Genomic DNA, 42,787 nt, shown 5'->3' on the forward strand with positions numbered 1-42,787 from the left:
CGTCTCATCATGAAAACGTGTAGTGTTCGGCAGGTTGCCGCAAAAATGGCCGTCGGCGCCCAGCCCCAGCACGACCAGGTCAAGACCGCCGGCCTCTTCGAGGCGGCGATCGTGTTGAGCCGCGTTCTCCAGCGTCAATTTATGGATGTTGTCTTCTTTGATTTGCGCTGGAGTAAAAAACAGCTGGCGCAGGTTGGAAATCGTCACTCCTTCACGCTGCTGGCCGCGAAAAGGTATCTCATCAAAGTTGTAATAGTGAACCCGATCATAGAATGATTTCCCTTTGATGGCGGCCACCAAATGCTCATACATACGCTTCGGCGTACTCCCCGCCGTCACCGCCAGATTCATCCGTCGCGGCACCGTGATATAGCCTAAAAGATGATGGCAGGCGACCAGGCTCATCTCTTCATAATCTTCCGTCACAATCAATTTCATCTCATCTTCCTTTACTGGTTGAGACAGGGGGCGCCATGCCCCCTGACGGTTATTTAAAGAGCTTTTGCACAAACTCGGCATAGGCCGGACGCCAGACGTCCATTTCATGATTCAGGCCGGGATAAGAGTGGTAATCAAATTTGATCTTCTGCTTTTCCAGTTCGCTTTTCAGGCCGGCAATATCTTTGCCAGTGACGGCGTCTTTTTCGCCAACCACCAGCGTAAAGTTACGCAGTTGCTTATTGATGGCGTCAGGATTATTCAACTGCGCCTCCACGCCAGCATCGGGAACCGTGGTTGTCGTAACCCCGCTAAAGGTGGCAAGCCACCCGAAGCTCTCAAGATGGTTCATCCCGGACACCAGCGCCTGATAACCGCCCTGCGACAGCCCCGCCAGCGCCCGGCCGTCGGCATCTTTACGCACGTTAAATCGGGAATCGATCAGCGGAATGATGTCGTGCATCAATTCGTTGTCTGCGGCTTTCGCATTGAGTGGATAGAAGTTTTTACGCCGCTCCTGCGGCGGGAAGTTTTCCGCGATCGCTTGAGGAATATCGGTTTCGGTATCCGGCACCACCACCAGCATCGGCTTGATTTTGCCCTCCGCCAGCAGGTTATCCATCATTTGCGGGATGCGCCCCTGGTCGATGGCCGACAGGCCGCTATCGCCAAAACCGTGGTAGAAATAGAGCACCGGCAACGGTTCGCCGCTGCCGTTATAACCCGGCGGCGTCCAGACATAGACGCGGCGTTCTGACTTAAGCGCCGTCGAATGGTAGGTGACGGTACGCAGATCGCCGTGCGGGACTGCCCGATCGTCAAGAATGCTGCCGGGCACCAGGATCAGGCTGGTATTCACCTGGCGCTGCGGTTTCTGGTAGCGGCTACCGGTATCGACGGAACGAAAACCGTCCACATCGAAGTAGTACTCATAAAGATTGGCGGCCAGGCGATCGCTTTTCCACGTCCATACGCCCTGGATATCTTTGGTCATGTCATGAGAGACAAACGTATCCGGCGTCGATCCCGTGACGACGGATACGCGCCTGGCATCGGGGGCAAATAACCGGAAAGTCACGCTGTTATCCGTATTCACCTGAGTAATATACTGGCTGACAGGAATGGCGGCATCAGGCATCGTCGGCAGCGGAGCGGCGTGCGCCGTAATTGTGGCGCCAGCCAGCGCCAGGGCGAAGTAGATTGCATGTCGTTTCATTTTGATTCCTTTTTACGTTTTTATGAGCAGGCGCTTGCGGCCTTACCACCAAATTTCGGCCTGCGCGCCGAGGGCGAATTGGTCGTTCTTGCCATCTTCAAAAACCGCGGTGGTATTGTTAGCAGCCTTATCCAGGTCGATATCTTCGGCTTTAATATAAGTCGCATAAAAGCGGATTTCCGGGCGCGAGGTCAGCATACTGGTATTAACTTTGAAGGTATGGAATAAGGTGGTCTTATAACCGGATTCGTTATATTTCTTCCCCATCACATCTTTGTTCTGCTGTTTGAAGTATCCCAGCTCAACGCCGGTCTGATTATATTTATTCCAGATATATGCCGGACGAACCACGGCGCGAATAGATTCAAAGTCTGAATGGGCGCCGGTTTCATAGCTATAAACGTCATTACCAAATGAGTAGACGATTGCATTCGCCATAATGACATCATCGCGCAAATAGGTTTCCCCCTGCGAGGTTAAGCGCACGGCGGTGCCGTTGGTATGATCGCCATAATAGCGCCCATTATTGGTGGTATACGGGCTCGAACCGGCATAGCGCGAGAAGCTGCTGGCGATGGAGTTATTCGCCAGTAATAATGAGAACTCGTTAAAGCCGCCGTTATCAAATTTCTGCGTTAACGAAGTTCCCACCATCCAGGTATCTTTCCATTGGTAGTAACCTTCATTCCCCTCTTTATATTTCTCTGATGAGCTTTGATTGGCGGCGACATAGCGCCCGCTGACCATCAGCGAGGCTTTGTCCCACAGCGGAATATCTTTGTAACGCACATCCAGGGTATTGGTATTAATTTGCTGCTTATTAGTCAAAGAGCGGTCGTAATCATCAATATCTTCGCGCACCAGCGCGATATCAAATTTACCGGCGCCCACCTTCCAGTTTTCAAGCCCTACGCCAGCTGCCGCATCGGTTCTTTGCGTTTTCCAGTCCAGCATCTGGATCTCGATTTTCGGCGCGCCGTGCTTACCGACCCAGAAATCCGCTTCCGGGGCAAACGGCAGAAAGCCTTTGGTGTTGACGTACATATCCGAGAACTGAAGGTAGTTTTCGCCGCCGACATTGTCGCCAAACCAGCCGGTAGAATATTGCTGACCCACGTTGCCATCGAGCATCACGATGGCGTCCACACGTTTATCGCCTTCCTGAAAAACGCGCTGTTTAAGCTGTAAATCAAACCAGCCGGAATACTCGTTACCCAAACGGCCAAGCGAGCCGATGGCCCACGATTTTGGCGAGCCGTGCGAGGCAGTTCCCCAGCCAGAACGGTAATAGCCGTTATAGCTAAAGCCAATTTCATCTTTCACGAATTTGCTAAAATCTTTCAGCGTCATGGCGCTATAGGCTGGCTCACCGCCCTGCTCGGATTGTTCATTTTTGACCAGCACCGCATCCGGCTTAGCGGCCGCTTTGGTCGCCGTGGGCGCTTCCGCGCTCCGGCTCTTCTGGCTATTTACCGGTTGCGACCAGGCGGCCCAGACCTAGTTCCTTTTTTTCTCCTGATCCTGATATTTCTTGAGTTCTTTTTGTGTGTCCTGAAGCGCTTTTTCCAGAAGCTCCAGCCGTTGTTCAACCGTAAGTTGCCCGGCAATAAGATTTGTTGAATAAGAAAGCGGCGCCAGCAAAACCATCGCCGAAGCGATCATATTTCTTCTAATCATAATAATCCCTTATATAAGCATTGGCGTAAATGAAACACGTAATTAATAAATGGCGTTATGTTTTTAATAAACTGCACTAATACCATTCCACGTAACTGCAGCTTTTATTTTCATGCCGAATAAGTAGCAAAAAAAAACCTGAAGGAGACCATCTGCATTAACAGATAATCCTCTTCAGGTTTTGCCCGCTCATTGCGGTAACAACCCTTATCAGCAAACCATTCAGCGTCTAAAACAAAAAAACCTGACATCGCCGCCTGGGGCAATATCAGGTTTTGCCTGCTGTCGCAGTAACAATCCATTTTAACCATCTGAGCTTCAGCGCTCAGTCAGTGAGAGGGATTGTTACGCGAGAAAATTTAAAACTCAAATAGTCAGAGTATTAATTGTGACGATAATCGCAGCAATATGTCTGCTATGCGCAAAATCATAGTTGATTCTGATAATCTCCTTTACCAGAATCAACCATCGTGATCTTTACTCTTTCGGATCTTTACCCGCGAGCAGCTTATCCAGTTCGTCGCCGCCTACGTGACGGAAATCCTGGCCTTTAACGAAGTAGAAAATATATTCGCAGATATTCTGGCAGCGATCGCCGATACGTTCGATGGAGCGCGCGCAGAACAGCGCGGTCAGGACGCTCGGAATGGTACGTGAATCTTCCATCATATAGGTCATCAGTTGACGCACGATGCCTTCATACTCCTGGTCGACTTTCTTGTCTTCGCGATAGATACGTACCGCTTCATCGAGATCCATACGCGCAAAGGCATCCAGTACATCATGCAGCATCTGCACGGTATGGCGGCCCAGCGACTCCAGGCTCACCAGCAGCGGCTGGTGCTGCTGGGAAAACTTCTCCAGCGCGGTACGGCAGATTTTATCCGCCACGTCGCCAATACGTTCCAGCTCGGCGATAGTCTTGATGATCGCCATCACCAGGCGCAGGTCGCTGGCGGTCGGCTGACGTTTAGCGATGATACGCACACAGGCCTCGTCGATCGCCACTTCCATCATATTGACCTGCTTGTCGCCGTCGATTACGCGCTTCGCCAGATCGCTGTCCTGATTGTGCATCGCGGTGATCGCATCAGAAAGCTGCTGCTCCACCAGCCCACCCATGGTCATCACCTGGGTGCGAATGTACTCCAGTTCGGCGTTGAACTGGCCGGAAATATGTTTATTAAGATTTAAGTTATCCATGATGTCTCCTGATTGCCCATCGGGTTAGCACCTGAAAGCAGAAGGGCAATCAACCGTAGCGGCCAGTAATATAATCTTCAGTTTGTTTCTTCGCGGGCTTGGTAAACAGATCGTCCGTGTTGCTGAATTCAATCAGCTCGCCAAGATACATAAATGCCGTATGGTCGGAACAACGCGCAGCCTGCTGCATGTTGTGGGTAACGATAACGACGGTGTAATCCTGCTTCAGCTCGGTGATAAGCTCCTCAATACGCCCGGTGGAGATGGGATCCAGCGCTGAGCAAGGTTCATCGAGTAGCAGCACTTCCGGGCGAATCGCGATACCGCGGGCAATACACAGACGCTGCTGCTGACCACCGGAGAGAGAATACCCGCTCTGGTGCAGTTTATCTTTGGTTTCATTCCATAATGCGGCTTTGGTCAACGCCCACTGCACGCGCTCGTCCATATCGGCACGCGACAGCTTCTCGAACAGGCGCACGCCGAAGGCGATGTTGTCGTAGATAGACATCGGGAACGGCGTCGGCTTCTGGAATACCATCCCCACCTTCGCGCGCAGCAGCGCGATATCCTGGGTATTGGTGAGAATATTGTCGCCATCCAGCAGAATTTCGCCTTCCGCACGCTGCTCCGGGTACAGCTCAAACATCTTGTTGAACGTACGCAGCAGAGTGGATTTACCGCAGCCTGACGGGCCGATAAATGCCGTCACCTGGTTCTTAGCGATATCCAGGTTAATGTTCTTCAGGGCATGGAATTTGCCGTAGTAGAAGTTCAGGTCACGAACTGAAATTTTACCCGGATTCGCGTTCACCATACTCATCTCAATCTCTTCCTCATTCGGCGCCGCTTAGGCCGCGCCGCAAAAATTAACCGTGTTTCTTCTTCGCGAAGACAACGCGCGCCAGAATATTCAGCAGCAAGACGCACAGGGTGATAATCAATACCCCGGCCCATGCCAGTTGCTGCCATTCCGCGAACGGACTCATGGCAAATTTAAAAATGGTCACCGGCAGGTTGGCGATCGGCTGCATCATATCGGTGCTCCAGAACTGGTTGGAGAGCGCGGTGAACAGCAGCGGCGCCGTCTCCCCGGCGATACGGGCAATGGCCAGCAGGATACCGGTCATAATGCCGGATACCGACGCCTTAAGGGTGATCGCGGAAATCATCTTCCATTTCGGCGTCCCCAGCGCATAGGCTGCTTCACGCAGGCTATCCGGCACCAGTTTCAGCATGTTTTCAGTGGTACGAATCACGATTGGCACCTGCAGCAGCGCCAGCGCGATAACGCCCGCCCAGCCGGAGAAGTGCTGCATCTGCGCCACCACGATGGTGTAGACGAACAGCCCCACGACGATAGATGGCGCGGAAAGCAGAATATCGTTGATAAAGCGGATGATTTCCGCCAGTACCGACTTTCTGCCGTACTCCGCCAGATAGATACCGGCCATGATGCCAAGCGGCGTACCAAAAACGGTCGCCCACAGGATCAGCAGGCCGCTGCCCGCCAGGGCGTTCGCCAGACCGCCGCCCGCGGTATTCGGCGGCGGCGTCATTTCGGTAAACAGCGCCAGACTCATGCCGTCGATGCCACGCGTGATGGTCGACATCAGAATCCAGATAAGCCAGAAGAGACCAAACGCCATAGTCGCCATCGACAGGGTCAGGGCAATGCGGTTCTTCAGACGGCGTTTAGCCTGCATCTTGCGACGGGATTCCGCCAGCGCGGCGGTGGTTTGCAATTCGATCGTTGCCATTAGCGAGCCCCCTCGTTCTTAGCGAGACGCATAATCATGAACTTCGACGCGGCCAGAACGATAAAGGTGATAACGAACAGGATCAAACCCAGTTCCATCAGCGCCGCTACGTGCAGGCCGCTTTCCGCTTCCGCGAATTCATTGGCCAGCGCCGAGGTAATACTGTTGCCCGGCATATACAACGAAGCGCTGTCGAGCTGATAGGTGTTACCGATGATAAAGGTGACAGCCATGGTTTCACCCAGCGCGCGCCCCAGGCCGAGCATAACGCCGCCGATCACCCCGTTTTTGGTGAACGGCAGCACGATGCGCCAAATCACCTCCCACGTGGTGCAGCCGATCCCATATGCGGACTCTTTCATCATCACCGGAGTCTGCTCGAAGACGTCACGCATTACGGCGGCGATATAAGGAATGATCATGATGGCCAGAATGACGCCGGCCGCCAGGATGCCAATACCGAACGCCGGGCCGGCAAACAGCGCACCGACAAAGGGGATGGTCGAAAGGACGTTGCCGACGGGTTCCTGGAAGTAAGTCGCAAACAGCGGGGCGAAAATAAACAGGCCCCACATGCCGTATACGATACTCGGGATCGCCGCCAGCAGCTCAATAGCAATACCCAGCGGGCGTTTTAGCCAGGCTGGGGAGAGTTCAGTCAGGAACAGCGCGATGCCGAAGCTCACCGGAACGGCGATCAACAACGCGATAATTGAGGTAACCAGGGTCCCGTAAATCGGTACCAGCGCACCGAAGATCTCATTCGGCGCATCCCACTCTTTGGTCCACAAAAAGGAAAAGCCAAATTTCTGAATACTTGGCCATGAAGAGATGATGAGGGAGACGATGATGCCACCCAGCATCAATAGCACAATCAGCGCAGCCAGTTTTACCAGCGCGCTGAAGATCATGTCACCCTTTTTCCCCGGAGGGTTGAATGCCGGCTTGGTTGCAGCCATAGGTTACTCTTTAAGTTCGGGCCCAAAAACCCAGCATTTTACTGAGCTTACGGGCAAAGGTAATGCTATACCCGAAATAATTCGAGCTGCTGGAAGCTAGCCGGCAGCTCGACATTCCGCGGGTATTAGTACAGCGCTTTACCGCTGCTGTCTTTCACGTTGGTTTTCCATGCGGCGCGAACCTGCTCAACCACGCTGTCCGGCAGGCTGGCGTAATCCAGCGCATTCGCTTCTTTGCCGCCGTTTTTGTATGCCCAGTCGAAGAACTTCAGCACTTCCGCGGTATTCTCCGGCTTATTGGAAGCCTTGTGGACGAGGATGAAAGTGGTTGAGGTGATCGGCCATGCATTTTCACCTTTCTGGTTAGTCAGGTCCTGAGCGAAGGACTTGCTCCAGTCAATGCCTTTCGCCGCATTAGCGAAGTTATCTTCCGTCGGGCTGACCGGCTTGCCGTCAGCGGACAGCAGTTTGGTGTAGGCCAGGTTATTCTGCTTAGCGTAAGCATACTCGACGTAGCCGATCGCGCCCGGCAGACGCTGAACGAAGGCCGCGATACCGTCGTTGCCTTTACCGCCCAGACCGGTCGGCCAGTTTACGGTAGAGCCTGCGCCAATTTTAGATTTCCACTCTTCGTTCACTTTAGCCAAATAGCTGGTGAAAACGAAGGAAGTACCGGAACCATCCGCGCGGCGAACCACGGCGATGTTCTGAGCCGGCAGCTTCAGGCCAGGGTTGAGTTTAGCGATCGCTTCGTCATCCCATTTTTTGATTTTGCCCAGATAGATGTCGCCGAGGGTTTTACCATCGAGCACCAGCTCGCCGGATTTAACGCCCGGCAGGTTAACCGCCAGCACCACGCCGCCGATAACGGTCGGGAACTGGAACAGGCCTTCCTGCGCCAGTTTGTCATCAGCCAGAGGAGCATCAGAAGCACCAAAATCCACGGTGTTGGCAATAATCTGTTTAACGCCGCCAGAGGAACCGATACCCTGGTAGTTAACTTTATTGCCCGTTTCTTTCTGATAGGTATCAGCCCATTTGGCATACACCGGAGCAGGGAAAGTTGCACCTGCGCCAGTCAGGCTTGCTGCTGCGAAAGCAGAGAAAGCGCTCATCGATAAGGTCGCGGCGACAACTGTTGCGACGGTGGTACGCATAACGTTCATAATGTCTCCTGCTGGGATTCGTAAACCGTTGTTTCGAAGCTATGGTGAGCAAAATAGGACAAACAGGTGACAGTAAAATGTACGAATTATGACAGTTTTATGACATACCGGGGTAAAGTAAGATAAGCCAAAATAAAACCAATAATATCAATGCATTAAAATTTTATCTATTGGTCATATGACAGAAAGATTTGGCTTTTATTACATGATTATGGATAGCGTAAAAATCATCTGGCAACGTTGAGATGTTGGGCAACCATAGCAAGCCTGATCGTACGGCGATAAAGCGTAAACAGTGTAAAAGCCGTTCCATTCATCAATCTACGGCCTAACCAGAGTATGGCTATCTCACACATAAAAAGAATGACCTTATTGGCAGCAATAGCTTCATCTGCGATGACGGCAAGCGCCAGGACTAGACAAAAAACAAACAAATTGGCGAGATACAGGTACATAAAAATACGTAATCCAACAGCATGATCTCGACCTACTAACCCTGCAGCTAAGCTGGTTATAACAATAACCCCTAATAGCAGCGGAAAGTAGAAAGCCAGAAAACGGGGCGGAGTAAGTTGGAGACTCTGCAATATAAAAGCCGCATTAACTGAAAAAATAACAATTAATATCAAATAAATACAAGCAGGAACTAGCGGAGAAGGTGATAAGCGTTGCCCATGAGACAAACTCATCATATCTGTTGTTGTATGCTGCGCGATCTCATCTCTATCTCTTCGCTTGATAAGTTGATCGATTTCCACACCATGCTTGAGAAGCGCTAAGAAATTATTACCACATAAGTTTTTCATTTTAGAATCGCCACTGAGTAAATTTCATTGGTTTCTATAAGCAATGGCGGTAACTCTATCCGCAAACACACAATCAACCGTTGATAGCAGATAAAAAATCCGGTATCCCTTTGCAGAAATACCGGATTATAGCGTCACTCAAAAGAGTTTCGGTCCGTACAGCCTGATTACTCTACGGTCACCGATTTCGCCAGGTTACGCGGCTGGTCAACGTCGGTGCCTTTGATCAGCGCAACATGATAAGCCAGTAGCTGCAGCGGCACGGTAAAGAAGATCGGCGCAATCACCTCTTCGACATGCGGCATCTCGATGATGTGCATGTTGTCGCTGCCGCTGAAACCGGCGTCTCCATCGGCGAAGACGTACAGTTCACCGCCGCGGGCGCGAACTTCTTCAATATTGGATTTCAGTTTTTCCAACAATTCGTTGTTCGGCGCCACAACGATGACCGGCATTTCGGCATCAATCAGCGCCAGCGGACCGTGTTTCAGCTCGCCCGCCGCATAAGCTTCAGCATGAATGTAGGAGATCTCTTTCAGCTTCAACGCCCCTTCCAGCGCGATCGGGTACTGATCGCCGCGGCCAAGGAACAGCGCGTGCTGCTTATCGGAGAAACGTTCCGCCAGCTGTTCGATGCGCTTATCCTGCGACAGCATCTGCTCGATACGGTTCGGCAGCGCCTGCAGGCCATGCACGATATCCTGCTCGATAGCCGCGTCCTGGCCCTTGAGACGCGCCAGTTTCGCCACCAGCATCAACAGCACGGTCAGCTGAGTGGTAAAGGCCTTGGTCGATGCCACGCCGATTTCGGTACCGGCTTTGGTCATCAACGCCAGGTCGGACTCGCGCACCAGCGAGGAGCCCGGAACGTTGCAGATAGCCAACGAACCCAGATAGCCAAGCTCTTTAGAGAGGCGCAGCGCCGCCAGGGTATCCGCCGTCTCACCGGACTGGGAGAGGGTGATCATCAGGCTGTTACGGCGCACCGCGGATTTGCGGTAGCGGAATTCCGAAGCAATTTCGACATCGCACGGCACACCGGCTAACGCTTCGAACCAGTAACGGGAGACCATCCCGGAGTTATACGAGGTTCCGCAGGCAACAATCTGGATATGCTCAACCTGCGACAGCAGCGCGTTGGCATTCGGCCCCAGCTCGCTGAGATCGACCTCGCCATGGCTGATGCGCCCGGTCAGGGTGTTCTTAATCGCGTTCGGCTGCTCGTAAATCTCTTTCTGCATATAGTGGCGATAAATCCCCTTATCACCGGCGTCATACTGCAGATTAGATTCGATCTCCTGGCGATTCACTTCCGCGCCGGATTTATCGAAAATCACCACCGTACGACGGGTAACTTCGGCAATATCGCCCTCTTCGAGGAAGATAAAGCGGCGGGTCACCGGCAGCAGCGCCAGTTGGTCAGAAGCGATAAAGTTTTCGCCCATGCCCAGGCCAATGACCAGCGGGCTGCCTGAACGTGCCGCTAGCAGCGTCCCCGGATCGCGGGTATCCATGATCACCGTACCATAGGCGCCGCGCAGCTGCGGGATTGCGCGCAGCACGGCTTCACGCAAAGTGCCGCCCTGTTCCAGCTCCCAGTGCACCAGATGCGCGATAACTTCGGTATCGGTCTCAGAGACGAAGACATAGCCGCGGGACTGCAGCAGGACGCGCAGCGGCTCATGGTTCTCGATGATCCCGTTATGGACCACCGCAATGTGTTCAGAAACATGCGGATGCGCATTGCTCTCAGACGGCTCGCCGTGCGTCGCCCAGCGGGTATGGGCAATCCCGGTACCGCCGTGTAACGGTTGCTCTTCTACCGCCTGAGCCAGCATCTGAACTTTACCGAGACGACGAACGCGGGTCATATGACCTTCGTTATCGACCACAGCCAGACCGGCAGAGTCATAGCCACGGTATTCCAGACGACGTAAACCTTCGAGAAGGATTTCAGCAATATCACGCTGCGCGACTGCGCCAACAATTCCACACATAGTTAAATTTCCTGATAATGGCGATATGCCATGCGTTGTCGCTGACCTGTATTTGCCCTTTACGGGCGCCCCGAGCCTTGTAGAGAGTGGGGTTATTTTTATGGTACTGCCTGCGGACGGGGACCTATATTGATCCTCTCATCCTGGTTCGCCGGGCGATCTCTCACCCGGCGACAATCTAATCACTACTTTTTCTTCACCGGACGCTGCCAGCCCTGTTTGTGGACCTGCGGCACGCGACTTAGCACCAGTTCGTTGTCAGCAATATTACGCGTGACGGTGGTGCCCGCGGCAATCGTCACGCCATTACCGACGCTGACCGGCGCGACCAGTTGCGTATCAGAACCGACAAACACATCATCGCCGATGATCGTTTTATGCTTATTTGCGCCATCATAGTTACAGGTGATAGTACCCGCGCCGATATTAACGTTGTCGCCAATTTCAGCATCGCCGAGGTAGGAGAGATGACCTGCCTTCGAACCTTTGCCCAGACGCGCTTTCTTCATTTCGACAAAGTTGCCGACGTGAGCGCCTTCCAGCAGCTCAGCCCCCGGACGCAGACGCGCAAACGGGCCGATGGTGCAGTCGGCCTGCAACTGCGCATCTTCAACCACGCTATACGGGCTGATTTCGCAGTCATCACCGATGACGCTGTCTTTGATGACGCAGCCGGCGCCGATCTTCACGCGATCGCCCAGCACGACATGACCTTGCAGAATAACGTTAGTATCAATTTCGACATCGCGCCCGTGTTTCAGCACGCCGCGCAGATCGAAACGCGCCGGGTCGCGCAGCATCACGCCCGCCAGCAGCAGCTTTTCCGCCTGCTCTGACTGATATACTCGCTCCAGACGCGCGAGTTGCAGGCGGTTGTTCACCCCTTCAACTTCGCTCAGACGCTGAGGATGCACCGCAACGATCTCATGACCTTCCTGATGGGCCATCGCGATAATATCGGTGATGTAGTATTCGCCCTGGGCGTTATTGTTAGTGAGCTTCGCCAACCAGCGTTTCAGGTCCGCGCCGTTAGCGACCAGAATCCCGGTATTGATCTCCTGAATCTGGCGCTGCGCTTCGCTGGCGTCTTTATGCTCAACGATACCTGTCACCTGGCCATTTTCTCGCGTGATGCGCCCATAACCGGTTGGATCATCCAGCTTCACCGTTAACAGGCCAATACCGCCCTGCGGTTTTGCGGCGCGCAGGCGCTGTAGCGTTTCAACCGAAATCAGCGGCACATCGCCATAGAGCATCAAGATATCTTCATCATCATTGAAGAACGGCGCCGCCTGCTGCATCGCATGGCCGGTACCGAGCTGCTCTGCTTGCAGCACCCAGTTGAGGTTATCTTCATGCAACGTTTGACGCAGCAGATCGCCGCCGTGGCCGTACACCAGGTGTACTGCAGCAGCGCCTAAATCTTTAGCCGCATCAATGACGTGCTGAACCATTGGCTTCCCGGCCAGAGTATGCAGCACCTTAGGAAGATCGGAATACATGCGGGTCCCTTTGCCTGCGGCAAGGATAACCACGCTCATCGCACTGTTTGACATACGCATCCTGACAGCTGTTAGAACGAAAAGTAAAAGCCTTTCACGTTGAAATTGCTACATATTTTTCATCATGAAACGAGACGCGGAGAAAACGTCCAGGCTCAATGCTATACACCATTTTAGGGCGCTATTTTTCACCATCGCAAATCAGTTTAACGCTGAAAAACGATGATAGTGAGGGAGATAGTCTTCTATCTCACTGCTTTTGCTGTTTTTTTGATACATAAATAAAGCATGAACAAATGGAAACCATCTTATGATTAGTGTGCATTTTATCATTTATGCAAATGGATGGGTGAGTCTGTTTAGCCAGTGAAGCAGTGAAGGTTCTATTTCAATAGTCTCTATGGGCATTTTGGTTTACGCTGAGTTAACTCATTTTTATTACACTATGCCGTTAGCCAGGAACAGGCTGCTCGTTAATCCGCACAGGAAGCGTAATGCAATGCATAAATTAAAATTCGGAATTATCCTTACTTCATTGTTATTTATTAACACTTCAGTATGCTATGCGAAATTTTATTCATGCAAGGAATATTGGAACGATGATGGCAAGATTGAGAAAAAATCATGCAACAGCAGTTATAAATCAATACCAGATAGCCCCTATGTATTAAAAAGTAATAAAGCCTGGCTTGTTGAGACTCATTCTTACCGGAACTATGATGGAGGGCCTGGTTGTGCAGGTGTCATCTGTGGGGCACCGAAACTTAATATACGCCCACAAATTGAACGTGAAAAAAAATATTTTTACTCTCTCAACCTTGATATCAATAGTGCACATGTAATAAATCAACCAAATAAAAATTGCGGATATAAAAGCACAAATTATATAGCAGATAACAACAACGTTTACTACGGTAAAACAAAAATAAAAAACGCCGATCCTCAATCATTCAAAATATATGAAATGAAATATAATGACATAGCCTCTTTGGGATGTAATCTGGCATGGGACAAGAACAGTATATATCAATTTGGTAAACCCCTGAGTGTTCAGGTAACCGGTGAAGTCAATCTGATCAATGAATCATTAATAAGCACTGGAAAACAAATTTTTGAAATAGAAAAGCAACAGGACAAATTAATATTCACGCCTCGTAACGACATCTCTCCCAATCTCTATGCGCTGGCAAGTGGTCTGGGGTTATCTACAGATAATCGGAACCTTTTTTACTATGGGAGGGCTTTTGAGACGCTACCGGGTATCCCTCCGACTCTCGTAACGCCAGTTTGCCCGGTCCCCGGCTTTCCTCATCTGGAATGTCACCTTCCTGATAACAATATTTCTGATCGCATGAAAAATGAAGGTAATACTGTCATTCGAACCGGAAACAGCATTTGGGTACAATCACGCAGGCAGTTGCAGCGAGGAGTATATAAAATAAACATAAGACCGCAAGATAAAATCTATTTTTTTATTAAAGGAGATGATTACGGAAACGCTTATCTCATTATTAACCATACATTATACAATCTTGGAAACTATAATATAAGCGATAAATATTATAGCCGTGACCCCGTCGTTTTTTCGGATTTCCTAATGTCTTATAATTTCATGTTTGTTGATCGCTACGGAGTTATTTATGATGAAGCGAATCAAAGCATCGATAATCGTAGGACATTGTTTAAATGTGGTAAAAAAAACAAGAAAAGATTACATTGGGAGAAAGATAAAAAAACAATCCCAGGAACATACATACTGAGCGATAAAGAATACCGTTACTTTATAGTTAAGGGTAAATTAGCCAAAGTTCAGGATAAAAAAACAAAGCAGTTCATCGACAATAACAAAGGTGATTGTTCAAAATGACCTGGCCTTTGTTCTACTGAAATGAAAAAGGGAATTGAGGGGACAAATTCTCCCAGGGCACTCACCGCAGTGACGAACCATACCCTGACAAAAATGCCGATCGCCTTAAGTGACCAGCATCCCCCCTCATGCGACCTCTTGTCCGCGGTTTCACATCGCATATGTTGTCGTTTGAATGAGCGAGTGATACCGCATTGACTCCCGATGGGCGATAGCGCAGCGATTAGAAGCTCAGGGCGCTAAATTTGGCGATGATTTTATGAAACAGTTTCATGATGATTTCCAGATTGCAGGTGTGGTTTGCTAGTTTTTTTGTGACACAAGTCACAAAAAAGAGTCTACACCTCATCATTTAACTAATCAATAACAATGAAGGAGGCCTTCGCACTTTTTATGCTACGACAGGAACCAGGAGGTCTCTCTATATTTAATTCTGATATTTAATTATCCCGGCTCGATTATTAAAAACAATAGATAAATATATTAAATAAATTCAGAAAACACATAACCCAGTTCAATAACAAAATCAAAAGCCAAGAAAAAATAAAAAGTGTAGACTCCAAAAATCATGCCACAATAATTAAGGACAATTAACCATGCATAAATACCTCACACCTGGCGAAAACTCGTCTTTAAACGCGCCAACTGGATTGGTCACCGTTTCCCATCGGACTGGCAATGGGCTGGATATCAACCTTACCGCTTTTCTACTGACTGCATCAGGAAAGACGGAGGATGATAGCGGCATGGTGTTTTTTAACGCTCAAAAGCATAGCTCCGGTTGTGCTATGTTTATACAACCTGAACAACAAAATAATGTGATATCCCATAGCATTCATTTTGATTTATCAAAGCTACCAGCTGGCATCACGAAAATAGCCATCACATTGACTCAAGACGGAAGTGCTGGGGGATTTTCTACTGTTAACGATCTGCAGGCACAAATAAAAGCGGGTGAACAAATACTGGAACTAGCTCCCGGTTCATTTAATCAGGAGACCGGGATTATCGTGCTGGAATTATATGTGCATAATGGTCAATTCAAAGCCCGATCCGTATGGCAGGGATTTTCCTCCGGCCTGGCCGGGCTTTGTAATATGTATGGTGTCGAGGTAGAAAGTGAACCGGCGCCAGCAACAGCGGACGTACAAAAACCTAGTATAAACAATGCGATAGTTTCGCTCAAAAAACCAGAAGATAAACACCGTGTTTCGCTTATAAAGGGAAGCGATGCCCCCCAAAAAATTACGATTAGCGCCACATGGGTAGATAACGGCGATGGTCGTGATAATGATGACCTGGATTTACGAGTAGGAATTCTGTGGCCTGATGGAAATATGTCCCTCATTCAGGCGCCGGATAAATCAGGTGCGTTTAATAAAAAACCCTGGGTTTACCATACGGGTGACGTTGTTAGCGCAAGTCTTTCTGCGCCTGGCGTTGAAAAGGTAGAAATTAACCCTGAAATTTCCCGACTGGCGGGTGGGAAAATTGCGCTGGTATGTAGTGTCTATTCCGCCGTCAGTAACGGTGTGGTAGCCGTAGCGTCATTAAAACCGAAAATGCGCATGGAGTATGGGGACAAGATTGTAGAATGCTCTTTTGATTTCACTAAAAAGAAAGGTTTCTTCAGTAACTGTATTTATACCTACGTTATTGGCCTGATTGAAATAGATCAGGATGCTATCGAATTATATCCATCAGGTATGACATCTAAACCGATGAGTGAATCTACTCCATGGTTAACCCGCCGACAAGACAACAGCCTGGAAATCACGATGAATGGCCCTGCCGTATTTAAAGGCAGACCTAACAAACGTAGCGGAAGCAAACAATATATCGGATTCTAAACTCAGGACGGGTCATAAACATAAAAAAAAGCCAGTCTGTTGCCAGACTGGCTTTTAGCTTTCAAGCCGGTGTTACATCGCTTTTTTGGTCAATTCGATAACGCGCAGTTTAGCGATCGCTTTGGCCAGTTCCGCGGACGCCTGAGCGTAATCCACGTCGCCGTGAGAGCTCTTGATGTGCTCTTCCGCTTTACGTTTCGCTTCCAGGGCTCGCGCTTCGTCGAGGTCCTGACCGCGAATTGCCGTATCGGCCAGAACGATCACGTTGCCCGGTTGCACTTCAAGAATGCCGCCGGACAGATAGATAAACTCTTCGTGACCGAATTGTTTAACGATGCGAATCATACCAGGCTTAATGGCGGTGAGCAGCGGGGCGTGACCCGGGAAAATACCCAGTTCACCTTCGCTACCCGTTACCTGGATTTTCTCGACCAGGCCAGAGAACATTTGTTTCTCTGCGCTGACGACATCCAGGTGGTAAGTCATTGCCATATCACCCTCCGATTAAGGCGTTAAAGTTTTTTGGCTTTTTCCACGGCTTCTTCGATGGAACCGACCATGTAGAACGCCTGCTCCGGCAGGTGATCGTATTCGCCTTCCATGATGCCTTTAAAGCCACGGATGGTGTCTTTCAGCGAAACGTATTTGCCCGGGGAACCGGTAAATACTTCTGCTACGAAGAACGGCTGGGACAGGAAGCGCTGGATCTTACGAGCGCGAGCTACCACCAGTTTATCTTCTTCAGACAGTTCATCCATACCCAGGATGGCGATGATGTCTTTCAGTTCCTGATAACGCTGCAGCAGGGACTGTACGCCACGCGCGGTGTCGTAGTGTTCCTGACCAACAACCAGCGGATCCAGCTGACGGCTGGTGGAATCCAGCGGGTCAACGGCCGGGTAGATACCCAGAGACGCGATCTGACGGCTCAGTACCACGGTTGCGTCAAGGTGCGCAAAGGTGGTTGCTGGGGACGGGTCAGTCAAGTCATCCGCAGGAACGTATACCGCCTGAACGGAGGTGATAGAACCGGTTTTGGTGGAGGTGATACGTTCCTGCAGAACGCCCATCTCTTCCGCCAGAGTCGGCTGATAACCTACCGCTGAAGGCATACGGCCCAGCAGTGCAGATACTTCGGTACCGGCCAGGGTGTAACGATAGATGTTATCGACGAACAGCAGAACGTCACGACCTTCGTCACGGAATTTCTCAGCCATGGTCAGGCCGGTCAGCGCAACGCGCAGACGGTTTCCCGGCGGCTCGTTCATCTGGCCGTAAACCAGGGATACTTTATCCAGAACGTTGGAGTCGGTCATTTCGTGGTAGAAGTCGTTACCCTCACGAGTACGCTCACCTACGCCCGCAAACACGGAGTAACCGGAGTGCTCGATCGCGATGTTACGGATCAGCTCCATCATGTTTACGGTTTTACCTACACCCGCACCACCGAACAGACCAACTTTACCGCCCTTAGCGAACGGACACATCAGGTCGATAACTTTGATACCGGTTTCCAGCAGTTCCTGAGAGCTGGACAGCTCTTCATAGGAAGGCGCCGCGCGGTGGATAGCCCAACGTTCTTCTTCGCCGATATCGCCTTTCATGTCGATCGGCTGACCCAGGACGTTCATGATACGGCCCAGAGTCGCTTTACCTACCGGGACTTCGATCGGGTGCTCGAGGTCTTTAACTTCCAGACCACGACGCAGACCGTCGGAAGAACCCATGGCGATAGCACGAACTACGCCACCGCCGAGCTGCTGCTGAACTTCCAGCACCAGGCTCTCATTACCATTCTGTACCTCAAGGGCATCGTACACGCGTGGTACGGCATCCTGAGGGAACTCGACGTCGACCACGGCGCCGATTACCTGGACAATCTTTCCAGTAGCCATCTTAAATCCTCTACGAAATAACCTGGTTAAACCGCGGCGGCCCCCGAGACGATCTCGGTGAGTTCCTGAGTAATGCTGGCCTGACGAGCTTTGTTGTATACCAACTGCAGCTCTTTAATCAGGCTGCCGCCATTATCGGTCGCGGCTTTCATCGCCACCATACGGGCGGCCTGCTCGCTGGCCAGGTTTTCTACCACGCCCTGATAAACCTGAGATTCCACATAACGACGCAGGAGGGTATCCAGCAGCGCTTTCGGATCGGGCTCATACAGGTAATCCCAGGACTTACGTTTCAGATCATCATCTTCTGAAGCCGGTAACGGCAGCAGTTGAGTGATAGTCGGAGCCTGAGACATGGTGTTAATAAATTTGTTGCTGACAACGTAAAGCTTGTCCAGACGGCCTTCATCGTAGGCCTGCAACATCACTTTTACCGGGCCGATCAGTTCGGACAGGGACGGGTTATCACCCATACCGGTCACCTGGGCCACAATATTGCCGCCCACGGAGTTAAAGAAAGACACGCCTTTAGAGCCGATCATTGCGAGGTCGCACTGAACGCCTTTATCGGACCATGCTTTCATATCCGCCAGCAGTTTTTTGAACAGGTTAATGTTCAAGCCACCGCACAGACCACGGTCGGTCGACACCACCAGGTAGCCCACGCGTTTAACGTCGCGTTCTTCCAGGTACGGGTGCTTATATTCCAGATTACCGTTCGCAAGGTGACCAATCACTTTGCGCATAGTATCTGCATATGGACGGCTGGCCGCCATGCGATCCTGCGTTTTACGCATTTTGGAGGCGGCGACCATCTCCATCGCTTTGGTGATCTTTTGCGTGTTCTGGACGCTTGCGATCTTACTACGTATCTCTTTTGCGCCGGCCATGAGCTTCTCCTCAATGCCTTGCGGCCTGCCCTAAGGCAAGCCGCCAGACTTTACCAGGACTGGGTTGCTTTGAAGGAGTCGAGGATGCCTTTCAGCTTGCCTTCGATCTCGTCGTTATAGCCACCGGTCTGGTTAATCTCTTGCATCAGCGGAGCGTGGTCACGGTCAACGTAAGCCAGCAGAGCGGCTTCGAAACTACCGATTTTCGCCAGTTCCACATCTTCGAGGTAACCGCGTTCAGCAGCGAACAGTACCAGGCCCTGCTGTGCTACAGACATAGGTGCATACTGTTTCTGTTTCAGCAGTTCGGTCACTTTCTGACCGTGGCTCAGCTGCTTACGAGTCGCTTCGTCCAGATCGGATGCGAACTGAGAGAACGCAGCCAGTTCACGATACTGCGCCAGCGCGGTACGGATACCACCGGACAGTTTCTTGATGATCTTGGTCTGAGCAGCACCACCAACACGGGATACGGAGATACCCGGGTTAACCGCCGGACGAATACCGGAGTTGAACAGGTTGGTTTCCAGGAAGATCTGACCATCGGTAATGGAAATTACGTTGGTCGGAACGAATGCGGAAACGTCACCAGCTTGCGTCTCGATAATCGGCAGCGCAGTCAGGGAGCCGGTTTTACCTTTAACTTCACCATTGGTGAACTTCTCAACGTATTCCGCGTTAACGCGGGATGCGCGCTCCAGCAGACGGGAGTGGAGGTAGAACACGTCGCCCGGGAATGCTTCACGTCCTGGCGGACGACGGAGCAGCAGGGAAACCTGACGGTAAGCAACAGCCTGTTTAGACAGGTCATCGTAAACGATCAGCGCATCTTCACCGCGGTCGCGGAAGTATTCGCCCATTGCGCAACCGGCATACGGCGCCAGGTATTGCAGTGCAGCAGATTCAGAAGCGGTAGCCACAACAACGATAGTGTTGGACAGCGCGCCGTGCTCTTCCAGTTTACGCACCACGTTAGAGATGGTGGACGCTTTCTGGCCGATAGCTACGTATACGCATTTGATGCCGGAATCACGCTGGTTGATGATCGCATCGATTGCCATCGCGGTTTTACCGGTCTGACGGTCACCGATGATCAGCTCACGCTGGCCACGGCCGATTGGAATCATGGCATCAACAGATTTGTAACCGGTCTGTACCGGCTGGTCTACGGATTGACGATCGATAACGCCCGGAGCGATAACTTCAATTGGCGAGAAACCATCGTGCTCAACAGGACCTTTACCGTCAATTGGCGCACCCAGGGTGTTCACCACGCGGCCTAACAGACCACGACCGACCGGAACTTCCAGAATACGGCCAGTACACTTAACCTTCATGCCTTCGGCGAGGTCAGCATACGGACCCATCACAACCGCACCAACGGAGTCGCGCTCCAGGTTCAGTGCGATAGCGTAACGGTTACCCGGCAGGGAGATCATTTCACCCTGCATACAATCGGCCAGGCCGTGGATGCGGATAACACCGTCACTTACAGAAACAATAGTACCTTCGTTGTGAGCTTCACTCACAACATTGAACTGAGCAATGCGCTGCTTGATCAGTTCGCTGATTTCGGTGGAATTCAGTTGCATGCTCCAGTCCCCTTAAGACTGCAAGACGTCTGCCAGGCGATCAAGACGGCCGCGTACGCTACCATCAATGACCATATCACCCGAACGGATGATAACTCCTGCCATAACAGACTTATCGATTTTGCAATTCAGCTTAACTTTGCGTGACAGACGCTTTTCCATCGCGCCGGAGATCTTCGCAAGCTGTTCTTCACTCAGTTGGTTGGCAGAAATAACATCTACCTCTGCGATGGCCTCGCTGGCCGCACGCAGGTGAATGAACTGCTCAAGAACATCCGGGAGCACCTTCAAACGACCATTTTCAGCCATCACCCGAATCAGGTTCTGACCATTTTCGTCGAGTTGCTCGCCGCAGATAGCGATAAACGCATCTGAGAGCGTTTCCGGCGCCAGGGCACCGGAGAGAAGCTCTGCCATTTGTTCGTTTTTAGTCACTTCAGCGGCAAACGCCAGCATATCCTGCCAGCGCTCAACACTTTTGTGTTCGACGGCAAAGTCAAAAGCTGCTTTGGCGTAGGGGCGAGCTACCGTTACAAATTCAGACATCAGCCCCTCCCTCCTTACAGTTCAGCGACAAGTTTATCCACGATGTCGCTGTTAGCAGCTTCATCCACGGAACGTTCGATGATCTTCTCGGCGCCAGCAACAGCCAGGATAGCAACCTGCTTACGCAGTTCTTCGCGAGCACGTTTACGTTCGGCATCGATTTCAGCCTGCGCCTGTGCGACGATTTTGGTGCGTTCCTGTTCTGCTTCAGCTTTAGCTTCGTCCAGAATCTGAGAGCGACGCTTGTTCGCTTGCTCGATGATTACCTGGGCTTCCGCTTTCGCTTTTTTCAGCTGGTCGGTCGCGTTGGCCTGTGCAAGGTCCAAATCTTTCTTAGCGCGTTCTGCAGAAGCTAAACCGTCAGAAATTTCTTTCTGGCGCTTTTCGATGGCAGCCATTAACGGCGGCCATACGTACTTCATGCAGAACCATACGAAGATAACAAACGCGATGGCCTGGCCGAGGATTGTTGCGTTCATGTTCACAGCACAATACCTCTTAAATTAACTCTGTGGCTTAGGTTTCTTTCGAACAACTTACTACGCGACAGCAAACATCACGTACAGACCCAGACCTACAGCGATCATCGGGATAGCATCCACCAGACCCATAACGATAAAGAACTGAGTACGCAGCAGAGGAATCAGATCCGGTTGACGCGCTGCGCCTTCCAGGAATTTACCCCCGAGGATGCCGATACCGATCGCAGCACCGATTGCCGCCAGACCCATCATCACAGCGGCAGCCATGTACAGCAGATCCATATTCAGGTTTTCCATGACAGTCTCCAGTTTGTTTCAGTTAAAACGTAGTAGTGTTGGTAAAAATCAATGCTCTTCGGATGCCATCGACAGATAGACAATCGTCAGAACCATGAAGATGAAGGCTTGCAGCGTAATAATCAGGATGTGGAAAATGGCCCAAGGCACATTCAGAATCCACTGTGACCACCACGGCAACAGACCAGCAATCAGAATGAAAATCAGCTCACCGGCATACATGTTGCCGAACAGTCGCAAACCGAGAGAAACCGGTTTGGACAGCAGGCTTACCCCTTCAAGGATTAAGTTGACAGGAATGAACGCCCAGTGATTGAACGGCTGCATGGTCAGTTCTTTAACGAACCCACCAACGCCTTTCATTTTGATGCTGTAGAAAATAATCAGGATGAACACGCCAAGCGCCATCGACAGGGTGATGTTCACGTCAGCAGACGGAACCACGCGCAGTGCAGGCAGGCCGAAAATGTGTTCGCCGATATAAGGAATCAGGTCGATTGGCAGCAGGTCCATCAGGTTCATCAGGAATACCCAGACGAACACGGTAAGCGCCAGCGGCGCGATGACCTTGCTCTTGCCATGGTACATGTCTTTGACGCTGCCATGGACGAAGCCGATGATCATTTCGATGAAGGTTTGGAATTTCCCTGGTACGCCGCTGGTCGCTCTCTTAGCAACGCTACGGAACATGGCAAGGAACAGCAGACCGAGAACCACCGAGAAAAACATGGAGTCAATATTGAGCGTCCAGAAGGTGGCTGGGGGGTTGTGCGGATCCACCAGCGAGAATGTACGTAGGTCCAACTGAAGGTTGTTCAGATGGTGTCCTATGTAATCCTGCGGCGTCATATTTTCTGAAGCCATGATGCCTTTTACCCTTTGTTGTTAATTACAGCTGGAGCCAGAATTTGTACCACCAGCACCAAAACCCACGTCACTATCAGCGGCAAAAATACCACTTCAAAAACCGCCAGCGCCATCGCCAGTAGGGCGAAGGTCAGCAACACCTTGAATGCTTCACCGAAGGCGAAGGTCCAGGCCACTCGGCCTTGTGCTGGTGTATGCGCCTGATGGCGCCAGGCAAAAATCATAAACAACGCGTTTGGCAAAACGACTGCCAAACCTCCGCATATGGCGGAGATGCCCCAGAAGGGGTCTTTGAGGCTGAACAGCAGTCCACTTGCTATTACTGCCAGTAACTGAATAAACAGAAGCTTTCGAGCAACGTTTCGACTCACGAGCGACATAGACATCACGTTTTTACTCCTGCTCCCTTCGAGGTATGCCGCGTGTCGTATAAAACGTTCTTTAAGACCAAGAGTCAAGCGTCAAAAAGCGGACAAATTATACGGTGACAACACGTGATTTCAAACATTAAGTAGCAAAATAGTGAATAAATGTTTAATTATTTTCTGAGCGGCAATTTTTCATGCATTTCGTCAATCAGTGAGGGATCAACCAGAAGTGCAAATAATGAGAAAACGCGGCCATTAAAGCGTGCATTAGATCACATAATAAACATTTTCGGTGCAATCGAATTAAATCTGTACAGAATCAGTATGTTTTCATCTTTTTGATATTCAAGATAAAAAGTGAGGTCTTTTTGTAAAACAACCCCACATACAATAAAAACCTTTTATTGACATTTATAATAAAAATTTAACATCAATATGAACTGACAGTTCATCGATTTTTAGCACCCTGATATTTTCAAAGTTGACTATTCTGCCAGTAAACCACCACGCTAAAGTTAAACGCTAGAAAAGCCATAGTAAAAACAAGGTTAAAAGTGGCCAGATAATACCCGCAGGTAACTTTGATTTTTGTAACATGCGCAGGCCACATTTTTTCCACATTTTTTGATAAAAATTATAAGGCGTTTGGCTTAATGACCACCAAATGTCTCTCCCCTTCCAGCTGGGGTACATGGAGTTTAATCACGTCGCAAACCTGATAACCTTCTGGCAGGTCTGCCATTTCACTTTCCTGCGCCTGCCCTTTCAACGCGTAGAAATGCCCATCAGCCGCCGGCAGGTGGTGGCACCAGCTCACCATGTCGTTCAGCGAGGCAAAAGCGCGGCTAATGACGCCATCAAACGGCGGCTCTGCGGGAAACGCTTCCACACGGCTCTGCACAGGCGCGATGTTATCGAGTTTTAGCTCATGCTGGACCTGGCGCAGGAAGCGCACACGCTTGCCGAGACTATCCAGTAATGTGAAATGAGATTCCGGGCGCACGATAGCCAGCGGAATCCCCGGCAGGCCAGGACCTGTTCCCACATCGATAAAACGTGAGCCCTGTAGATACGGCGCAACGATAATGCTATCGAGGATATGGCGAACCAGCATCTCGTTAGGATCGCGAACAGAGGTCAGGTTATAGGCTTTGTTCCACTTATCCAGCAGCCCGACATAAGCCACCAGCTGATTTTTCTGGTGATCGGTGAGCGAAATACCCGCTTCGTCCAGCAGACGAGAAAGTTTGTTGAGCACGGTGAGTACCTTCTAAAAATAATGAGCCCGGAGGCGCTAACGCTACCGGGCTGTGAATTATAAAGGCGATCGCTGATTTTGCATCCGCCAAATTTGCGCGCTCTGACGGCTATCAGGCGCTGCGGCGCAGCATCCCCTGCTTTTTCAGCCACACCAGCAAAATAGAGATTGCCGCCGGAGTAATTCCGGAAATACGCGATGCCTGGCCGATCGATGACGGTTTATGGTCGTTCAGCTTGGCAATAACCTCGTTGGACAGGCCGGATACCTGACGGTAATCGAGCGTTGCCGGCAGCAAAGTATTCTCGTTGCGCTGCTGTTTTTCGATCTCGTCCTGCTGACGAGCGATATAGCCTTCGTACTTAACCTGAATCTCAACCTGCTCGGCCGCCTGCTGATCCTGCAGGCCCGGTGCGAACGGAGAAAGCTGTACCAGCTGTTCGTAGGTCATTTCTGGACGACGCAGCAGATCTTCGCCGCTGGCTTCACGCGATAGCGGCGCGGTCAGGTGAGCGTTCACTTCGGCTGCGCTTTCCGCCAGCGGGTTAACCCAGCTGGTTTTCAGGCGTTGGCGTTCACGCTCAATGCTTTCCAGTTTCTCGTTGAAACGCGCCCAGCGCTCATCGTCCACCAGCCCCAGCTCACGCCCCTGTTCAGTCAGGCGCAGATCGGCGTTGTCTTCACGCAGCATCAGGCGATATTCCGCACGGGAGGTAAACATGCGGTACGGTTCTTTGGTGCCAAGTGTGCACAGATCGTCCACCAGCACGCCAAGGTAGGCCTGATCGCGACGCGGCGCCCAGCCTTCTTTTTCCGCTGAGAAGCGGGCGGCATTAAGACCGGCAAGCAAACCCTGTGCGGCGGCTTCTTCATAACCGGTAGTGCCGTTGATCTGGCCGGCGAAGAACAGACCCTGAATGTATTTGCTCTCCAGCGTCGGCTTCAGGTCACGCGGGTCAAAGAAATCGTACTCAATGGCATAGCCAGGGCGAACGATCTTCGCGTTTTCCATCCCCTGCATTGAGCGGACGATTTGCATCTGCACATCAAACGGCAGGCTGGTGGAGATACCGTTTGGATAAATTTCGTTTGAAGTCAGCCCTTCCGGTTCAAGGAAGATCTGATGCTGATTGCGATCGGCAAAGCGCATGACTTTGTCTTCGATCGACGGGCAGTAACGCGGGCCGATACCTTCAATCACCCCAGCGTACATTGGGCTGCGATCGAGGTTACTACGGATCACGTCATGGGTTTTCTCATTGGTGTGCGTGATATAGCACGGCACCTGACGCGGGTGTTGATCCGCGGATCCCATAAACGAGAAGACCGGCATCGGGTTATCGCCGTGCTGTTGCGCCAGCACGCTAAAATCGATGGTGCGCGCGTCGATACGTGGGGGAGTACCGGTTTTCAGGCGGCTTACGCGCAGCGGCAGTTCACGCAGACGGCGAGACAGCGGGATCGACGGCGGATCGCCGGCACGACCGCCGCTGTAGTTGTCCAGGCCGATGTGAATTTTGCCGTCCAGGAAGGTGCCGACGGTCAATACCACCGACTTAGCACGGAACTTGAGACCCATTTGGGTTACCGCACCAACGACGCGATCGTTTTCGACTATCAGATCTTCCACCGCCTGTTGGAAGATCATCAGGTTCGGCTGGTTCTCCAGCGCGGTGCGTACCGCCTGGCGATACAACACCCGGTCGGCCTGGGCGCGTGTCGCACGGACTGCTGGGCCTTTGCTGCCGTTTAGTATCCTAAACTGAATGCCTGCCTGATCGATCGCTTTCGCCATCAGACCACCGAGCGCATCCACTTCTTTTACCAGGTGTCCCTTCCCAATGCCGCCAATCGCCGGGTTGCAGCTCATCTGCCCCAGCGTGTCGATATTGTGTGTCAAAAGCAGGGTTTGTTGGCCCATTCGTGCTGCTGCCATCGCGGCCTCAGTGCCTGCATGACCCCCGCCAATGATGATGACGTCAAAAGGATCCTGATAAAACATGGTGATCTGCCTCGCATAACGCGGTTTGAAAATGGATTGAAGCCCGGGCCGTGGATTCTACTCAACTTTGCTCTTTCGAGAAAGACTCCGGGATCCTGAGTATTAAAAAGAAGATCTTTTATTTAGAGATCTGTTCTATTGTGATCTCTTATTAGGATCGACTCTCTTTGTGGATAAGTCGGATCCACGATTTAAGATCAAACGCTTAAGAAGGATCACAATCTGTGAATGATCGGTGATCCTGTTCCGTATAAGCTGGGATCAGAATGAAGGGTTATGCACAGCTCAAAAAGCATACTTCGGTTATTCTTTGGATAACTACCGGTTGATCCAAGCTTTTGAGCAGGTTTATCCACAGAAGAAAGTGTGGATCTTTACAAAACTCAGAGTAAATCTTTCCAGGATCCCACCCAAACCTCGGCCGGATCTTCAGGAATCTCGTGTTCGAGGACATTAATTTTCAGCGTTTCGCCGATCTGTTTTGCCCCGCTGGCTTTCAATGCCGCTTCTAATTTGTCGATTGCGCCGCAAAAAGTGTCATATTCGCGGCTACCGATGCCCACCGCGCCAAAGCGAACGGCGGAAAGATCGGCCTGCTTCTCCAGCAATGCTTCATAGAAGGGGACCAGGTTGTCCGGAATATCGCCGGCGCCGTGGGTAGAAGAGATAACTAACCAGATCCCTTCAGCCTGCAGATCGTCAATCAGCGGACCGTGCTGGATATCAGTGCTGTAGCCAGCTTCTTCCAGCTTTTCCGCCAGATGTTCTGCTACATATTCCGCACTGCCCAGGGTGCTGCCGCTGATAAGTGTAATGTCTGCCATGATCGCCGATCGCTCGCTCAACTATTCTGAGTGGCGTATTGTACGCTGTGAGCGAGCTGGGATCTACCTGTGGAAAAATGTGGGATTAAAAAAAGCGATCAGGGCTTGATGGTACGCATGATCGGGTTCTGCAGCACGATCAGGGTTTCAGTGGACTGAATTTCATCGATTGTTTGGATCTTGTTGATAAGTACCTGTTGTAGGGCATCGATGGATTTGCACATTACCTTAATAAAGATGCTGTAGTGGCCGGTGGTGTAGTAAGCCTCTGTCACCTCTTCCAGGCTCTCCAGCCGGGCGAGAGCGGAAGGATAGTCTTTGGCGCTCTTAAGAATAATGCCGATGAAACAGCCGACGTCATAACCGAGCTGTTTCGGGCTGACGTCGATTCTTGCCCCCGTAATAATGCCCGCCTGTTTCATTTTCTCTACGCGTACATGAATCGTACCTGGGCTAACGCCGAACTGTTTGGCCAGTTCGGCGTAGGCAGTGCGCGCATTCGCCATTAAGGCATCAAGAATGCCGCGGTCCAGATTGTCGATCTGATAATTTTCCATTGTTTTTTCTTATGATGTTTGATGATTCTTACTATTTTAGCCTGTTAATTTAATGAATCAAAACTCAAGGTGTCTTTTTATTGATTGATTATTGAATTTAGTGCCATTTCTGTTGCTTAATCAATATCAACAGGACGCAGGAGTGATAAAAAATGAAAACCGCATACATCGCAAAACAACGCCAGATTAGTTTCGTTAAATCCCATTTTTCCCGTCAGCTGGAAGAGAAGCTTGGCCTGATTGAAGTGCAGGCGCCGATCTTAAGCCGCGTCGGTGATGGGACGCAGGACAACTTATCCGGCTGCGAGAAAGCGGTTCAGGTAAAAGTGAAAACACTGCCAGACGCCCAATTCGAAGTGGTTCATTCACTGGCGAAGTGGAAGCGTCAAACCCTGGGACAACACGACTTCAGCGCGGGCGAAGGGCTGTACACGCACATGAAGGCCCTTCGCCCCGATGAAGACCGCCTCACCCCAATTCACTCCGTTTATGTTGACCAGTGGGACTGGGAACGCGTCATGGGCGACGGCGAACGTCATACCGGCACGCTGAAAGCGACGGTTGAGGCGATCTACGCCGGGATCAAAGCCACCGAGCTGGCGGTAAGTCAGGAATTTGGTCTGACGCCATTCCTGCCGGAACAGATCCACTTTATTCACAGTCAGGAACTGTTGAGCCGTTATCCGGATCTGGACGCCAAAGGTCGCGAGCGAGCGATCGCTAAAGAGCTTGGCGCCGTCTTCTTAATCGGTATCGGCGGTAAACTGTCTGACGGCAAGCGCCACGATGTTCGCGCGCCGGATTATGATGACTGGAGCTCGCCATCAGCGGAAGGTTTTGCCGGGCTGAACGGCGATATCCTGGTGTGGAACCCGGTGCTGGAAGACGCTTTTGAGCTTTCCTCTATGGGGATCCGTGTTGACGCCGAGGCGCTGAAGCGCCAGTTGGCGGTGACCGGCGATGAAGACCGTCTGCAACTTGAATGGCACCAGGCGCTGCTGCGCGGCGAAATGCCGCAGACCATTGGCGGCGGTATTGGCCAGTCGCGTTTAACCATGCTGTTGCTACAGCTTGACCATATCGGCCAGGTACAGTGCGGCGTATGGCCCGCGCAGGTGCGTGAAAGCGTCGCCGCTCTGCTGTAAAGATTAACGCCGCCAGCGACGCAGCAGGCGGCTACGCAATCCGGTATCAAAGCGCCAGATATGATCGAAGATGCGCATGATGCCGGGTTTGCCGTGTACCGACATCGCCACCGCGTGAAAACGGTGCTGATGTTTGTGCTGCAGCTCCCCCACCTTATTGACCACCTCATCCGGCAACCGCTGGGCGATAAAATCGGAAATCACCACCGCATCGGCATCGACCCATTGCGGGCTTTGCAAACGCTCAACGATCGCGCGAAAACAGCTGGCCAGATCGGTGCCGCCGCGAAAACGCTGGCTTAAAAAACGGATCGCCTGCTCCAGCCCCTGCGGGCCGGTTAGCTCGTAGTGCACCACTTCGCTGGAGAACAGCATGATATAGCAGCGGCGGTTATCCGCTAGCGCGACGCGCATCAGCGCCAGACAAAAGGCTTTAGCGCATTGCTCGTTAAAGCCGCCCATCGAACCTGAGGTATCTACGCAGACAATAAATGGCCCGCGCGGCTGCTCATCAAAATCCTGCCGGGTTACCGGGCGTTCGGTTATTTTCTCCCGCCATGCGTCGCCGTGCAGGCGATAGGTTAGCAACTGTTTTTCCACCAGCTTACGGTAGAACTCGAACTCCAGTTCGGTGATGCCGAGCGTTGCCAGCTCTGGTGGCAACAAGCGCAGAATATCGTCGCTTTGCTGCAGGCCATCGACCTGCTCTGGAACCGTTGCCGGTTCACGAACCATTGCGCGGAAGGCCTCCATCGGCGCATCCTTCTTCGGCACCAGTTTGGCTTCCCGCGATCTGCCCAACTGCTCAGCCAGTTGCATCAGTTCCGGCTGTTGGCTGAGAAAATCACCATAGCGCACGATCAGCTGATAATCGCCACGTTTAAGCTCGCCGGCGCTCATATCCCACAGGCGGCCGGCGGCGTTGTCGTTTTCCACCAGCACCGGCTCTAGCTGCCCGCTGAGCGTCATTCGTTCCTGCACCTCGCTGAGCAGCTGATCGCGCTCATCGTCTAATAGGTGCTGGTTGAGGGTGGTGGTCTGTACCACGAGGCTTAAGCGCCAGCGTTGTAAGAACAGAGTATGTAGGGCTGGGGTGAAGGTCGCGTTATCGTCCACCAGCTGCTGCGCCTGAGCGGCAAAGGGCGACTGTAGCTTATGCAGCTTGCCGAGGATCTGTGGCAGTTGCACGATAAATTGCGACGTTGAAAGCAGCTGAGCCTGCTGATAGATCTGTACTTCGGCGTCCAGTTCGGGAGGGATCTGCGTCTCTTTGAGCCGCGCGCGAACCGCTTCTCGCCAGCGCGGAATATCGGCGGCGATGATATTTTTCAGCCGCGGAAATTTTTCAAAGAACACCGCCAGTTGAGGAGAGGCCAGCAGCGCCAACAGCATCTCCTCGATCATCCCTTCTTCGCTGACCGCCAGCATGACATTCAGCATGTCGAGCGTCATGGCTGGCGCGCCTGTTTAATTTGCGCGCCGACGTCCTGCAAGCTGGCTTCGATACGCCCCAGCCAGTCGCCGGGAATAAACAGGCATTTTTGCTGTTCGCTAAAGCGGTTATGTTGTTGGTGCCATTCGTCATCCAGCGCTTCCAGCTGCTGGCGGATCTCGGCAGGCATATTTTCCTGAGATTCGCTGCCGGGCAGCGACAGGCGCGAGCCTTGCAGGCTGACGTCACGCACCACCAGGTGCTGGCTAGCATCGACATCCATCGTCAATGGCTGGGCAAAACCGATACCGTTGAGCTTGCCGCGGATCTCGCCGCCTTTCTCCAGCCAGTTGACCAGCGCATCGCGTTCGAAGGCGATATGAATGACTTCGAGATCGTGCAATTTCAGCGGTTGCTGGAGAAGCAGCGTCAACGTCTCGCCTTCAATTCCGTCCGGCAGTTCGTAATGCGGCTTACGGCTGAACATGCCGCCAACGCGCGTGACTTTAAGCGCAGTTTTATCGCTGTGCTGTTGCTGGATTTGAATGCGGCGTTGGATGATGGCGCCCAGTTTAGTCAGCATCGCCTGCTGGCCCCAGGCATGGCTGGTCATCAGGGATTCCAACTGCTGTGACATCAGATTCATACTTTCGATGTTATGCCACAGGCAATCTTTCAGCAGGATCAGGTCGATAGGCGCGATGGCGTCTCGGCCGCTAAAGAAGGCGCTGGCCTGCAGCAGACGGATGGCTTTTTTCCAGCGGCGATCGGAAACGTAAGGCGCATTCGGCAAGGCATCTAATTGTTGGCGCAACTGGAAAACCAGCTCGAAGACATTGTCCGGCAACTTCACGGTACCAATGTCATGCTGCCACTGGGTGAACTCTTCGGTGCTGATTTGCAGGTTTTCGGGAACCGGATTGCTGTTTTCATCCTGTTGGCTCACCAGCATCGAGCGGAAGTTAGTTTTATCCTGCACTTTATCCAGCCACAGGCGGATCAGCATGCGGTCATATAAGGCTTCAAGGCTGTTGTCCGCTTCGGGAAGTTCGTTCGACGCCGCAACCAGCAGGCGCATCGGGATTTTCTCTTCGTGGGCGCCGTTGCGGAAGTGGCGTTCGTTGATGGCCGTCAGCAGGGTATTAAGGATAGCCGGGCCGGCTTTCCAGATTTCATCCAGGAAGACAATTTCCGCTTCTGGCAGATAGCCTGCCGTTAAACGCTCATAGCGGCCTTCATCTTTGAGGGCCTGAATCGACAGCGGGCCGAAGACTTCTTCCGGGGTGGAGAAGCGGGTCATCAGATATTCAAAAGCGCGCGCCTGCTTGAAAGCGAACTTAAGGCGACGGGCGATCAGGCTTTTAGCGATGCCGGGCGGCCCCAGCAGGAATACGCTCTCGCCGCTGAGCGCAGCCAGCAGGCACAGACGTATTGCGTGGCTGCGTTCAAAGAGTCCTTTTTCCAGAGCGGCGCTAAGTCGGGAAATTCTTTCTGCCAGTAAATGTGATTGAGCCATAATAGAGTTGCGTGCTTTGTCGTGTGTCGTTATTGCGTCGAGTATAGATGTTTGATTAGGGGTGGTAATAGCCTGAAGAATCGATTTATTTTCTTTGAGCTAAGTTAATATGGTGTCAGTTAGGGGTACGATTCAGCAAATAATCGTGCATACTGTGCGCTTTTTGTGGGCCAAGGGACTAGGCACACATTTGTTTTATAAACGAAAAGACTAGTCTATGAGCACTGATAATAAACAATCGTTGCCGGCAATAACGCTGGCGGCAATCGGCGTGGTTTACGGCGATATCGGTACCAGTCCACTGTATACTCTTCGCGAATGTCTGTCAGGCCAGTTTGGCTTTGGCGTTGAACGCGATGCGGTGTTTGGCTTTCTGTCGCTGATTTTCTGGCTGTTGATCTTCACCGTATCAATTAAATACATCACCTTCGTGATGCGGGCGGATAACGCCGGCGAGGGCGGGATCTTAACGCTGATGTCGCTGGCGGGGCGCAACACCTCGGCAAAGATGACCTCCGTATTGGTGATACTCGGCCTGATTGGCGGTAGCTTCTTCTATGGTGAAGTAGTGATAACCCCGGCAATATCGGTGATGTCGGCGATAGAGGGGTTGGAAATTATCGCCCCACAGCTGGATACCTGGATTGTCCCCATTTCCATTATTGTACTAACCCTGCTATTTGCTATTCAAAAACACGGTACCGGGATGGTCGGCAAGCTGTTCGCGCCAATTATGCTGATCTGGTTCCTGTTGCTGGCGGTGCTTGGCGCGCGCAGTATCCTCGATAACCCGGAAGTTCTGCAGGCGCTTAACCCTTACTGGGCGGTACATTTCTTCCTGCAGTACAAAACGGTATCCTTTATTGCGCTTGGCGCGGTGGTGCTGTCGATTACCGGTGTGGAAGCGCTGTATGCCGATATGGGCCACTTCGGCAAACTACCGATTCGCGTGGCGTGGTTTTCGGTGGTGCTGCCATCACTGGTGCTTAACTATTTTGGCCAGGGCGCGCTGCTGCTGAAGCACCCGGAAGCCATTAAAAACCCGTTCTTCCTGCTGGCGCCGGAATGGGCGCTGATCCCAATGCTGATTATCGCGACCCTGGCGACGGTTATCGCCTCGCAGGCGGTGATTTCCGGGGTCTTCTCGCTGACTCGCCAGGCCGTGCGTCTGGGCTATCTGTCGCCAATGCGCATTATCCATACTTCGGAAATGGAGTCCGGGCAGATTTACATCCCGTTCATTAACTGGCTGCTGTACGTTTCTGTGGTCATCGTCATTGTCAGCTTCGAGCACTCTTCTAATCTTGCGGCGGCATACGGTATTGCGGTAACGGGCACCATGGTGTTGACCTCCATTCTGTCGGCGACCGTGGCGCGCAAAAACTGGCACTGGAATAAGCTGTTTGTCGGCCTGATGCTGGTGGCCTTCCTGTGTATCGATATTCCGCTGTTCTCGGCGAACCTCGATAAAATCGTCTCCGGCGGTTGGTTGCCGTTATCACTGGGCCTGGTGATGTTTACGGTGATGACTACCTGGAAGAGCGAGCGTTTCCGCCTGCTGCGCCGGATGCATGAGCATGGCAACTCGCTGGAAGCGATGATCTCCTCGCTGGAGAAATCGCCGCCGGTGCGCGTGCCGGGTACCGCGGTCTATATGTCTCGCGCCCTGAACGTGATCCCTTTTGCCCTACTGCATAACCTGAAACACAACAAGGTGTTGCATGAACGCGTGATCCTGCTGACTCTGCGCACCGAAGATGCCCCGTATGTGCATAACGTTCGCCGCGTGCAGATTGAGCAACTGTCGCCGTCGTTCTGGCGCGTCGTGGCAAGCTATGGCTGGCGTGAAACGCCGAACGTCGAAGAGGTGTTCCATCGCTGCGGCCTGGAAGGGTTGAGTTGTCGAATGATGGAAACGTCGTTCTTTATGTCCCACGAGTCGCTGATTATCGGCAAACGGCCATGGTATCTGCGCCTGCGCGGCAAACTGTATCTGTTGCTGCAGCGTAACGCTCTGCGCGCGCCGGATCAGTTTGAAATCCCGCCCAACCGGGTTATCGAACTCGGTACGCAGGTGGAAATCTGATGTTAAAAAGCCCTTCAATAACGAAGGGCTTTTTTGTCTCTCACATCTTGATGTAACTTCTTGTCCACGTCTTGCGAAACGTTTCGATGGCGATCACATTTCTCTCTTCTGCCGGTGGTTTTCTGTTCGCTGATTGACAATACTTAGTCCAGCGAAACGTTTCGCTAGTGGAGCAAAAGAGAAAAAATGAAAAAAGGCACCGTACTTAACGCTGATATTTCTTCCGTTATCTCCCGCCTCGGTCATACCGATACGCTGGTTGTTTGCGATGCCGGGTTGCCGGTTCCCCGCAGCAGCGCGCGCATTGATATGGCGCTTACTCAGGGCGTACCTTCTTTTATGCAGGTACTGGAAGTCGTAACGACGGAAATGCAGGTTGAGGCGGCGGTCATCGCGGAAGAGATTAAAACCCATAATCCGCAACTCCACGCGACGTTGCTCAATCATCTTGAGCAGCTGCAGCAGCACCAGGGAAATACGATTGAAATTCGTTACACCAGTCATGAGCAGTTCAAAAAACAAACCGCAGATAGTCAGGCGGTAATTCGCAGCGGGGAGTGTTCCCCGTTTGCGAATATTATTCTCTGTGCTGGCGTCACTTTCTGAGGTCGCCGTCATGGAAGCTTTATTACAGCTGAAAGGGATCGATAAAGCGTTCCCTGGCGTCAAAGCGCTCTCGGGCGCGGCGCTGAATGTCTATGCCGGCCGGGTAATGGCGCTGGTAGGGGAAAATGGCGCCGGTAAATCTACGATGATGAAGGTACTGACCGGCATCTATACCCGTGATGCCGGTTCTTTGCTGTGGTTAGGTAAAGAAACGACCTTTAACGGCCCAAAATCCTCACAGGAAGCCGGTATCGGCATCATTCACCAGGAACTCAACCTGATCCCGCAATTAACGATTGCAGAAAACATCTTCCTTGGCCGCGAGTTCGTTAACCGCTTTGGCAAAATCGACTGGAAAAAGATGTATGCCGAAGCGGACAAGCTGCTGGCGAAGCTGAATTTACGCTTTAACAGCCAGAAGCTGGTGGGCGATCTTTCGATTGGCGATCAGCAAATGGTGGAAATCGCCAAAGTGCTGAGCTTCGAATCGAAGGTCATCATTATGGATGAGCCCACCGATGCCCTGACCGATACCGAGACCGAATCGCTGTTCCGCGTCATTCGCGAATTGAAATCGCAGGGGCGTGGCATTGTCTATATCTCTCACCGCATGAAAGAGATCTTCGAAATCTGCGATGACGTCACCGTATTCCGCGACGGGCAATTTATTGCCGAGCGCGAAGTGGCTTCGCTGGATGAAGACCGACTGATCGAGATGATGGTTGGCCGTAAGCTGGAAGATCAATATCCGCATCTCGATAAGGCGCCGGGCGCGGTCCGTCTGAAGGTCGATAATCTCTGCGGCTCCGGTGTGGAAAACGTGACGTTTACCCTGCGTCAGGGCGAAATCCTTGGCGTCGCTGGGCTGATGGGGGCCGGACGTACTGAACTGATGAAAGTGCTGTACGGCGCGCTGCCGCGTAGCAGCGGTTCCGTGACGCTGGATGGCCATGAAGTTGTCACCCGTTCACCGCAGGATGGTCTGGCTAACGGCATTGTCTATATCTCCGAAGACCGTAAGCGTGATGGCCTGGTGCTCGGAATGTCGGTCAAAGAGAACATGTCATTGACCGCGCTGCGCTACTTCAGCCGGGCGGGCGGCAGCCTTAAGCATAAAGATGAACAGCAGGCGGTCAGTGATTTCATTCGGCTGTTTAATGTGAAGACGCCTTCAATGGAGCAGGCAATAGGTCTGCTTTCCGGCGGTAACCAGCAAAAAGTCGCTATCGCTCGCGGGCTGATGACCCGGCCAAAAGTGCTGATCCTTGATGAACCAACCCGTGGCGTCGACGTCGGGGCGAAGAAAGAGATCTACCAGCTGATTAACCAGTTTAAAGCCGATGGCCTGAGCATCATTCTCGTCTCTTCGGAGATGCCGGAAGTGCTGGGCATGAGCGATCGCATCATTGTGATGCATGAAGGGCATCTCGGCGGTGAATTCACACGCGAGCAGGCCACCCAGGAAGTATTGATGGCTGCCGCTGTGGGCAAGCTTAACCGTGTGAATCAGGAGTAAAAAAGATGACTACCCAGGCTGTTACTGGTCGCCGCTATTTCACTAAAGCGTGGCTGATGGAGCAAAAGTCGCTGATCGCCCTGCTGGTGCTGATCGCGATCGTTTCGACCATGAGCCCCAACTTTTTTACCGTCAATAACCTGTTCAATATTCTGCAGCAGACTTCCGTTAACGCCATCATGGCGGTCGGGATGACGCTGGTCATTCTGACATCGGGAATCGACCTGTCCGTCGGTTCTCTGCTGGCATTGACCGGCGCCGTCGCGGCGTCTATCGTCGGTATCGAAGTGAATGCGCTGGTGGCCGTTGCCGCAGCGCTGGCGCTCGGTGCGGCTATTGGCGCGGTGACCGGGGTAATTGTCGCGAAAGGTCGCGTGCAGGCGTTTATCGCCACCCTGGTGATGATGCTGCTGCTGCGCGGCGTGACGATGGTTTATACCAACGGCAGCCCGATCAACACCGGCTTTAGCGATAACGCCGATCTATTTGGCTGGTTCGGTATCGGACGCCCGCTGGGGATCCCGACGCCGGTATGGATTATGGCGATTGTCTTCCTGGCGGCCTGGTACATGCTGCACCATACTCGCCTGGGCCGTTATATTTACGCGCTGGGCGGTAACGAAGCGGCGACGCGGCTTTCCGGCATCAGCGTGAATAGAGTGAAAATCATCGTCTATGCGCTGTGCGGGATGTTGGCTTCACTGGCCGGTATCATCGAAGTGGCGCGTCTTTCCTCTGCGCAGCCAACGGCGGGGACAGGCTATGAATTAGACGCGATTGCAGCGGTCGTACTTGGCGGCACCAGCCTGGCCGGTGGTAAGGGGCGCATCGTCGGCACGCTGATTGGCGCGTTGATCCTTGGCTTCCTGAACAATGGTCTGAACCTTTTAGGCGTTTCTTCCTATTACCAGATGATCGTCAAAGCGGTGGTGATTTTGCTGGCGGTACTGGTAGATAACAAAAAGCAGTAACTGAGAACTCTACAGGACATCTTAACTATGAATATGAAAAAACTGGCGACCCTGGTCTCTGCTGTTGCTCTAAGCGCGACCGTTAGCGCAAACGCGATGGCGAAAGATACCATCGCACTGGTTATCTCTACCCTGAATAACCCGTTCTTCGTTTCTCTGAAAGACGGCGCGCAGAAAGAAGCCGATAAGCTGGGTTACAACCTGGTGGTGCTGGATTCCCAAAATAACCCGGCAAAAGAGTTGGCGAACGTACAGGACTTAACGGTGCGCGGCGCTAAGCTGCTGCTGATTAACCCAACCGACTCCGATGCTGTCGGCAATGCGGTGAAGATGGCGAACCAGGCTAAAATCCCGGTCATTACCCTTGACCGCCAGGCTTCTAAAGGCGATGTGGTAAGCCATATTGCTTCCGATAACGTGCTGGGCGGTAAAATGGCCGGCGACTATATTGCGAAGAAAGTTGGCGAAAGCGCGAAAGTGATTGAGCTGCAAGGTATTGCTGGTACCTCTGCGGCGCGCGAGCGTGGCGAAGGTTTCAAACAGGCCGTGGCGGCGCATAAGTTCAACGTACTGGCCAGCCAGCCTGCTGACTTCGACCGTACTAAAGGTCTGAACGTGATGCAGAACCTGCTGACGGCGCATCCGGACGTGCAGGCGGTGTTTGCGCAGAACGACGAAATGGCGCTGGGCGCGCTGCGTGCGCTGCAGACTGCAGGAAAATCTGATGTGATGGTGGTTGGATTTGACGGCACTCCGGATGGCGAAAAAGCAGTAAATAGTGGCAAACTGGCAGCGACTATCGCCCAGTTGCCGGAGCAGATCGGCGTTAAAGGCGTCGAAACCGCTGATAAAGTGCTGAAGGGCGAAAAAGTGGATGCCAGCTATCCGGTTGAGCTGAAACTGGTCATTAAGCAGTAAAATGCGATTCGGGTCGGCAACGGCCCGAGGGACAACATAAAAAGAAAAGCAGGGCATGCGCCACCGGAGTCCGGTGGCGCGCTTTCCCGGGAATAAAGATGATGAAAACCGCAGGCAAACTTGTCGTCCTTGGCAGCATCAATGCCGATCACATTCTTAACCTTGAATCCTTCCCTACTCCAGGTGAGACCGTCACCGGAAACCACTATCAGGTCGCATTCGGCGGTAAAGGCGCTAACCAGGCGGTGGCTGCCGGGCGTAGCGGCGCGGATATTGCCTTCATTGCCTGTACCGGCGATGACGACATTGGCGAACGCGTCCGCCGCCAGCTAGCGAGCGATAATATCGACGTGGCGCCGGTGCGCGCCGTTGCTGGTGAATCTACCGGCGTCGCGTTAATTTTCGTTAACGCGGAAGGTGAGAATGTCATCGGTATTCATGCCGGCGCTAATGCGGCGCTATCGGTTTCTCAGGTTGAGGCGGAGAAAGAACGTATCGCCAGCGCGCAGGCATTGTTAATGCAGCTGGAGTCGCCGCTGGAGAGCGTGATGGCCGCCGCGAAAATCGCCCATCAGCATCAGACGACGGTGGTACTCAACCCCGCACCGGCGCGTGAACTTTCGGATGAGCTATTGGCGCTGGTGGATGTCATTACGCCCAATGAAACCGAAGCGGAAAAGCTGACCGGTATTCGCGTTGAGAGCGACGACGATGCCGCGAAAGCCGCCAGCGCGCTTCATGCGAAGGGAATTGGTACGGTGATGATTACTCTCGGCAGCCGCGGCGTATGGTTAAGCTGCGAGGGCGAAAGCCGCCGGGTTCCAGGATTTAAAGTTCAGGCCATCGATACGATTGCCGCTGGCGACACTTTTAATGGCGCATTTGTCACCGCGCTGCTGGAAGGGCGTGAAGTGTCAGACGCCATCCGTTTTGCCCATGCCGCCGCCGCGATTGCCGTCACCCGTAAGGGGGCGCAACCGTCTGTGCCGTGGCGCAAAGAGATCGACGAATTCTTGCGTCAACAGGGGTAATGCTTGGCTACCATGAAGGATGTGGCCCGCGTCGCGGGCGTTTCCACCTCGACCGTTTCTCACGTCATTAATAAAGACCGCTTTGTCAGCGAGGCGATTACCGCCAAAGTTGATGCGGCGATCAAAAGTCTTAACTACGCGCCTTCGGCGCTGGCGCGTAGCCTCAAGTTAAATCAGACGCGAACCATCGGCATGCTGATCACCGCCAGTACCAACCCGTTTTATTCGGAGCTGGTGCGCGGCGTGGAGCGTAGCTGTTTCGAGCGCGGTTACAGCCTGGTGCTATGTAATACCGAAGGCGATGAGCAGCGGATGAACCGCAATCTGGAAACGTTGATGCAAAAACGCGTCGATGGTCTGCTGCTGCTGTGCACCGAAACGCATCAACCTTCCCAGGAGATCATGCAGCGTTATCCGTCGGTGCCGACGGTGATGATGGACTGGGCGCCTTTCGACGGCGACAGCGATCTGATTCAGGATAATTCATTGCTCGGTGGCGATATGGCGACCCAGTATCTGATCGATCGCGGTCATACCCGTATTGCCTGCATTGCCGGGCCGCTGGATAAGACGCCGTCGCGACTGCGCCTGGAAGGTTATCATGCGGCGATGGCGCGCGCCGGGCTGGATGTCGCCGAAGGTTATGTCATTACCAGCGATTTTGAATTTGGCGGCGGTTTTACTGCGATGCAGCAACTGCTGGCGTTAACGCCACGGCCGCAGGCGGTATTTGTCGGTAATGATGCGATGGCGGTCGGCGCTTATCAGGCGCTGTATCAGGCCGGGTTGCGTATTCCACAGGATATGGCGCTGGTGGGGTATGACGATATTGAACTGGCGCGCTATATGACCCCGCCGCTTACCACCATTCATCAACCCAAAGATGAACTGGGGGAGTTGGCTATCGATGTGCTGATTCACCGCATGGCGGAACCCGGGCAAAAACAACAGCGCGTGCAGCTTACCCCCGAGCTGGTGATTCGCGGTTCAGCTTAATGCTTGTGCCGCTCCGTTATCAGGTTGCGGCCATCTTTGGCTCTGAGCAGCATAAACATCAACGCTGATACCACGGTGATCGCACCCATCGTGATAAAGGTATAGTGGAATTGTTCGATGGTGCTGGCGTTATCAAACCCTTCATAAAAGCGCAGGACCGCCGCGCTGATGGCCACGCCCAGGCTAATCGACAGCTGCTGGGTTACCGCGAGCAGGCTGTTGCCGCTGCTGGCATTGTCATCGGTTAAGTCGGCAAGCGTAATGGTGTTCATCGAGGTGAACTGCGTGGACATCGCCATCCCCAGTACAAATAGCGGCAGTAGTAGCAGCCAAAGCGGCATTCCCGGCGACTGCAGCGCAAACTGCGCGATCATCAGACCAATAAAGATGGTGACTCCCACCAACGTTTTGCGATAACCAAACCAGCGCAGGATCTGCGTGACGGTCGACTTGGCGATAATTGAGCCGATGGCCGTCGGCGCAATCATGCAGCCGGCGATAATGGCCGGGTAGCCGAAACCGACTTGTAGCATCAGCGGCATCAGGAACGGCACGCAGCCGGTACCTAACCGTGTCGCCAGGTTACCGGCGATTCCGACAGAGAAGGTATGGGTCTTAAATAGAGAGAGCGAAATCAGCGGAGTGGGATGGCGACGAGCATGTCGAATATAGGCCAGCATGAGCACGACGCTCAGGGCGATGACGGCCAGCGCCAGCCAGCTGGCGACAATTTTCTCGCCAAAGAGCTCAATACCGCTGGAGAACAGCACCAGGCTTAAACCGAAAAGCACAAAACCGCTGGTGTCGAAACGACGGCGGGGCGTGGTGAAGTCCGGCATATATTTGCGGGCGTAGAGAATGCCGATGATGCCAATCGGGATATTAATCAAGAAAATCCAGTGCCAACTGGCCCAGGTAACTAACACGCCGCCAAGTACAGGACCGAGGATGGGGCCGACCAGTCCGGGCATGGTAACGAAGTTGAGTACCGGCAGCAGTTCGCTACGCGGATAGGCGCGTAACAGCGCCAGGCGCGCAACCGGCATCATCATCGCGCCGCCGATCCCCTGGATAACGCGGAAGACAACCAATTCGGGAAGCGAAGTGGAAAGCGCGCAGGCGAGGGAGCCCAGGGTAAACAGGCTAACGGCAACGATAAAGACCTTGCGGGTGCCAAAGTGGTCGGCTAACCAGCCGCTCACCGGAATCAGCATCGCTACCGTCAGGGTGTAGCTGATAATGGCTGATTGCATCGCCAGCGGGGAGTGACCGAGGCTATGCGCAATCGCGGGAAGCGCGGTATTAAGAATAGTGGCGTCCAGCGCCTGCATAAAGAAAGCCATGGCCGCAATCCACGGCAGTCCGGCCATACTCAGCCCTTTCTTCCCGGTCATGCCATTTCCTTCTTTATTTACCTGTGTGGTTTGGGGTATTCAATAATGTCTGGCAGGCAAGCTGCGCGCGCGGGCCGTCGCTTTCCTGAATGGCGTCAACAATAGCCTGGTGCAGATCGAGTTTAACGACTTCATTTTGCGTAATCGAGGTGAAATAGGTCTGATATACCGAATGGAATAATGACGCGAAAGAGGTGAGAAACGGATTGCCGCTCATCGCATAGATATGTTCATGCCAGGCCATATCAACTTCAATCCAGCGTTCGCGGATAAAATGCCTTTTGAGTTCGATCATTTCTTCCATTAGCGTATTGAGCTGCGCTTTCTGCTCGGCGGTGCCGGTTATCGCCGCCAGAAAACAGGCCTGAGGCTCCAGGCTGCTGCGCATCACCAGGAAATGGCTAACCACCTCGGCAAAATTATCTTCCGTCAGCCACCAGGCGAGCAGCTCTTTATCCAGAAAGTTCCAGCTGCTGCGCGCCAGAACGCGAGTACCGATACGCGGACGCGGAAGCAGCATGCCTTTAGCTGCCAGCGTTTTTACCGCTTCTCGCACTGCCGTCCGGCTCACGCCAAACTGTTCACCCAGTTCCATTTCACCAGGAAGGATGCTCTCTGGCGGATATTCGCCGGTGAGGATTTTTTGGGCGATCTTCTCCGCGATGACCCAGGAGATGTTTTTTTGTGCCGCCAGCTGCTGTGCGCTTATAGACATGAATGCCGTTCCTTTCTCTTTTCTACTTCATCAGTATGCCATCTGGCGGCTTGTTTCGGTGGTTAAAACAGCAAAAGGGCGTTTTTTTACGGTTTTAACACCGCCTTTGGCGAAAAAAGAGACGGTTGAAAAGTTTTTTGAAAACAGGGCTTGTCAACGTCTCAGAACTCCCTATAATGCGCCTCCACTGACACGGAACAACGGCAAGCAAGCCGCCGGGTCAGCAGGGTTTCAGCGGTAAATAACAACGCTGAAAACCGACAGAGAAAAGTGAAAATAAACGCTTGACTCTGAATGAGGAAAACGTAATATACGGGACCTCGCAACGGTGAGCTGAAAGCCGCGTTGCAACTGCTCTTTAACAATTTATCAGACAATCTGTGTGGGCACTCAAAGTGACATGGATTCTTAATGTCTTCGGACAATAAATGAATACCAAGTC

38 protein-coding genes and 1 pseudogene (1 of these 39 running past the window's edge) are annotated in these 42,787 nt (G+C 52.4%); 10 read left to right on the forward strand and 29 right to left on the reverse strand.

Annotation, left to right across the window (positions count from 1 at the left end; translation table 11 throughout):
- The 12 genes and pseudogenes from PGQ95_RS13925 to glmU form a co-directional block, all read right to left on the reverse strand.
- A protein-coding gene (locus PGQ95_RS13925) for a glucosamine-6-phosphate deaminase (RefSeq protein WP_213193476.1) crosses the window boundary here: on the reverse strand, positions 1-438 show its 5' portion. 282 nt of this gene lie to the left of the window's left edge; only the first 438 of its 720 coding nucleotides appear in the window; the start codon lies at positions 436-438; the stop codon falls past the left edge of the window.
- Between the two features lie 49 nt (positions 439-487).
- Positions 488-1,654 (reverse strand): alpha/beta hydrolase-fold protein, encoded by a 1,167-nt coding sequence (locus PGQ95_RS13930; RefSeq protein WP_430918437.1) that lies wholly within the window; start codon positions 1,652-1,654, stop codon positions 488-490.
- A 42-nt stretch (positions 1,655-1,696) separates the two neighbouring features.
- Positions 1,697-3,331, reverse strand: a pseudogene (locus tag PGQ95_RS13935) (carbohydrate porin).
- 110 nt (positions 3,332-3,441) lie between these two features.
- On the reverse strand, positions 3,442-3,642 hold the full coding sequence (locus PGQ95_RS13940) for a hypothetical protein (protein WP_081422713.1): 201 nt from the start codon (positions 3,640-3,642) through the stop codon (positions 3,442-3,444).
- 166 nt (positions 3,643-3,808) lie between these two features.
- Positions 3,809-4,534 (reverse strand): phosphate signaling complex protein PhoU, encoded by a 726-nt coding sequence (gene phoU, locus PGQ95_RS13945; protein WP_004145007.1) that lies wholly within the window; start codon positions 4,532-4,534, stop codon positions 3,809-3,811.
- A 49-nt stretch (positions 4,535-4,583) separates the two neighbouring features.
- On the reverse strand, positions 4,584-5,357 hold the full coding sequence (gene pstB, locus PGQ95_RS13950) for a phosphate ABC transporter ATP-binding protein PstB (RefSeq protein WP_015369015.1): 774 nt from the start codon (positions 5,355-5,357) through the stop codon (positions 4,584-4,586).
- A gap of 46 nt (positions 5,358-5,403) precedes the next feature.
- Positions 5,404-6,294, reverse strand: a complete 891-nt coding sequence (pstA, locus tag PGQ95_RS13955) for a phosphate ABC transporter permease PstA (protein WP_015369014.1) — start codon at positions 6,292-6,294, stop codon at positions 5,404-5,406.
- Positions 6,294-7,253 (reverse strand): phosphate ABC transporter permease PstC, encoded by a 960-nt coding sequence (pstC, locus tag PGQ95_RS13960; protein ID WP_015703914.1) that lies wholly within the window; start codon positions 7,251-7,253, stop codon positions 6,294-6,296. Before pstC ends, pstA begins: the two co-directional genes overlap by 1 nt.
- A gap of 125 nt (positions 7,254-7,378) precedes the next feature.
- Positions 7,379-8,419 carry a phosphate ABC transporter substrate-binding protein PstS gene (pstS, locus tag PGQ95_RS13965; RefSeq protein WP_015369012.1) on the reverse strand — a complete coding sequence of 347 codons (1,041 nt, stop codon included), beginning with the start codon at positions 8,417-8,419 and terminating at the stop codon, positions 7,379-7,381.
- A gap of 227 nt (positions 8,420-8,646) precedes the next feature.
- The gene (locus tag PGQ95_RS13970) at positions 8,647-9,225 is read right to left on the reverse strand and encodes a hypothetical protein (protein WP_430918439.1); all 579 of its coding nucleotides are present in this window, start codon (positions 9,223-9,225) and stop codon (positions 8,647-8,649) included.
- Between the two features lie 167 nt (positions 9,226-9,392).
- The gene (gene glmS / locus PGQ95_RS13975; protein ID WP_087858862.1) at positions 9,393-11,222 is read right to left on the reverse strand and encodes a glutamine--fructose-6-phosphate transaminase (isomerizing); all 1,830 of its coding nucleotides are present in this window, start codon (positions 11,220-11,222) and stop codon (positions 9,393-9,395) included.
- Positions 11,223-11,407: 185 nt separating this feature from the next.
- Entirely contained in the window at positions 11,408-12,778 is a 1,371-nt protein-coding gene (gene glmU / locus PGQ95_RS13980; RefSeq protein WP_113374105.1) for a bifunctional UDP-N-acetylglucosamine diphosphorylase/glucosamine-1-phosphate N-acetyltransferase GlmU, read from the reverse strand.
- A 445-nt stretch (positions 12,779-13,223) separates the two neighbouring features.
- Here glmU and PGQ95_RS13985 point away from each other — a divergent pair, with 445 nt between their 5' ends.
- Entirely contained in the window at positions 13,224-14,591 is a 1,368-nt protein-coding gene (locus tag PGQ95_RS13985; RefSeq protein ID WP_213794845.1) for a DKNYY domain-containing protein, read from the forward strand.
- Between the two features lie 596 nt (positions 14,592-15,187).
- Positions 15,188-16,441 (forward strand): TerD family protein, encoded by a 1,254-nt coding sequence (locus tag PGQ95_RS13990; RefSeq protein ID WP_430918442.1) that lies wholly within the window; start codon positions 15,188-15,190, stop codon positions 16,439-16,441.
- Positions 16,442-16,513: 72 nt separating this feature from the next.
- Here the strand turns inward: PGQ95_RS13990 and PGQ95_RS13995 are convergent, their stop codons facing one another.
- From PGQ95_RS13995 to asnC, 13 genes are all read right to left on the reverse strand, one after another.
- The gene (locus PGQ95_RS13995; protein ID WP_015703917.1) at positions 16,514-16,933 is read right to left on the reverse strand and encodes a F0F1 ATP synthase subunit epsilon; all 420 of its coding nucleotides are present in this window, start codon (positions 16,931-16,933) and stop codon (positions 16,514-16,516) included.
- Between the two features lie 20 nt (positions 16,934-16,953).
- Complete coding sequence (gene atpD, locus PGQ95_RS14000) at positions 16,954-18,336, reverse strand: F0F1 ATP synthase subunit beta (protein WP_015369008.1); 1,383 nt, start codon at positions 18,334-18,336, stop codon at positions 16,954-16,956.
- A gap of 26 nt (positions 18,337-18,362) precedes the next feature.
- On the reverse strand, positions 18,363-19,226 hold the full coding sequence (gene atpG, locus PGQ95_RS14005) for a F0F1 ATP synthase subunit gamma (RefSeq protein ID WP_015369007.1): 864 nt from the start codon (positions 19,224-19,226) through the stop codon (positions 18,363-18,365).
- A gap of 50 nt (positions 19,227-19,276) precedes the next feature.
- Positions 19,277-20,818, reverse strand: coding sequence for a F0F1 ATP synthase subunit alpha (gene atpA / locus PGQ95_RS14010; protein WP_015369006.1), 1,542 nt, complete (start codon positions 20,816-20,818; stop codon positions 19,277-19,279).
- 12 nt (positions 20,819-20,830) lie between these two features.
- Positions 20,831-21,364: a F0F1 ATP synthase subunit delta gene (gene atpH, locus PGQ95_RS14015; protein WP_015369005.1), complete on the reverse strand. Its 534-nt coding sequence runs from the start codon at positions 21,362-21,364 to the stop codon at positions 20,831-20,833.
- A 14-nt stretch (positions 21,365-21,378) separates the two neighbouring features.
- Positions 21,379-21,849 (reverse strand): F0F1 ATP synthase subunit B, encoded by a 471-nt coding sequence (atpF, locus tag PGQ95_RS14020; protein WP_004107293.1) that lies wholly within the window; start codon positions 21,847-21,849, stop codon positions 21,379-21,381.
- 54 nt (positions 21,850-21,903) lie between these two features.
- The gene (gene atpE, locus PGQ95_RS14025; RefSeq protein WP_000429386.1) at positions 21,904-22,143 is read right to left on the reverse strand and encodes a F0F1 ATP synthase subunit C; all 240 of its coding nucleotides are present in this window, start codon (positions 22,141-22,143) and stop codon (positions 21,904-21,906) included.
- 48 nt (positions 22,144-22,191) lie between these two features.
- A complete protein-coding gene (gene atpB, locus PGQ95_RS14030; RefSeq protein ID WP_015369004.1) occupies positions 22,192-23,007 on the reverse strand; it encodes a F0F1 ATP synthase subunit A in 816 nt (271 codons plus the stop codon).
- A gap of 8 nt (positions 23,008-23,015) precedes the next feature.
- Positions 23,016-23,396, reverse strand: coding sequence for a F0F1 ATP synthase subunit I (gene atpI / locus PGQ95_RS14035; RefSeq protein ID WP_015703918.1), 381 nt, complete (start codon positions 23,394-23,396; stop codon positions 23,016-23,018).
- A 616-nt stretch (positions 23,397-24,012) separates the two neighbouring features.
- Positions 24,013-24,636, reverse strand: coding sequence for a 16S rRNA (guanine(527)-N(7))-methyltransferase RsmG (rsmG, locus tag PGQ95_RS14040; protein WP_087858861.1), 624 nt, complete (start codon positions 24,634-24,636; stop codon positions 24,013-24,015).
- Between the two features lie 112 nt (positions 24,637-24,748).
- A complete protein-coding gene (gene mnmG, locus PGQ95_RS14045) occupies positions 24,749-26,638 on the reverse strand; it encodes a tRNA uridine-5-carboxymethylaminomethyl(34) synthesis enzyme MnmG (RefSeq protein WP_015369000.1) in 1,890 nt (629 codons plus the stop codon).
- Positions 26,639-27,021: 383 nt separating this feature from the next.
- On the reverse strand, positions 27,022-27,462 hold the full coding sequence (mioC, locus tag PGQ95_RS14050) for an FMN-binding protein MioC (RefSeq protein ID WP_087858860.1): 441 nt from the start codon (positions 27,460-27,462) through the stop codon (positions 27,022-27,024).
- A gap of 98 nt (positions 27,463-27,560) precedes the next feature.
- The gene (gene asnC, locus PGQ95_RS14055; protein WP_015368998.1) at positions 27,561-28,019 is read right to left on the reverse strand and encodes a transcriptional regulator AsnC; all 459 of its coding nucleotides are present in this window, start codon (positions 28,017-28,019) and stop codon (positions 27,561-27,563) included.
- 152 nt (positions 28,020-28,171) lie between these two features.
- On the opposite strand from asnC, the gene asnA reads away from it, so the two are divergent.
- Positions 28,172-29,164 (forward strand): aspartate--ammonia ligase, encoded by a 993-nt coding sequence (asnA, locus tag PGQ95_RS14060; RefSeq protein WP_047044566.1) that lies wholly within the window; start codon positions 28,172-28,174, stop codon positions 29,162-29,164.
- Between the two features lie 3 nt (positions 29,165-29,167).
- On the opposite strand, the gene viaA is transcribed toward asnA, so the two are convergent.
- Positions 29,168-30,616, reverse strand: coding sequence for an ATPase RavA stimulator ViaA (viaA, locus tag PGQ95_RS14065; RefSeq protein WP_015368996.1), 1,449 nt, complete (start codon positions 30,614-30,616; stop codon positions 29,168-29,170).
- The gene (gene ravA / locus PGQ95_RS14070) at positions 30,613-32,112 is read right to left on the reverse strand and encodes an ATPase RavA (protein WP_087858859.1); all 1,500 of its coding nucleotides are present in this window, start codon (positions 32,110-32,112) and stop codon (positions 30,613-30,615) included. Before ravA ends, viaA begins: the two co-directional genes overlap by 4 nt.
- A gap of 217 nt (positions 32,113-32,329) precedes the next feature.
- Here ravA and kup point away from each other — a divergent pair, with 217 nt between their 5' ends.
- From kup to rbsR, 7 genes are all read left to right on the forward strand, one after another.
- Positions 32,330-34,198: a low affinity potassium transporter Kup gene (kup, locus tag PGQ95_RS14075; protein ID WP_015368994.1), complete on the forward strand. Its 1,869-nt coding sequence runs from the start codon at positions 32,330-32,332 to the stop codon at positions 34,196-34,198.
- A 186-nt stretch (positions 34,199-34,384) separates the two neighbouring features.
- Positions 34,385-34,804 (forward strand): D-ribose pyranase, encoded by a 420-nt coding sequence (gene rbsD, locus PGQ95_RS14080; protein ID WP_087858858.1) that lies wholly within the window; start codon positions 34,385-34,387, stop codon positions 34,802-34,804.
- Positions 34,805-34,814: 10 nt separating this feature from the next.
- Positions 34,815-36,320 (forward strand): ribose ABC transporter ATP-binding protein RbsA, encoded by a 1,506-nt coding sequence (rbsA, locus tag PGQ95_RS14085; protein WP_015368992.1) that lies wholly within the window; start codon positions 34,815-34,817, stop codon positions 36,318-36,320.
- A gap of 5 nt (positions 36,321-36,325) precedes the next feature.
- Positions 36,326-37,291, forward strand: a complete 966-nt coding sequence (rbsC, locus tag PGQ95_RS14090; RefSeq protein ID WP_015368991.1) for a ribose ABC transporter permease — start codon at positions 36,326-36,328, stop codon at positions 37,289-37,291.
- 27 nt (positions 37,292-37,318) lie between these two features.
- Positions 37,319-38,209 (forward strand): ribose ABC transporter substrate-binding protein RbsB, encoded by an 891-nt coding sequence (gene rbsB / locus PGQ95_RS14095; RefSeq protein WP_015368990.1) that lies wholly within the window; start codon positions 37,319-37,321, stop codon positions 38,207-38,209.
- A gap of 98 nt (positions 38,210-38,307) precedes the next feature.
- Positions 38,308-39,240 (forward strand): ribokinase, encoded by a 933-nt coding sequence (gene rbsK, locus PGQ95_RS14100; RefSeq protein ID WP_183269082.1) that lies wholly within the window; start codon positions 38,308-38,310, stop codon positions 39,238-39,240.
- Between the two features lie 3 nt (positions 39,241-39,243).
- Complete coding sequence (gene rbsR, locus PGQ95_RS14105; protein ID WP_087858857.1) at positions 39,244-40,236, forward strand: ribose operon transcriptional repressor RbsR; 993 nt, start codon at positions 39,244-39,246, stop codon at positions 40,234-40,236.
- Here the strand turns inward: rbsR and mdtD are convergent.
- Both mdtD and PGQ95_RS14115 read right to left on the reverse strand, forming a co-directional pair.
- Positions 40,233-41,630 (reverse strand): multidrug transporter subunit MdtD, encoded by a 1,398-nt coding sequence (gene mdtD, locus PGQ95_RS14110; protein WP_430918445.1) that lies wholly within the window; start codon positions 41,628-41,630, stop codon positions 40,233-40,235. The genes rbsR and mdtD overlap by 4 nt on opposite strands.
- Positions 41,631-41,643: 13 nt before the next feature.
- The gene (locus PGQ95_RS14115; RefSeq protein WP_430918447.1) at positions 41,644-42,345 is read right to left on the reverse strand and encodes a FadR/GntR family transcriptional regulator; all 702 of its coding nucleotides are present in this window, start codon (positions 42,343-42,345) and stop codon (positions 41,644-41,646) included.
- Positions 42,346-42,787 lie beyond the last annotated feature (442 nt).

Origin of the sequence: Klebsiella sp. 141240 (genome assembly GCF_050600805.1) — a bacterium.
Lineage (GTDB): Bacteria > Pseudomonadota > Gammaproteobacteria > Enterobacterales > Enterobacteriaceae > Klebsiella > Klebsiella aerogenes.

Bases quoted from the DNA above. Each gene is read 5' to 3' on its own strand.
- PGQ95_RS13930 (WP_430918437.1), bottom strand. From the start codon at position 1,654: ATGAAACGACATGCAATCTACTTCGCCCTGGCGCTGGCTGGCGCCACA.
- atpA (WP_015369006.1), bottom strand. From the start codon at position 20,818: ATGCAACTGAATTCCACCGAAATCAGCGAACTGATCAAGCAGCGCATT.
- atpD (WP_015369008.1), bottom strand. From the start codon at position 18,336: ATGGCTACTGGAAAGATTGTCCAGGTAATCGGCGCCGTGGTCGACGTC.
- asnA (WP_047044566.1), top strand. From the start codon at position 28,172: ATGAAAACCGCATACATCGCAAAACAACGCCAGATTAGTTTCGTTAAA.
- asnC (WP_015368998.1), bottom strand. From the start codon at position 28,019: ATGGAAAATTATCAGATCGACAATCTGGACCGCGGCATTCTTGATGCC.
- rbsA (WP_015368992.1), top strand. From the start codon at position 34,815: ATGGAAGCTTTATTACAGCTGAAAGGGATCGATAAAGCGTTCCCTGGC.
- PGQ95_RS14115 (WP_430918447.1), bottom strand. From the start codon at position 42,345: ATGTCTATAAGCGCACAGCAGCTGGCGGCACAAAAAAACATCTCCTGG.
- atpH (WP_015369005.1), bottom strand. From the start codon at position 21,364: ATGTCTGAATTTGTAACGGTAGCTCGCCCCTACGCCAAAGCAGCTTTT.
- kup (WP_015368994.1), top strand. From the start codon at position 32,330: ATGAGCACTGATAATAAACAATCGTTGCCGGCAATAACGCTGGCGGCA.
- pstC (WP_015703914.1), bottom strand. From the start codon at position 7,253: ATGGCTGCAACCAAGCCGGCATTCAACCCTCCGGGGAAAAAGGGTGAC.
- PGQ95_RS13990 (WP_430918442.1), top strand. From the start codon at position 15,188: ATGCATAAATACCTCACACCTGGCGAAAACTCGTCTTTAAACGCGCCA.
- rbsD (WP_087858858.1), top strand. From the start codon at position 34,385: ATGAAAAAAGGCACCGTACTTAACGCTGATATTTCTTCCGTTATCTCC.
- atpE (WP_000429386.1), bottom strand. From the start codon at position 22,143: ATGGAAAACCTGAATATGGATCTGCTGTACATGGCTGCCGCTGTGATG.
- PGQ95_RS13940 (WP_081422713.1), bottom strand. From the start codon at position 3,642: ATGGTTAAAATGGATTGTTACTGCGACAGCAGGCAAAACCTGATATTG.
- pstS (WP_015369012.1), bottom strand. From the start codon at position 8,419: ATGAACGTTATGCGTACCACCGTCGCAACAGTTGTCGCCGCGACCTTA.
- glmU (WP_113374105.1), bottom strand. From the start codon at position 12,778: ATGTCAAACAGTGCGATGAGCGTGGTTATCCTTGCCGCAGGCAAAGGG.
- atpG (WP_015369007.1), bottom strand. From the start codon at position 19,226: ATGGCCGGCGCAAAAGAGATACGTAGTAAGATCGCAAGCGTCCAGAAC.
- PGQ95_RS13970 (WP_430918439.1), bottom strand. From the start codon at position 9,225: ATGAAAAACTTATGTGGTAATAATTTCTTAGCGCTTCTCAAGCATGGT.
- viaA (WP_015368996.1), bottom strand. From the start codon at position 30,616: ATGACGCTCGACATGCTGAATGTCATGCTGGCGGTCAGCGAAGAAGGG.
- pstB (WP_015369015.1), bottom strand. From the start codon at position 5,357: ATGAGTATGGTGAACGCGAATCCGGGTAAAATTTCAGTTCGTGACCTG.
- atpB (WP_015369004.1), bottom strand. From the start codon at position 23,007: ATGGCTTCAGAAAATATGACGCCGCAGGATTACATAGGACACCATCTG.
- PGQ95_RS13985 (WP_213794845.1), top strand. From the start codon at position 13,224: ATGCATAAATTAAAATTCGGAATTATCCTTACTTCATTGTTATTTATT.
- rbsB (WP_015368990.1), top strand. From the start codon at position 37,319: ATGAATATGAAAAAACTGGCGACCCTGGTCTCTGCTGTTGCTCTAAGC.
- phoU (WP_004145007.1), bottom strand. From the start codon at position 4,534: ATGGATAACTTAAATCTTAATAAACATATTTCCGGCCAGTTCAACGCC.
- pstA (WP_015369014.1), bottom strand. From the start codon at position 6,294: ATGGCAACGATCGAATTGCAAACCACCGCCGCGCTGGCGGAATCCCGT.
- mioC (WP_087858860.1), bottom strand. From the start codon at position 27,462: ATGGCAGACATTACACTTATCAGCGGCAGCACCCTGGGCAGTGCGGAA.
- mdtD (WP_430918445.1), bottom strand. From the start codon at position 41,630: ATGACCGGGAAGAAAGGGCTGAGTATGGCCGGACTGCCGTGGATTGCG.
- PGQ95_RS13995 (WP_015703917.1), bottom strand. From the start codon at position 16,933: ATGGCAATGACTTACCACCTGGATGTCGTCAGCGCAGAGAAACAAATG.
- ravA (WP_087858859.1), bottom strand. From the start codon at position 32,112: ATGGCTCAATCACATTTACTGGCAGAAAGAATTTCCCGACTTAGCGCC.
- glmS (WP_087858862.1), bottom strand. From the start codon at position 11,222: ATGTGTGGAATTGTTGGCGCAGTCGCGCAGCGTGATATTGCTGAAATC.
- rbsC (WP_015368991.1), top strand. From the start codon at position 36,326: ATGACTACCCAGGCTGTTACTGGTCGCCGCTATTTCACTAAAGCGTGG.
- atpI (WP_015703918.1), bottom strand. From the start codon at position 23,396: ATGTCTATGTCGCTCGTGAGTCGAAACGTTGCTCGAAAGCTTCTGTTT.
- mnmG (WP_015369000.1), bottom strand. From the start codon at position 26,638: ATGTTTTATCAGGATCCTTTTGACGTCATCATCATTGGCGGGGGTCAT.
- rbsK (WP_183269082.1), top strand. From the start codon at position 38,308: ATGATGAAAACCGCAGGCAAACTTGTCGTCCTTGGCAGCATCAATGCC.